Source organism: Vibrio sp. HA2012 (genome assembly GCF_002812955.1).
Lineage (GTDB): Bacteria > Pseudomonadota > Gammaproteobacteria > Enterobacterales > Vibrionaceae > Vibrio.
Genome location: NZ_PFXK01000006.1, coordinates 1 through 56412, shown reverse-complemented (window position 1 = coordinate 56412; position 56412 = coordinate 1). Strand labels below are relative to the sequence as shown.

The window sequence follows — 56412 nt, the reverse complement described above, 5'->3', positions numbered from 1 at the left end:
ATCAGAGGCTTTTTCTGCAGTACCCCTTGATACAGTAAGACGCCGGTACAGCTTAATACGATGACCAGCCATAGCCAGGAGAGCAGCCGTGCGCCCTTAGAACTGAAAAGCGGATTCTTCATGACTGCTTAATACCGATGGCTGGCTTGTCTGCTCAGAAAATTGAATGGTGGTGATATCGCCGCGCACTTCCGTCAGCTCAATAGCATCGATGTACTCTTTACCGGAGATAACGATAGAGGCAAACACCTTGTTTAACGGTGCGGTATTCGGCACCAGTTGCAACGTCCAGGCCTCCTGCTCAGCATGAAACGTCCGGGTGAATTTGCCGTCCAGCTGCGCCGTATTACCCTGAAAAAGGTCGAGAAACAGATGGCTGAAATAAAACGCCATCGGATTGTCTTCTGATGTCATCACTTTAGGGGGTTGATCACCAAATGTCTGGCTTAACTTATCCTCTGTTAACACCAGCGTTACCGGAAAGGGCTTAGCCTGTTTCCAGAGCAGTCCTTTGCCTTTGGCAATCAGGAAGACACCGGTCGAGGTCAGCGGCTGTTTGAACATTTCCATGTTGCGGATCTGCTCGAACTGTCCCCGGATAACGGACTGGGATGCTAGCTGCTTCTGTACGCTTTCCAGGGTCGTTGCGGATGCAAAAGGCACAAAAAACATACTCAAAAGCACCAATAAGCCTGTGATTAATCTAGTCTGCAAGTTTGCCATGCTCAAACCAGTACTCCACCTTGTCAGTAAACACTTTCGGGGAAACAAAACACATTTCCTCGGTCGCCCTTTCTACCGCGACCTGAACCGTATGGGCTTTGGTCATGCGGGTACCGTTGTCATTATCATAAATCAGATAATCGACCCGCAGCCGGTTTTCCCACTCCGTCAGTTTGGCGGTTACCCGGATTTCATGATGAAACGGTATAGCACGAATGTACTTAACCCGGGTATCAATCACCGGCCACATATAGCCGGAGTCATTCATCGCATGATAACCGTAGCGGATTTTCTCCATTAATACCCGGCGGGCTTCTTCAAAAAAACGGAAGTAGTTACCGTGGTAAACCACGCCCATGGGATCGGCATCCTGAAAAGACGGCTTCATCACCACTTCGGCTTCTAATTCGAACTTCTGCTGATTCATACCCGGCTCCTTCACCGCTTAATACAGTTGCCAGTGCTGTTGCTGGATCAGCGCCATCACATGACGCAGATCCGCTTCCAGCGAGCGGTCTTCTTCCACAAACGCAAAGACTTCCTGCACCTCTTTTTGCATCTGTTTCAGAGCGACGCTCATATGCTGCTCATCCAGCTGATTCTGCCGCTGTCTTAATTCAATCGCCTGACAGGCTGCCAGCAGGGAGGCTGATGCAACCTGCTCTGTCAGTTCCAGCACCCGCAGACAGTCACGGGACGCAATCGTCCCCATGCTGACTTTATCCTGGTTGTGACATTCCGTAGAACGGGAGAAGACACTGGCCGGCATAGTATGTTTCAGCGCCTCGGCAGTCCACGCTGAGATACCAATCTGCACCGCTTTAAAGCCGTGGTTAATCGGCTTACGTTCACCTTGCGCGCCAGTCAGGTTAAATGGCAGTCCGTTATTGAATTTATAATCCATTAACTGAGCCATTTGACGATCCAGCAGATCAGCAATATTCGCCACCGCCGTTTTCAGCGTGTCCATCGCCATCGCAATATGACCGCCATAGAAATGACCGCCATGCAGCACCCGTTCGTTATCACCATCAATAATCGGGTTGTCATTGGCGCTGTTCAGCTCGTTTTCAATCATCTGACGCAGCCACGGCAGGCTGTCCTGCAGCACACCGATGACATGCGGCGCACAACGCAGCGAGTAACGATCCTGTAGCCGATCACTGTTGCGTGGCGGACGTTCTGCCTGCAGATCACCGCGCAGCCAGGAAGCGATCTTCTGCTGTCCCGGATGCGGTTTTACCGCAAACAGTGCTTCATCAAAGTGGAAATCGTTACCCTGCATGCCTACGGAAACCATCGCCGTGATCTTGGTTGCCAACTGCGCTAAATATTCTGCCCGTTTGTAAGCCAGACAGGCCAGCGCCGTCATCACTGCTGTGCCGTTCATCATAGCCAACCCTTCTTTCGGCTTGAGCTTGATCGGAGAAATGCCCAGCTCGACAAACACCTCGCTGGTCTGGCGAATCTCACCTTTGTACAGCACCTCTCTTTCGCCGATCAGTGTTGCAGCCACATAAGAGAGCGGTGTCAAATCACCACTCGCCCCCACTGAACCTTCCTGCGGAATACGCGGAGCAATATCATGGTTGATCAAGGTAACCATTTGATTCAGCAGTTCATGGGAAACGCCCGATACCCCCTGAGCCAGCGAGCACAGGCGGGTGGCAAGTACGGCGCGCGACTGTTCATGAGTAAGAATCTCACCCAGACCGCAGCCATGAAAACGAGTTAAGTGCAGGGGAAGTTCATCAACCAGCTCAGGTGGAATGGCAACGGTACACGAATCACCGTAGCCCGTGGTCACGCCATAAATAACCCCTTCTTCTTTTAGGAGTTTTTCCAGAAACGCGACGCCGCGATCAATCTTGGTCGTGAACGCTTCGGAGTCATCCAGATGAGCCTGTGCTCCCTGAGAAATGGCGACCACATCTTCAATGCTTAATCGCTCGGTACCAAACTGAATTCTGTTTTTCGTTTTACTTGTCATGTGTGTTGTCGCTTAGTGTCCAAAAATCAAAAAAGTTATACCACTGCAGGGGATCTTTTAAGGTGTAGTGCTGTAACCTTTGCGCGTAACGTTCAACATACCGCTGCAAAAAGGCTTCCCTTTTTCCTCTCGGCAGCTCCAGCTTATCCGCAAACTTTTCAAAATAGACACGGAAATGCGGCTGTGATTTTCTCTCGTCCCGCAAGCCAAACAGAAGAAAGACCGGCGCTTTCAGAATAGCGGCAAGCATAAACGGTCCCTGCGGGAACGGTGCCTTTTCGCCTAAAAAGTTAGCCCATACCACCCGCTGCTCTTTTGTCACCGACGTACGGTCCCCAACAATAACGATCCACTCACCCTGTTCCAGTTTCTGCTGCAACAGGATCGCCGTTTCCGGACCAACATCTTTCAGCTGAATCAGGTTCAGACCTGAGTCCGGGTTCACCGCCTGCATAACCGAGTTAAACTGCTCGGCATGTTCAGTGAACACCAGTGCGTTTATCTTCAGGTCTGAATGCTCACGGCTCAATGCCCGGCACAGTTCGAGGTTGCCGTAATGCGAGCCAAACAGAATAATGCCCAGCTTGCTCTTAATCGCGTCATCCAGCACCTCTTCACCGGACAGGGTCAGGTGGTGATACTGAATATCGCCTTTCCACGCAGCTAACTTATCCAGCATGGTCTGACCGAAAGAGACAAAATGCTGATAGGCAGAAAGCCTGGATGGAAGTTCGATGTTCTCTTGCAGGCAGAAGCGTTGCACCCGGGATAAATACTGCTCCGATGCTACCCGGGCATTTTTTCCCGAAAGGTAGTAATACACCATCACCAGTTTCAGCACCGCGTTAAACACCCCACGACCCAATAAGGAATAGGTCATCAACAGCAGCTTAATTCCCAGAATACTGCCTTTCTCGGTCAGACCGGACCAGTGCGCCTGATCCTGTTCACGCTTTTTTTTTACCGTGACCTTGCGCAGCAACAGCTTGGGGATACGGGGTAGCATCGCCAGCACCAGCTTGGTGTGCATCTGACTGATTTTGACGTTATCCCAGAACACATCAAAATGAGAAATACCATCTTCGGGATAGAGCACCCGGGTATCAATAAACTCCATGTCGCATCCATCCCAGTACATGCGCACCAGAATTTCAGTATCAAAGTCCATCCGACGACCAATGTTACAGCGGTTCACAACATACATGACTTTTGCCAGAGGGTAGGCTCGGAACCCGCACATGCTGTCCTTTATCGATAACGATAAGGTTTCAATCCATACCCAGACATGGGTGATATAGCGCCCGTATAGCCGGGAGCGTGGGACGCTGTCGTCATACACAGGTTTACCGGAGATAAGCTTATCCGGTTCGGCCTGAGACTTGGCAATCAATGTTGGTAACGCATCCAGATCATGCTGCCCGTCGGCATCAATCTGGATGCCGTGCGTATAACCCTGTCCATAGGCATAGCTGACACCCTCAATCACCGCGCCGCCTTTGCCCTGATTCTGCGCTAAGGTCAGTACCGTAACATGTTCATCCGGAGCCAGTGCCTCAAGGGCCGATTTGGTCTCAGTATTACTGCCGTCATCCACCACAACAATCGGAAAATCGAATGGGCGTAATGAATCCACCACCGCAGCAACCGTTTTTCCGTGGTTGTAGCAGGGGATGATAAAGCATGGGTTATAGGTCATCACTTATCACCACTGAGTTTGATTTTGCCGGATGAGTGCACACTATTGCCGTTGTCGGAGCTGTATTTAAACTGCAGCTTAGAGCGGGCTTTATCCCAGTCCAGCGCCAGTGTCACTGTTGCCCCGGGGAAGATAGGTTCCTGAAATTTGATCACTTCCATTCCGGCAAACTCTTGATCCATATGCAGAGTTAACCGGGCAAAATACATAACCCAGTCGATCTGGGTGACCCCCGGCAACAGGGGAAAAGAGGTAAAGTGCCCTTCAAAATCCCTGATATCGGCATCAACACCTAACACCAGCTCAGCCGTCTGCTCGTCGCTGGTTTGGGAGATTATGGTTGGTTTTCGTTTCTGCATCGCCCTAACCGTTTAGTTCATGTTCGGGGTTAAATAATGCCTGAAGTTCTGACAACTGTCGTTTTCCCTGACTGTTCAGCGGGATTTCATCCACAAACCGAAACTGCTTGGGGATGGCCACAGGCTCAAGCCAGACTCTGAGCTGCTTACGCAGTCGTATCCAGAAAGCCCCTTTGCCTGACACCGCCATCTCTTGCTGCCCTGTTGCTGACAATACGATAACCGCCGCCAGAGTCGTTCTGTTTTCACGGGATTGCAGTATTACAGCAGCCTCTTCAACCTCGTCCAGAGCCTGAAGTTTCTTTTCCACTTCAGTCAGAGACACCCGTTTCTCTTCAATCTTAACCACACTGTCGGTTCGGCCTAACAACATAAACTGCCGGTCATCAATCAAAGTGCAGCGATCAGTGGTCTGATACCAGTTGTCAGGATCAATATGCGGAGCCAGCAAAGCGATACAGCCTTCACTGTCCAGACGGGCAATCACTTTAGGAAACAGTTGCCATGGGGCAGATTCAGATGCCTGTTGCCGATAGCCAATGCCTCCCGTTTCCGTACTGCCAAAGACTTCATAAGGCAGGCTGCCAAGTAACGCTTCGCTCTCTTGTGCTGCACTCAGGCTTAACGGCCCACCCGATGAATATATGGCTCGGTAGGTTCCTCTTTCACCTTGCTCACTCTGAGCCGGCGTATTCATCGCCAGTCTCTTTAACAGAGCAGGGCTGCTGATCAACACCGCATCATCTCCGGCGTGCTCAAACACCTGCTCCGGATAGTCCAGGTTATACCGGTCAAACGGCCTTTTCGTTACCAGTGGAAACAGCAGACGGAACAACAACCCGTAGACGTGCTGATGAGAGACCGTGCTGTAGATTTTGGTTCCGTGAACCTGACGCCCCCACATCTCACCATGCTGGTTCAGCTCTTCCTCAAACTCTTTGAGTGTCTTATGAATGGCCTTAGGCGTACCGCTTGAACCCGACGTAAACAGGGTGATCCGAATACGACTCAAATCGAGTGCAGAGAATGAAAGCGGCTGTGCTTTCAGGTTAGCCAACTGCTCAAGGTCGATTCCCGGCTTGGATTCCGGATGGTGCTGGATAATGGAATCGTAAAGAATCGCATCAAAATGAGGGGATAATGATTTCAGTGCAGCAGGCTGATGGTTACCGGGCAGCACAATCGCTTTACCGCTGTGACAGAGAGCCATCAGTGCAACGGCAAACAAATAGCTGTCGTTGGCACACAACGCCCATGTCCGTTGCCGGGACTGCTTTAACGGATAAACAAGAGAACTGACATCCTCATGAAATTGAGACCAGGTTTTATTGTCACCATCAGAGGTAAACGCAACCGTGTCGTCTGATATATCACTGTCCGTTAACAGACTGGACAGAGAATGAATAGCATAGGGCTTTTGACTCATATAACGTTATTATTCTGTTTTTTCTGTACACGAAGCCTGACTAAATACTCAATGATAAACAGGGTTCCCATTGCCAGGTAACTGATCAGGCCATTGTATAACGTCCATATTTCCATCGAAAGAAAGCAGGTCGTAAGAGCGATTGAACCATTTATAATAAAGAAACAGCACCAGACTTTTGTCACTTTTCTGGTATAGATTACACCACTATCGGGTAAATCCGGCTGCTGGATCCGAGCCAGTCTCTCGACCAGTGTCTGTTTCTTTTTCAGGCTGGAAAAAAACAGCAAAAACAAGCAGACATTCACAATTACCGGATAATACGTCAGCCACCCTATCTGGTTAAACAGATAGCCGAGACTCAGCAAAACAACTCCGATACTTCCGGTTAACCAAGCCAGATATTTCAGCTCGTTAACACCCGACTTATTCCCAAAAAAGAGCCGAGAAAGAAAAAGAACGGCCAGAACAATAGCCACCGACTGAAGACCAAATCTTTCTATCCCCAAATAGACAACAAAGGGGTAAGCCAGTAGCAAAAATGCTGACAAAGCAGCCAGCAATCGCATTACTCCGCCTTTAACAGCTCATAAACAGAATCAACAACATCCTGAACTGTCCGAACCTGCTTAAACTCATCCGGCTTGATCTTCTTTCCGGTCACGTTCTGCAAATGGACAACCAAATCAACCGCATCAATACTGTCTAAATCAAGATCCTGATAAAGATGAGCGTCAGGTACGATATCTGCTGCATCAATTTCAAATAATTCAACCAGCGCATCAGTGACCTGGCTCTGTACTTTTTCTTTAGTGATATCAGTCATAATTCTGTTCAGTATTAAGAGGTTTGAGATGAAACATACGCTGCCAGACTGGCAACAGAAGCAAAATGTTCACGGGTCTTACTGTCATCTGAATCGATAACAATGCCATATTTCTTCTTGATCGCTAAACCAAGTTCAAGTGCATCGATAGAATCCAGACCAAGACCATCACCAAAAAGTGGCGCATCAGTATCAATATCGTCGACCTGAATGTCTTCAAGATTAAGAGCATCAATGATAAGTTCTTTTATTTCGTTATGTAATGCTTCCACATTTACCTACTTATTTTTCACATGCTTAATTTTATTTTTATCAATAGATAACTGTTTCAAGATGTTTGGTCAGTCTTCTGACCGCTAACGTCAGCGAGTCGCTATTATTGATAAATGGTTCAACCTCAATTCTACCTTTTACTTCAACACGGAAAAAGGGTTTCTTTGCCGGAACCTGATACCATTTCATCTGTTTAGTCAAAAAAGTAGGCTCAACAGAGATATGAATCACCCGAATATCCGTATTGGTCTTTACCGCAATCTGCGCAGCCCCTCTTTGTAGCTTATTTTTTGCTCCCGGAGTTGTTCTTGTACCTTCCGGAAAAATCAGCAATACGTTCCCATCAGCAAATTTACTCTCACAGATATGAATAAGATCTTCAGGATCTTTATTGGGAATATATCCGGCAGCTTGTACAATTTTCTTAATAAATGGGTTTTGCCATAATGCTGCTTTTACCAAACAATCGCACTGCTTTAGTTTTGAAGCGATTAAAACATAATCAATTAAACTAGGATGATTCGCAATTATAAGGCTACTTTTTTCCTCTCTAAGTAATTCTTCACCAATGATTTTATAATCCATCGCCTGAGATAATTTCATAATCTTACAAAATAAATCAAACGCAATATGGATTATAAATTGAACACGATAACTACATTTTTTTTCATCGGGTGTAAAAAGCTTTATCAATGGAATAACAATAAAGCTAAGAATTAATCCACCAAAACCAAACAGAAAGAAACAAAAACCTGTACTCAGAATTCGTCCGTACCTGAACAAGTGCATCACTATAACCATTACAATAATCTAATCTATTCCGCTGGCTGCTGAAGACTTCAGCCATCCCCAGGAAAAACGCCCTGACGGGATGTCCCACTGCTCCCCTCCTTCCAATAAATGCCGGAGTACTGTGACAGACTGAGGGAGTAAAGAAGAAGTCCTTCCAGACGGAGTGTTGCAAGAAACACAAAAAGACTCAGTGTTCCTGTCAGGAGAAGATAAGATATAACCGACAGCGTAACCGGTAAACTGCTTATCTTCAAACTGAGCATAAACCGCAGGTAAAGGTTCATCGAAATCAACCACCATTACCTTTGCAGTTTGATTGTCAGACAGATAAGCATAAGCTTCAACCAACGCCTGATGAAATGTGTCTTCTCCGGCAGCAATAGAGGTAACCGGCAACGTTTGTTTCGCTGCAATCGTAGTTAACCCTGCAGCAGTGTTATGTACCGACTGAGAAAAAGCCATGGGGGATGCATCCTCTCCGGATAAGATATTTGTCAGCAGCTCAACTGTCCGGTGCAGCTCACCGTGTCGACTGGAAAATATCATATAATCAATACAGTTTTCTTCCAGCAACTGAAGTGCAACTTGTGTTGCCAGTTTACTCAACATACTCATTCTCCGCCTCATCATCGCAGGAATAAGGTGTACCGGTAACTTTTGCTCCCCCAGAAACGCACTTGATTCACTCCAGTTTTGCCAGTCACTTTTTTGGTTCAAACCTTGTGATAAGGCATACCAGTCATTAAGGGCTATATTTAAGCTGAAAATTTTTTTAGACATAGATTGTTGATTTTTTCCCTAACCACCTGAATACTAAGACAGCTTAATATACTAACGTCAATCAATAGAGGCTTAATATGAAATTGCTTAAAATTATCACATCTTTCATCTTTATTCTTATACTGGCTGGTTGTAATCGCATTCAGCCTGTTATGAACATTGAGGATACCCCAGTCGCTTATGAACTACAAAAGAAAGAAGTTAAACAAGCCATCATCGCAGCGGCAGAAGCCCGTAAATGGATGATTAAAGATGTTAACAAAGATGAAATGACCGCTGAAATATATGTTCGTTCTCACCATGCTGTAATCAAAATTCCATACACTGCAAAATACTACTCTCTGATTTATGTTAACTCTGCTAACCTAAAATATAACTCAGGTAATATCCACCGTAACTACAACAAATGGATCAATACCTTAAATCAGGATATCAAAAGAGAATTAAGCAGAATTGCTGCAAGCAAATAATCACCTCTGCATATAACATTTTATTAATATAGTTAGGTTATTCCGTGTCACAATATAAAGAAGATCCATTTAATGCCTTTGAGGCAAAAACTGAAGCTCAAAAACTCTCGTTTGCACCTGTCGTCTTCCATACGGCTCGGACATTGCGAGATTTAGGCATCTTAAAAGAACTGGATACAGCCGGTACTGCAGGTATTTCTGCCGAAGAACTATCTACTGCAACAGGCGTATCCGAATATGGTGTCAAAGTGTTACTGGATATGGCTCTCAGTGCACATATTGTGTTGTGGAATAAACCTAATTATATACTTGCTAATCTTGGTCACTTTTTACTGCATGACGGTATGACCAATGCTAATTTAGATTTCACTGCCGATGTCTGCTATGCCGCCATGATGCATCTGACAGAAGCTATCCAAACCGGTACACCGGCAGGTCTGAAAGAACTGGGGGACTGGGAAACCATCTATCAGGGGTTGTCACAGCTTCCGAAAAAAGCCAAAGAAAGCTGGTTTGCCTTCGACCATTTTTATTCCGATCGTTCTTTCCCTATTCTTCTAGAAACCGTATTTAAGGAAAAACCAAAATCCCTGGTTGATATTGGTGGTAACACCGGAAAATGGGCAATTCAATGTTGTAACTATGATAGCGATGTAAAAATCACTATTGTTGACCTACCACAACAGCTTGAAATGGCGATGAAAAATGCCAAAGCCAATGGTTTTGCAGGCAGAATCAGTGGTCACTCTGCCAATATGCTTGATCCGTCACAAATACTGCCGGAAGGAGCGGACGTATGGTGGATGAGTCAGTTTCTGGATTGCTTTTCCCCAATGGAAATACTGAATATTCTGAAAAACGTCCGTCGAACCATGAAAAAAGAGGCAGCTGTTTATATTCTGGAACTGTTCTGGGACAGTCAGAAATATGATGCAGCTTCCTACAGCCTGAACGCCACCTCGCTTTACTTCACCTGCCTAGCCAACGGCAACAGCCGCTTCTACCGCAGCGATGACTTTATTGAGATAGTCAAAGAAGCTGGTTTCGAGATTGAAGAACGTACCGACAATATCGGTCTGGGACATACTCTGCTGAAATTAAAAGCGAATTGATTTTTTATTCTGGCTGACTTCCAGATATCACTCCCCCGCCCTGACAAAAGTACTTAGCGCTATGTCAGGGTGAGTGGAATGCAGCTTATCCACCGAATCTCTGACCAACACCTCTCCCTGTGCCATAAAAATAAAATCGCTGGCTATCGCTCTGGCATCACTGATATGGTGGGTCACCATCACCACAGTAATCCCTCGCTCATTAGCCAGTCGTTTAACCAGTGCCAACATTTCTTCACGCAGGATAGGATCCAGTGCAGAAAAAGGCTCATCCAGCAACCAGACAGGATGAGGCTGAACAAAACAGCGCGCCAGAGAAACCCGCTGCTTCTGACCACCAGAAAGCTGATCCGGTAAACGATCTAAAAAACCTTCAACCCCAACTTGTTCAGCAGCATACTCTATCTGCTGCTTCTGCTCTGCGCTCAGTTTCAATCCCGGATTCAGCCCCAGACCGATATTTTCTCTGACCGTCAAATGGGTAAACAGATTATGCTCCTGAAACAGGATAGAAAATGGTCTTTGGTAAGGTTCATCCCCCAGCAGAGACTCCCCATTAAACAGGATATCCCCCTGATGTGGCTGAATAAATCCAGCAATCAGAGCAAGAAGTGTCGATTTTCCGGCACCGCTGGGACCCATCAACGCGGTAATAGAGCCCTGCTTCACTGACAGATCAAAGCGGAATTCTTCTTCGTGATAACGGTAGCTAACTGCTTGGATATCTAACACTATAGGGTCTTCCTGCTACGGGTAAATAGTTTCTCAATCAAGGTAAAACAGCTTACGTTAATCAACAGCATGCATAAAGAGACTACGGCTGCTGCCTCCATCTGATAGCTCCCCAGCAACTGGTACAGATACAACGGCAAAGTACGAAAATCCTGACTGCCGAACAAAGCGATAGCACTTAAATCTCCCATAGAGAGCATAAAACTGACAGCAAAAGCATGAGCAAATGGTTTTCTCAGTGCGCGCCACTCGATAAGCCGCAGACGGTTCCAGCCCCGGATGCCAAGACAAGAGCACAGCAGGTGATATTGCTGCCCCAGTTGCAACATCGGTTGAGCCAGCGTTTTTATAACATAAGGTAACGCCATCAGAGCGTTCACTGCTATCACAATTACCACTGCCAGACTGAATACATTCGTCACATTGCGTAATAATAGAAACAGCCCGGTACTGATCACCAGCCCCGGCGTGACCAAAATAATGGTGCCAATCAATTCAATTCTGTCCGCACTGGCTACTTTCTCATTCATACGCAGTATCCGGCTGGACCATAAAACAGCCATACCAGCAGAAACAGCAATCACCGCAGCCAGTAATGCCACTCTCAGAGAAGCGGCCAGTGCAGTCCAGAAACCGTCATTCGTCAAGACTGCCACTGTCTGATGATTCACTCCATTTAACAATACAATAAGCAACGGCGGAAGAACCAGTAACACACTCAAACCAATCCAGCCAAAGTCCCAGCAACGAGACTTACCATTATCCCGGCTCAATACAGCACTATATTCGGCACTATTCACCGTCGCCGGTAAAGGCTTGGTCAATTTCTGCAGACTAAACACCAGCAAGCTGCACAACAACATCTGCCACAGCGCCAGAACAGCCCCGGACTGCAAATCAAAATCAAACTTAATCGCCTGATAAACAGCCAATTCAATCGTAGTGGATTTTGGTCCGCCCCCCAGAGCCATGACCGTTGCAAAGCTGGTAAAACAGAGCATAAATACCAGTCCGCAGACATGTGGAAGCTGCTGACGCAGACGTGGCCATTCCACCCAGCGAAATTTGTGCCAGTGGCTCATCCCCAGATGGGCACAAAGCTTATGCTGCTCCTGCGGTATTCCTTCCAGGGATTGTAACAATAAACGACTGGCGTAAGGCAGATTAAAAAAGACATGTGCCAGCAGAATGCCATTAAGACCGTAGATAGAGAAAGGCAGCTCACTGCCCAGCCACTGGTAAAACTGACTCAGCAAGCCACTGTTTCCATACAGTGCCAGCAGGCCAAAAATACCCACCAGAACCGGTAACACCAGCGTCATAGAAAAGAGTCTCAGCAGCAGAGGCTTTCCCCTAAAATTCCGGCGTGACAGAGCATGCCCCACAGGCACAGCCAACCCGACACTGATCAGGGTCGAGAGAAAAGCCTGAAAGAAACTGAAGCTGGTAACATGTCGATAGTATGGATCCGACAATATAATAGAAACATTCAGATCAGGAGCATAAAACAACAATGCCCCCAAAGCCGCTCCCACAAAAGCCAGAATAATAACAGCGATAATCAGTCCGGTTTTTGGGGTCTTATTCATAGCAGGTCTTACTTCTGACTCTTACTCTACCAGTGCACTCTGCCATTCACGGATCCAGTTTCTGCGGTTTTGTGCTACGTTGTCTGCACGGAACGACAATGCCCTTGATGGCACAGTCAGAGTATCAAACCCTTTCGGCAATGCTACGTCCGTCACCGGATACATCCAGTTACCTGTTGGCATCGCTGACTGGAACGTATCACTCAGCATAAAGCGCATAAACTGGTCCGCCAGCTCTGGATTCTGACCGCCTTTTACTTTCGCCGCCACTTCAACCTGAATGTAGTGCCCTTCAGCAAAATCCGCCGCCGCATAGTTGTCATCGTTTTCAGCAATCAAATGATAAGCAGGAGAAGTAGTGTACGACAGTACCAAATCTGACTCCCCTTTCAGGAACATGGAATAAGCCTCAGACCAGCCTTTAGTAACGGTCACTGTTTTATCCGCCAGTTGTTTCCACGCTTCTGCCGCCTTATCTCCATAGACCGATTTCATCCACAATAGTAGACCTTGTCCTGGCGTTGAGGTTCTGGGATCCTGATAAATCACTTTGAGATCATCACGCTGTTCCACTAACTCTTTCAGGCTCTTCGGCGGATTAACCAGCTTTTGTTTGTTGTATACAAAAGCAAAATATCCGTAATCATACGGAACAAATGTCTCATCTTTCCAGCCACCGGGAACACTCAGTAATGCTGTATCAATACCGTGCATATCCAGCAACCCTGTATTTTTCGCTTCTTCTATCAGGTTATTATCCAGACCTAAAACAATATCAGCCTGAGTCGAAGCACCTTCCAGCCGTAACCGGTTCAGAATTGAAACACCATCATCCAGTGCAACAAATTTCAGGTCACAACCACACTCAGCCTCGAATGCCTTTTCAATAGCAGGACCGGGCCCCCAGTCGGAAGCAAATGAGTCATAAGTATAAACGGTTAAAGAGTTCTCTGCCGCAACGGCAGAAAATGAAACGGCTAATGCCAACGGTGTTAAAGGTAACAATTTCACTGGTCGCTCTCCTTGTTATTATGAGCGGCACAGGCTTGAGGAGGATAGTTTTGGGCAGGTATCCTGACTCAATTCCTACGCCAGTATTATCTGGTTCAGGTCTACGGGTTCCGGGCACAAGCCCAATCTCAGCCAGTGATTACACCAGCACCCCGATGAGTATTAAGAACGAAAATTGTAATCTTTATTTATGTAAGAAGAAAGAAATTCAGTCTGTTACTACTTTGAGTATCCCCAACAGGGAACCAGTTCCTGCTCAATCCCCAGATGTTCCAGAATGCGAGCCACCATAAAATCCACCAGATCCTCAATACTCTGCGGCTGATGATAGAACCCCGGAGCTGCCGGCATAATAGTGACCCCTAACGTCGATAACTTATGCATATTTTCCAGATGAATTGCAGATAGAGGTGTTTCCCGTACCACCAGCAACAGTTGTCCACGCTCTTTGATCACAACATCAGCAGCCCGTTCGATCAGATTATCTGACATACCATGGGCAATGGCAGCCACACTGCCGGCAGAACAAGGACAAATGACCATCTGTTTCGGTGCAGCGCTGCCGGAAGCTACCGGAGAAAACCATTCTTCTTTGCCACACACTATAAGCCTGTCCGGGTGACATCCCAGACGTTCAACCAGTACGGCTTTTGCTGCATCGATTCCTGCTGGAAGCTGAAATCCTTCCTCTGCTGCCAGTACCACTCTGGCAGCAGAAGAGATCAGCAAAAATACCTGATAATCAGCAGCCAGCAGGCATTCCAGCAATCTCAAACCATAAGGTGCACCGGATGCCCCGGTAAACGCCAGAGTGACGGACTTCATCTGTGGTTTCATTGCCCCGCCCCCAGAGCTGCCAGTAACTTATCGTGGATCCCTTCAAATCCGCCATTACTCATCACCAGAATAGTATCCCCTGAGTGGGCTTCTGCCACAATCTGGCGGACCAGCTCATCAATATTTGATGACGTATATGCAGCCTGAGAACAATGACCTGCAACATCTCTGACCGACCAGCTAAGATTCGCAGGCTGATACAGATACACAACATCGGCAGCCTGCAGGGAAGCAGCCAGCGTCTCTTTATGCACCCCCATTTTCATGGTGGCAGAACGTGGCTCAAGTACCGCAATGATCTTCGTATCGCCGACTTTATTCCTCAGCCCGCCAAGGGTGAGATTAATCGCGGTAGGATGGTGGGCAAAATCGTCATACACAGCAATATCATTCACCGTTCCTTTCAGCTCCAGACGCCGTTTGGTATTGATAAATCGCCCCAGCGCCTCGCAAGCCAGATCAGGCATGACACCGACATGCCTTGCTGCCGCTACTGCCATCAGTGCATTCTGGATATTATGTTCCCCCACCAGTGTCCAATTTACTTCTCCGACCAGTTCACTTTTAAACAGGATCCTGAAACTGCTGCCATCAATGCTGTTTTTCTCTGCTTTCCAGTCACCACCGGCACCAGAAAACTCAGTTTCACTCCAGCATCCACGGCTCAATACATCCTGCAATGCCGAATCTTCTGCCGGAATCAAAATCCGTCCATTCCCCGGAACCGTTCGTACTAAATGATGAAATTGCCGCTTGATCGCTTCAAGATCATCGAAGATGTCCGCATGATCAAATTCCAAATTATTCATAATCAGGGTTCTGGGATGGTAGTGAACAAACTTAGAACGTTTGTCGAAAAAAGCACTGTCATATTCATCGGCTTCCACCACAAAAAACATACTTTCTCCCAAACGGGCTGAGACACCAAAGTTACCCAGCACACCACCAACCAGAAAACCCGGCGCATATCCGCATGCTTCCAGAATCCAGGCCAACATACTGGAGGTTGTCGTTTTACCATGCGTTCCCGATACAGCCAGCACCCAACGGTCATGCAGAAGGCATTCCTGCAGCCACTGAGGGCCAGAGATATATTTCAGGTTATTGTTCAGCACATGCTCAACACAGGGATTCCCCCGGCTCATCGCATTACCGATCACCACCAGATCCGGTTCTGGCTCAAGTTGCTTCGGATCAAATCCTTCAATAATCTCAATATCCTGCTCTGCAAGCAGGGTGCTCATAGGTGGGTAAACATTCGCATCACTGCCTGTCACTTTGTGGCCAAGCTGACGTGCCAGCATGGCCGCTCCTCCCATAAAGGTTCCGCAAATACCTAGAATATGAATATGCATGATTTATTGTATCCTGACCTGAATCTGGTCTTTTATTTCTATTTGTCTCTTACTTATCACACCTTGTACTGAAACCCAATCATAAGTGATAAAAAAGCCGGTTTGTTCGGAAACAAACCATTAACTTTTTAGTTACTTCACTTCCAAAAATAAGATTTAGAGTTTACAGTAGTGAAAATTTTGGTGAACTTAATAAATTTAAATAGTGCTAAGCCAACAAAACCATTTTTCTAACATCAGGAATAAAGGGAGCAAATTCCCTTATATAACGCTACTTAAGGACAGATTATGAGAGAATCTCGCACTCTCGGCGAATTCATTATAGAAAAACAAAATGATTTCCCCCATGCCAGTGGTGAACTTTCTTCCCTGCTCGGATCAATAAAACTGGCGGCAAAAATTGTTAATCGTGAAATTAATAAAGCCGGTCTGGTGGATATTACCGGGGCCATAGGCACGGAAAACGTGCAGGGTGAAGCTCAGCAAAAACTAGACGTCTACGCCAATGATAAATTTAAAGCGGCACTGGAAGCCCGCGATCAGGTCTGTGGTGTTGCCAGTGAAGAGGACGATGAGGCAGTTGTATTCAATAAAGAGCTGAATAAGAATGCCAAATATGTGGTACTGATGGATCCGCTGGATGGTTCATCGAATATTGATGTTAATGTCTCTGTCGGCACTATTTTCTCTATCTACCGGCGTATTTCCCCCATCGGTACTACACCAACGCAAGAAGATTTCCTTCAGCCCGGTAACAAGCAGGTCGCATCCGGATATGTTATTTACGGTTCTTCAACCATGCTGGTCTATACAACCGGTAACGGGGTTCATGGATTTACTTACGACCCTTCCCTTGGCTCTTTCTGTCTGTCACACGAATCCATGCAGCAGCCAGTAGACGGTACAATTTACTCCATCAATGAAGGACACTATATCCGCTTCCCTATGGGGGTGAAAAAATACATTAAATATTGTCAGGAAAATGTACCGAATGAGAAACGCCCTTACACTTCACGCTACATCGGATCTCTGGTGGCCGATTTTCATCGTAACCTGATCAAAGGCGGTATTTATCTCTATCCCAGCAGCCTAACTTACCCGGACGGTAAACTGCGCCTGCTGTATGAAGCCAATCCGATAGCATTCCTAGCCGAACAGGCCGGAGGAGCGGCGACGGACGGACATAACCGGATCCTGGATCTGAATCCTACAGAACTCCACCAGCGGGTGCCTTTCTTCGCCGGATCAAAGAATATGGTGATGAAGCTGCATGAGTGTTTAGAGACCTTTCCAGATGAATAATCCAGAGAGCAGGGTGCTTACAGCACTCTGCTCCCTTTAATCAAATTCAAACTGATACAGTAGATCTACCGTACTGGTCAGGCCGGAAACCGTTTCCAGATACAGATCTTTCATCAGTTGGTAACGCAAAGTAACTTCACCAAGTGAATTAAAGATCCCTACCCCGTATTTCACCTGTAATCCAGGTAAAATATACCCGCTCACCGTAACCTGAGAATCACTACCAGATCCTGCAGTATCCAGTTGTAGATCCGATACGCCGAAAGCCTGACCTATTTCACCGACGATTTTACCACTCTGTGCCAGACTCAGACCAATCAGCGTCATGGTCATGTCGTTATCCCCGGCTTTTGCATCCAGATCCCGTCCCCTGAGCAGATAAGATAACGCATTCGCCTGTGGCATGTCCGGGTCAGAAAATACAGTGATTTCCGGTGCGCTTGCCAGACCGGAAACAGTGATCCCGGCCGTCACATCATCCTGAATATTATCCGGATTACGTACGGCTTCGATATTCACATACGGTCGATCCAGTGGTCCATTCATCAGGATCTTCCCTTTATTGATCACCAGATCCTGACCAAAAGATCGATAGGTTCCGTCACTGATTACCACATCACCAAATACAAAAGGCACCCGATCTTTCTGGCTGATACTCAGTAATCCGTTCAGATATCCCTGTAATCCGAAAGCAGCAAGATGAAAATCATCCCCGATATGCACTTTCACATCGCTTTCCAGCATCAGAGATAACGAATTATTTTTGCTGACCGAATTCAGATACTTATCTAGCACCACTTCATCAGAAGAAACACTGACGGCACTGACCGGCAAGGATTCCACTTCCAGCCTTGCCCATGGCAGATAAATATCCCCACTAATCCTTGTCGTTTCGGGAGAAGCCTCTATGCGCAGTTCCGGACGGACTTTAATTTCTGCTGTTGGAGGCAAGCTGATATGTAATTCATCCGAGTGGACAGTTATTCCGCTTGTCCAGGCATGCCGATCCTGCCACTGCCCTTCACCGTTAAGTAACAGTTTTCCGTCCGCAGAATCCAGTTCAGCCTCCAGCCCGGCCTGATAACCAGAAAAATTCAGCCGCACCTGCCCCCCGGTAATTTCTACCGGTGTAAACTCTCCGTGGGCAAGAATATCGTCGAGAAGTACCTCTCCATATAACATGGGATGTGTGACTTCTCCGCTAATTCTGAGGTCTGAATTAAGATGAGCCCCAAGATGGCTGTAATCTCCCAACCAGGCGTCCAGCAAGGTCAGATCCAGATGCTCCATACTCAGTCGCCCGGAGAGAGGTTTATGTTCCTTAAGCAAATCAGATACTGCCAGTTCTCCGTGAATACGGCCACTATCCGTCAATTGAACCTGCCAGTCCGACTGCAATTCTCCGTCATCCAGTATCGCATTCAGTTGTATGCTGTCCCATCCCTGATACAGTGATGATTTATCTTTCATCCGGATACCGCCGGAAGACAGCATTAGTGCCATACGAAGCTCTGGCATCTTTCCCTGTGCCCAGGACACACTTCCACGAAGATCAAGAGAACCGTCCACAGAAATATCTTCCGCCAGCAGAGCCTGTATCTGACTGAAACTGAATGATTGCAGTGCTAAATGTGCTCTCCCGGAAGCACCGGCCAGCAGATCCTGAGTCAGACATAAACGAGCGCCTGCCTGTTTCCAGCAATGAGCCTGTACAGATGCCTGACGGGTTTCTCCGGAATATGTCAGATGCGGAGACTGTTCCAGTATCCATACTCCCTGCTTAGTTGAAACCTGAGCGCTGTCTACCTCCCCTTGCCAAATAACATTCTCAGGAAAAAAACCTTCTCCGGTTTCCAGAATTGCCCCGCTGATCGTCCCCCGGATATCAGCCAGCTCTGATGATATGTCCAGTGTAAGATGATGCTCATTCTGTTGCCCGGCAAGGAGCAGATGCAAAGAATCAATCTGCTGATTATGGTACAAGGCATGAGCCACCTGTAACTTCACCTTCCCCTGAAGATCCGGAACTGTCGTGATAGCAGAATCAACACTGACACTACCGGCCCGGGCTGTCCCATACTCCAGCTTAGTAGCCTTAAAACTGGCCAGAAACTCCGGTTTACTCCGGGAACCACTCACAGAAAACGAACCGGAAATACGTCCTCTGGCATCCGGAAAAGACGACTGCAAATCAGGGATTTCAACCTTTCCCCGGAGATCCAGTTTCTCATTTATACAGCCATTCAGGCTGAGTAGATTACGGCCATGACGGATATTCAGACCATTTGCAGTAAGATGAATATCTCCCTTACCACTCTGATCTTCTATTGATAAATTACCGTCTGCTATAAGCGGATACTCACGAATTATTCCCTGAATATTCATCTCTGTCAGAGCAGCCTGCCAGCCACCGGAAGCCAGCAGCTCTCCAGAGGACTCCAGAGTTCCGCTAAGTTTTCCTTCAGCCTCTTTCCACTGCAACCCGGGCTGAATATTCTGCAGAGCCAGCTTTCCCTGCCAACTGAGTACATCATACCAACTGACCAGAGCCTGCCCGGAAATATCGCCACCCAAAGTATCGACCAACATATCGGTCAGAGAGAGCTTTCGGCTATCACCCTCACCCGACAGCTGAATACGAGCATCAGGGATCGTTCTTCCTGACAACTCAGCCGTAGCCTTTAGGCTATATCCATCCAGAGAACCGTCTATGTTCAGCGCAGAAACTCGGGCCTGATAATCTGCTTCACTCTGCAGCGGCCAGGACAGATGTCCGTATGACAGATTAAAAACAAAAGGCAGATTTGCCTGCATTGGTTGGACGACGCCCTCTGCTTGGGCAGTCACCGGGCCGGCCAGATTAGATACAAACTGCAACCTATCTTTACTTCCTTGCACTGACAAGGATACTATTTGTCCGCTCAGAACAGTCTGTTTTATTTTTGTCGTACTTTTCAATGTAAGTAAGTAATCACTTTCAAGACTAGCTCTGCCTGATAATTCTGTTTCCAGCAAAGGCATATCCAGAGTCAGATTACGGATAATAACATCATGTCCATCGGCATAAGCCGACATACTGACACGCTTAATCTGCACTGGTGATTGCTGCTGTGCCGGAAGTAAAGTCAGGTGACTCAGTTCAAACGCGCTCAGTTCTACCGGTAAAGGAATGTTCATCTCTGGCAATGAAGAAATAGAGGCCGTATGTTCTTTCTTCTGATTATGTTCACCTCCATCAGATGAAGTAAGTGCTAACTTAACTCCATTCACAGACAGTTGGCGAATACAAAGCCTAGGTTGCAGAAAACAAGAGAAATCCACCTCCGCATCTACCCGATCCAACGTCACATCCAGATGATGGAGGCGTTCTGTGTATAAGGAACGATCGGTATATCGTATATGCTGCAGGGTAACCCCCGACCATAAGCTTCCCTGATACGCCCCGACCTGCAGCCCCGGCAATATCTTTTCTGCTCCCCGGAGCATCAGACTGACACCTGCACGGCTCAGTAACAGAACCACCATAAGGCTCAGGACAGTAAACATTAGCAGTAACAATATCTTGCCTGCTCTCATAATTCAGCCCCTAATGTAAAGTGGATCCTGAATGAGTCATCAGACAATGTATCCTGTCCCCAGGCAAAATCCAGCCGGACAGGGCCAACGGGTGAAATCCACCGAACTCCGGCGCCAATGCCTTGCTTCCATTCAGGAACACTATCACTCCAGGCATCACCGGCATCAATAAAACCAGCCAGCCACCAGCTACCGGTCAGACGATATTGGTATTCCAGTGTTCCTGTCGCCATATATCTGGCGCCAATAAGCTCTCCATCTTCATCCCGCGGAGAAATCGATTCGTAATCGTAGCCTCGCAGACTGCTGTCTCCCCCAGCAAAAAAACGCAGCGAAGGTGGGATATCTTCAATATTATCCACCAAATTTGCTCCGGCAGTCAGACGGACAAAAGCACGATGATCCGGGCCTATACTCTCAACCCAGGAAGCCTGTCCCTGTAGCCGGAGTAATCTGGTCGGAGATATCAGGTTTTCATCGGCTATTTCAGCAGAAACAGATTGTTTATTGCCCCGCATCGGTAAAACACCGTCTTTAGCAAAAATCCGGGTTCTAGAATACGCAATCCCCGGTAGCAGCATCTGCAGTTCATCTTCTTCTGATGCCTGTTCATAATCCTCATACAGATATCGAACAGACGCATTTCGCTGCCAACCGGAGGTAAGCTGCCAGTGCCGTTCCAGTTTCAGACTACTTTCCAGACTCTGTGTATCGTTGTCGTCCAGATTTTTTATACCCAGTTCAATCCGATAATACTCATTCAACACATCTTCCAGCGGGATCTTATACCCTAAAGTAGCGGTTTGTTCCGGTTCAGAGAATGACAAGCTGGATTCAAAACTGTGTCCGTACAGATTCACCCACGGCTTATCCCAGTTCAGAGAAGCTCTTGGTCCGACATCCGTAGAATAACCTATACCAGTTTCAAGCTGATTTCCGGCCGCAGGAACCAGTGTAACTTTCATTGGCAGATGACCGTTTTTATCCGTTGAATCCAGCATTGGTTCCACCGCAACCGATGAGAACCACCCAGAATCAGATAGATTATGGCTAAGCCGGGCAATAGTCGCTGCGCGATAAACATCCCCCTCCCGATAAGGTATCAGCGAACGGACTTTACTTTCCTCTATCTGACTGCCTTCAATACGGGTTGCACCAAGATGATACCGATCACCACTACTATAGTGCAGGTGGATAAAAGCCTGATTCAAATCTGGCGCTACCGCCAATTCCGAACGGGTAAAGTGGCCGTCAAAATATCCTTTTGCCAGAGCCAGATTGCGAAGACCTGACTTCAGAGCCTGATAATTACCGTGATTAACTACCGCTTCTTTCTGTAATCCTGAATGTGATATCAATGCATTAGCGTCCGGATCAGAACTGATTTCCCCCTCCAGAACAATATCACTCTGTTCTATAATAACCGGTGATCCGGGAGTTACAGTCAGCAGAAGATGTTCACCTTCGGCACGGAAAAGAATATCGGGATGGTAGTAGCCCAGCGCACGCAGAGCCTGCTTAATACGTTTTTCCAGACGGTAGCGAAAACGCAGCGATGTGGAGTATTCTTCCGGAGAAAAAGCGGAAAGGTAAGCATCAACATTATCCTGCAGCTCCCCCTCTAAGCCATTGATAGTCAGGGAGACTTCTGCCCGGACAGCTGAGGTGAACAAGATTGTCGACAGACAGAAAAGTAATCGTCTTTTTATCATTCTTCCCGGAACGTATTAGCGGTATCATATTTCAGAATAAGCCCACCTACGGGAAAAACCGTTCCTCAGGCAGGCTGAACCGACAGTGAATCTATGGCTATATTAACTTCTTTCATTACAGACAGCATTTGTTTATTTGTCACATCCGGAAGCAATACCTTACCTTTATCAAAATAAAACAGGCCGACGCCTGAAATAAAAAAACTCCCCTTAAACAATGTCTTAACGAATTTTGCAACCTGAAGAGGACGATATATAGTGAATTCTTTAAGCATAATAACCTTCTCTGATCCGACGACGCTGTTTATCCGTTTTAATACTGAGCCATCACTTTCAACGTAACAACTCCAAAGCAAACGCGTGCAGTCTAACGGACGAATGTTCAACTTTTGTTAAAGCCGGTCAGATATAAGCAAGTTTAATTCCATTTCCCCGTCAAATTACTGTTAGCTGTCCTTACTACACCGAATCTGTGATAGTGGACACGATAAAAATTCTATCGGAATACACGGAACCATTAAGCTTGACTATGATGCTTTGCGCTTTGCGAAAAAGAACCCGAAGAAACCGAATATTGACAACTAATTTTCCGGATACTGTATACACAAACCACCACTAAACCAGACCATTTGTGTCCGGTTTAAAGGTGATATCCCGATACAGTGACTGTGGAATGTGGTGTGCCCCAAAGTTAAACCGACAAACCATAAACAGGATAAAATCGGCTATGCTATTGAGAGATAGGTCTGAAAGAATACGGCTGTAAAGAGTACGGCAAGAACTCTGGAGTGGCTGGGTTGTCATACCGCATACTGCGACAGATAAGCCACTACCCCAACGTACGAAATTAGCAGAGCTGTAGTCGAAAGTTGTTTCATTAGCTTGCGTCCCTGCGAGTCCATCATGGTGCTAGTGTCTCCAAATTCAGTGAGATAACTGTTATATAATCTGTTAATTACTGCTCCCGATTGATCGTACCGCTATCAATTCGCCGGGCATTTTACAGTCAATTTACTTTATGAACATTGATTAATAACAAGTTACCTGACTGTATTTACGTTACAATTATCTAACATTTTGGTCCTACCAATAACATTAACATCCATTTTTTGGCAAGAGATCACATTTTACTGTTATTTTCCCTGTCTGAGTAAAGGGTTATCCGGCATATCTGGTAGCGATTATTTTCCTTAAGGGTTACATTGCTAGCAAATCGGTAATACAGGATAAAACACCATGTCTGACCAAAAAAGAAAACCGGTGACAATCGATCATACCGAATCCGTTCATCAAACGTCACAAACCAAAAGAAAATCAAACTCAATAAAAGACAGCGCCAGTAAGGTTACCAGTATTGCCGAAATCTACGGTCTGGATGCTCTGATAGCAAAAGAAACGCCAGAAAAATCACTGTTGGAACGGGCAATCAGCCGCCAGAAAAGATGCCAGGAGCAAAGACAAAAAAATCTTGAACAGATCATGAAACTGGCTCTGACTTGCTGTAAAGATGAAACAGCAGGGGAACCGGATCAGGACTGGCTGTACCGATTTTTCGACATGGCACAAGATATTCACAATGCTTCAATGCAGCGTTTGTGGGCTCAGGTACTGAAACTGGAGATCACCAATCCCGGTTCAACATCGATGAAGGCTCTAAAAATACTGAAGGATATGACACCAAGAGAGGCACAGAATCTGCAACGCGCTGCTTCTCTGGCTTGCAGTTTTGGTACAGAACAGAGCAAGAAGCTACTGCTGGGGTTTCGTACTCCTTCGGGGATTTTTAGCCTGAGTCGCAGAGATAAGACCAATACCGTTAATCTCGGTAATTACCAGCTTCCCTACTCCAGTTTGTTACTGCTGATTGAACTAGGCTTAATTCTGGGCTCAGAACTGGAATCAGGAGAAATTGATTTTGACCCGGCACTGCCTCTGAATTATCAGGGAAAAATGCTGACATTGCAGCCGATGAATAAAGGCACCAGACTAATATATTACCGCTTTAGTCCTACAGGTAACGAATTGTGTAAATTACTCGGCAATAAGCCCAATATGCAGTATTACGATCAACTGGTTGCTCTGCTCAGCCAGAAATTTACCCTGCACACCGAAATCAGCCATTCGGTTGATCATGTCGTTTAACAAACCAGAAGCCGGAGAGACTATGATTTACTGGCAAAATCTTTCTTTTCAACAGCTATCAACCCAGCAGCTGTATGAGATATTAAAGCTCAGAGTCGATATTTTTGTAGTAGAACAACAATGCCCTTATCCGGAACTGGATGAAAAGGATATTCAGGAAGGTGTGAACCATGTTATCGGTTCCCGTAATGGCCATATCATTGCCTACGCGAGACTACTACCGAAAGGGCTAAGCTACAAAGATGCCAGCATTGGACGAGTCGTGATAAAAACTTCCGAACGAGGCTATCATCTGGGCCATGAACTGCTGACCACAGCACTGGATCAATGTGAAAAACTGTGGCCGGGGCAATCAATTACTATCGGGGCTCAGTCCCATCTGCAGCAATTTTATACCAGACACGGTTTTATCCCAGTGTCTGACTGCTATCTGGAAGATGGTATTCCTCACATTGATATGCAGTTATATAAACCACAAACCCAATGAAGTTCCAAATCCGGCCTCTCCGGATCACTTTAGTACACGCTATTTACTGCGGCCGAATCCACCGTCAGAAAGGCGGAAAAACATAACCGATGTTCCGCCTTTCTCCAGCTGTAAAATATCCAGACTGCCATCAGATGTCAGCTTATAACGTACCAGTTGCCCTTCTCGTATTTTACTCAACGGTTTATCCAGTCCCTCGATCTGTACTAGCGCATTCAAGTCTGCCATCGGCAAGTTATTGGCACGAAAGACTTTAGCCAATGTGTCTCCAGACTGAACTTCATATTCTTTCCATGAACCATTTCTGGTCACTTGTGGTTGTACCGTGTTTTCTGTTGTATGCTTTACAGCCGGCTTAGCTTCCTGCTGCTGACTCAGACTGGTCGTGTCGACATCAACCGTCACTCTGCGATTCTCTTCTGCTTCAGGCACGTCAGATTGAGGTTCTGATACAGGCAATACAAACAACAGGAATAACACTGGCACCAATACCATCAAAGCCCGCTGATGAAACCGGGGTAATTGCTGCCAAAAATAATACTCTTTTATCGATCCTCCCTTACCGGTTCGATCTTTTATTTGCTGAGCAAGCTTATCCCCAAAACTATTTGGCTTTTTTTTTCGGTTTCGACGGTTCATCGTCACAGATTCCTTATAATCCGGATAGATAACAAATTTTCACATAAGGGACGGCAGCATTTCAAATATGAAATCCCCTGACAGGCAAAACTTTTGTAAAAATACCGCTCTCTTGAAAACATGCTCTTATAAGAACATAGAAAACGGTACGGTTTCTTCATTGCTGTATAACTGTTATTCTGTCGCCTTTATTCCGTAAAATAAAGAGAGACATTATGTCCGACATCAAATTAGAAACTGTAGAACAAAAAGCCAGCTACGGTATTGGTCTGCAAATGGGTCAGCAACTGGCTGGCAGTGGTCTTGAAGGTCTGAATGTAGCAGCCATTGCAAAAGGTATTGCAACTTCTCTGGCTGGTGATATGCCAGAAATTTCTGTTGATGAAATAAATGCAGCACTGCAGGAAATTCATACTCGTGCTGAAGCAGCACGCGCAGAAGCAGCAAAAGCAGCGGCAGCAGATGGTGAAGCTTTCCTGAAAGATAATGCACTACGTCCGGAAGTCACTGTACTTGATTCCGGTCTTCAGTATGAAATACTGACTGAAGGTACTGGTACAACCCCGACAGCCGACAAACAAGTGCGTGTTCATTACCATGGAGAACTGACAGATGGGACTGTATTTGACAGCTCAGTATCTCGCGGCCAGCCAGCTGAGTTCCCTGTAACCGGCGTAATTAAAGGTTGGGTTGAAGCCCTGCAGATGATGCCTGTCGGCTCTAAATGGAAACTGTATATTCCTCATGATCTGGCCTATGGTGAACGTGGTGCTGGTGCAGCAATTCCTCCGTTTGCAGCACTGGTGTTCGAAGTAGAGCTTCTGGATATACTTTAATCCTGATTTTCTGATAAAGCGGTGCTCAAGGCACCGCTTTTTATTTACCTGTCATTTTTTGCCTCTTGTACCTACTTGTCCCCTATGCGATTCTTTATCCTTTCCCATGGACGAGTATCTATCAAATGAAAGACGAAACTTTAGCAATCCATTTCGGTTATGAAACAGATCCTACGACAAAATCTGTCGCTACGCCTATCTATCAGACAGTAGCCTACGAATTTGACAACGCTCAGCACGGAGCTGATCTGTTCAATCTTGAAGTACCGGGTAATATCTACACTCGCATTATGAACCCGACCAACGACGTGCTGGAAAAGCGTATGGCGGCGCTGGAAGGCGGTATCGCTGGCCTTGCTGTTAGTGCGGGAAGCTCTGCAATTCACTACGCCATTCTGACCCTTGCTCAAGCCGGTGACAATATTGTTTCCACCCCTCAGTTATACGGTGGCACCTATACCCTATTCGCGCATATGTTCCCGAATATGGGCATCGAAGTCCGTTTCGCTAAAGATGACAAGCCTGAAAGCCTGGCTGAGCTGATTGATGAGAAGACTAAGGCCGTATATTGCGAATCTATCGGTAACCCGGCGGGTAATATCATTGATTTGGAAAAAGTGGCAGAACTGGCTCACGCTCAGGGCGTTCCAGTTATTGTCGATAATACCGTCGCATCGCCGGCCGTTTGTAAGCCTATCGAATTTGGTGCTGATATCGTGGTTCATTCTCTGACAAAATACGTCGGTGGACATGGAAACAGCTTGGGTGGAATGATTATTGATTCAGGCAAATTCCCATGGGCGGAACACAAAGAGCGTTTCCCGACGATGAATAGTCCGGAACCTTCGTACCATGATGTTATCTATACCGAAGCCTTCGGTCCGGCAGCCTTTATCGGCCGCGCACGAACCGTGCCTCTGCGCAATACCGGCTCAGCCCTGTCGCCAATGAATGCCTTTCTGCTAATGCAAGGTCTGGAAACGCTTTCATTACGCATGGAACGCCACTGCGAAAATGCGATTAAAGTGGCTCAGTTCCTGCAAAAGCACGATAAAGTAAGTTGGGTAAGCTATGCCGGGCTGGAAGATTCTGAGTTTTATCCGCTGGCACAGAAGTATATGAAAGGTAAACCTTCCGCTATCCTCTCATTCGGCCTGAAAGATGGATATGACGCGGGCGTACGCTTCTACGATGCACTGAGAATCTTCAAACGTCTGGTAAATATTGGTGATGCAAAATCACTGGCTTGTCACCCGGCTTCTACAACCCACCGCCAGTTGACTGAGACAGAACAAAAGCAAGCAGGTGTAAGCCCTGAAATGATCCGTCTTTCTGTAGGTATCGAACATATCGACGATATTCTGGAAGATCTGGAACAAGCACTGAACGCCTAAGGTTAAAAGAATACAGAGCGGGCTACGCTCTGTAATCTGAAGTTTTTCAGATACAAAAAAGCCGAGCATACGCTCGGCTTTTTCATTCTTACGAACTGACGATTACTCAGCAGCAGCTTCTTCAGATGCTTCTGGGCGATCTACAAGCTCAATGTAAGCCATTGGAGCTTTATCACCAGCGCGGAAACCGCACTTAAGGATACGAGTATAACCGCCCTGACGAGCAGCAAAACGTGGACCTAGTTCGTTAAATAGTTTTGCTACAACTTCGTTATCACGAGTACGAGCAAATGCAAGACGACGGTTAGCAACACTGTCAGTCTTAGCTAGTGTAATCAAAGGCTCAACGACGCGGCGTAGCTCTTTTGCTTTTGGTAGAGTTGTCTTGATAACTTCGTGACGTACCAAAGAGCTAGCCATATTGCTGAACATCGCTTTGCGATGACTGCTGTTGCGGTTGAGTTGACGACCACTCTTACGATGGCGCATGACCTAATCCTTCTAACTAATTCGATTAATCTTCAGCGATAGATGCTGGCGGCCAGTTTTCCAGGCGCATGCCCAGAGAAAGACCACGAGATGCAAGAACATCCTTAATCTCAGTAAGTGATTTCTTACCAAGGTTAGGTGTCTTCAGAAGCTCAACTTCTGTACGCTGTACCAGATCACCGATGTAGTGAATCGCTTCTGCTTTCAGACAGTTAGCAGAGCGAACTGTTAGTTCAAGATCGTCTACAGGACGCAGTAGGATCGGATCGAATTCTGGCTTCTCTTCTTTCTCCTCAGGAACTCGTACATCGCGCAGATCTACGAATGCATCCAGTTGTTCAGCAAGAATTGTTGCTGCACGGCGGATAGCTTCCTCAGGTTCCAGTGTACCGTTAGTTTCCATATCGATAACTAGCTTATCCAAGTCAGTGCGTTGCTCAACACGAGCTGCTTCAACCGCATAGGCAATTTTGTCTACAGGGCTGTAAGTAGCATCGACAAGCAGACGACCAATTGGACGCTCGTCTTCTTCAGTATGGATACGGGCAGAAGACGGAACATAACCACGGCCACGATCAACCTTAATACGCATAGCGATCTCGGCATTGTCATCAGTCAGGTGACAGATAACGTGATCCGGGTTAACGATCTCTACATCACCGTCGTGGGTGATGTCACCTGCAACAACAGGGCCTGAGCCTGACTTGTTCAGTGTAATAAACACTTCATCTTTGCCTTCAGCCACGCGCACAGCCAGACCTTTCAGGTTAAGAAGAATCTCAAGGATATCTTCCTGCACACCTTCTTTCGTGCTGTACTCGTGTAGAACGCCTTCAATCTCTACTTCTGTTACGGCACAACCCGGCATAGAAGAAAGAAGAATACGACGAAGCGCGTTACCTAGAGTGTGACCGAAACCACGCTCTAACGGCTCAAGAGTTACTTTTGCATGTGTCGTGCTGATTTGTTCGATATCAACAAGACGTGGCTTAAGAAATTCTGTTACAGAACCCTGCATTGTGTCCTCTCTTTAGTTTAAACCTTACTTAGAGTAAAGCTCGACGATCAGGTGTTCGTTGATGTCAGCAGACAAGTCAGAACGTTCAGGCATACGCTTGAAAGTACCTTCCATGTTACCAGCATCTACTTCAATCCAAGTTGGTTTTTCACGTTGTTCAGCAACTTCCAGAGCCGCTTTAACACGAGCTTGCTTTTTAGCTTTCTCGCGAATAGAAACAACGTCATTAGCCGCAACATTGAATGAAGGAACGTTTACAACTTTACCGTTAACTAGGATAGCTTTATGGCTAACCAGCTGACGTGCTTCTGCGCGAGTTGCGCCAAAGCCCATGCGGTAAACTACGTTATCAAGACGACCTTCAAGAAGCTGAAGCAGGTTTTCACCTGTATTGCCTTTTAGGCGCGCAGCTTCTTTATAGTAGTTACGGAATTGTTTTTCCAGTACGCCATAGATACGACGAACTTTTTGCTTCTCACGAAGCTGAACGCCATAGTCGGACAGACGGCCGCGACGAGCACCGTGTACACCTGGGGCGTTATCAATTTTACACTTGGTATCGATCGCGCGAACACCAGACTTAAGGAATAAGTCAGTACCTTCGCGGCGACTAAGCTTCAGCTTAGGACCCAAATATCTTGCCATGTTTCTTCTCCAATCTTCCTAGAAACGAAACGTTACACGCGACGTTTCTTAGGTGGACGACAACCGTTATGAGGGATTGGTGTCGCATCAACGATATTAGTGATGCGGTAACCAGCAGCATTCAGAGCGCGAATAGTTGATTCACGGCCTGGACCTGGGCCCTTAACCATAACTTCCAGATTCTTTAGGCCATATTCTTTAGCCATTTCACCAGCACGTTCAGCAGCAACCTGTGCAGCAAACGGTGTTGATTTACGAGAACCACGGAAACCTGAACCACCAGCAGTAGCCCAAGCCAGAGCGTTACCCTGACGGTCAGTAATGGTTACGATTGTGTTATTAAAAGAAGCATGGATGTGCGCTACGCCATCTGCTACTTGCTTGCGTACGCGCTTACGAGCGCGAGTTGGTTGTTTTGCCATTGTACTCTACCTTATCCGATTATTTCTTGATCGGCTTGCGCGGACCCTTACGGGTGCGAGCGTTGGTTTTAGTACGCTGTCCACGTAGTGGTAGACTGCGACGGTGACGAAGACCACGGTAACAACCAAGATCCATTAGACGCTTGATGTTCATGGAAACTTCACGACGTAGATCGCCTTCTACGGTGTACTTGGCAACACCATCACGCAGTTGATCAATCTGCTCTTCAGTTAGTTCACTGATCTTAACATTTTCTGCAATACCCAGCTCAGCCAGAATCGCCTGAGAACGGGTTTTACCGATACCGTAGATCGCAGTCAGGGCGATCACAGCATGTTTCTGATCAGGAATGTTAATGCCTGCTATACGGGCCACTATTCACTCCTAGTACTTTAATAAAGAATTATCCGCAGCAAAGCCCGTAGAGGATACGCTGCGGCATACTACTTCTTTTGCACGCAAAAGGTAGGCCGAGCAATATACTCGACCAACCTTTACATTTCAAGTAAAAATTTCTGCTTAATTAGCCTTGGCGCTGTTTATGCTTTGGCTCACTGCAGATCACGCGAACAACACCGTTGCGCTTGATGATTTTGCAGTTACGGCAGATTTTTTTAACGGAAGCACGAACTTTCATTGCTAAACTCCGTAAATGAGAATCTGACTACTACCGCGGATTAGCGGCCATAGCCTTTCAGATTCGCCTTTTTCAACACAGAATCATACTGTTGTGACATCAGATGAGTCTGTACCTGTGCCATAAAATCCATAATGACTACAACTACAATCAGTAGCGATGTGCCACCAAAGTAGAAACGGACATTCCATGCAGTCATCATAAACTGTGGGATCAGACAGATAAAGGTAATATAGAGTGCACCCGCAAGGGTCAATCTCGTCATTACTTTATCGATATACTTCGCTGTCTGCTCACCTGGGCGGATGCCGGGTACGAATGCACCGGACTTCTTCAGGTTATCTGCTGTTTCTCGCGGGTTGAATACCAACGCCGTATAGAAGAAACAGAAGAAAATAATCGCTGCTGCATAAAGCATTACATACAGTGGTTGACCAGGGCTAAGAGCCAAAGACACGTCAGTTAACCAACTGAACGCGCTGTCCTCACCACCTGAATTACCAAACCACTGTGCCAGTGTTCCGGGGAACAGGATAATGCTTGACGCAAAAATTGCTGGTATAACACCTGCCATATTAATCTTAAGTGGCAAATGCGTACTTTGTGCTGCAAATACTTTACGACCTTGTTGACGTTTTGCGTAGTTAACAACGATACGACGTTGACCACGCTCCATGAAAACAACAAAGTAAATAACAGCAAAAGCTAACACACCAATTAACAGCAGAAGAAGTACATGCAGTTCACCTTGACGCGCTTGCTCGATTGTATTTCCGATCGCTTTAGGCAGCCCGGCAATGATACCTGAGAAAATAATCAGAGAAATACCATTACCAATTCCACGCTCAGTAATCTGTTCACCTAACCACATCAAAAACATGGTGCCGGTTACTAGACTCACGGTCGCAACTAACGTGAACATGGTTTGGTCGATAACGACCAGATTGTCGACCATGTTCGGTAGGCCGGTTGCAATACCAATAGCCTGGAAACTACCTAATACAAGCGTGCCGTAGCGTGTATATTGGCTAATCTTACGACGGCCTGCTTCACCCTCTTTCTTGAGTTCCGCTAACGCTGGATGAACTACAGTCAGCAACTGGATAACAATAGACGCCGAAATATACGGCATGATACCCAGTGCCAAAATAGATGCACGCTCAAGAGCACCACCGGAGAACATGTTAAACATTTCAACGATGGTACCTTTTTGCTGTTCGAACAAATCGGCAAGTACAGCCGCATCAATCCCAGGTAGCGGTACAAAAGAACCAGCTCTGAATACTAATAACGCTACTACAACATAGAGTAAACGCGACTTTAATTCAGATAAGCCGCTCTGAGTACTACGAAAATCTTGTCCTGGTTTCTTAGCCATCTGTACCTCGTTCCTCGAGATTATTCCTCGATTTTACCGCCTGCAGCTTCGATTGCAGCTTTAGCGCCTTTAGTCACGCGTAGACCTTTAACAGTCACAGCTTTGCTGATTTCACCAGAAAGAACGATTTTTGCAAATTCGATATTCTTAGTGATGATGTTAGCAGCTTTCAGGCTGTTCAGATCAACTACGTCACCTTCTACCTTCGCTAGTTCACCTAGACGAACTTCAGCAGACACCAGACTCTTGCGAGAAGTGAAGCCGAATTTAGGCAGACGTTGTTTCAGAGGCATTTGACCGCCTTCAAAACCTGGACGAACAGTACCGCCTGAACGTGATTTTTGACCTTTGTGACCACGGCCACCAGTTTTACCCAGGCCAGAACCGATACCACGACCCAGACGCTTCTTAGAAGGGTTAGAGCCAGCAGCCGGTGATAGAGTATTCAAACGCATTCTGATTACTCCTCAACTTTAACCATGTATTGAACTTTATTGATCATACCACGTACACATGGTGTATCTTCAAGTTCAACAGTATGGTTGATGCGACGAAGACCTAGACCACGCAAAGTAGCTTTGTGCTTTGGTAGTCGGCCGATTGAGCTTTTAGTTTGAGTTACTTTAATAGTTGCCATGATCATTACTCCGAAATAGATTCAACAGTCAGACCACGTTTAGCAGCAACCATTTCTGGTGACTTCATGCCGCTCAAACCATCAATCGTCGCACGTACGATATTGATAGGGTTCGTAGAACCGTATGCTTTCGCAAGTACGTTGTGAACACCTACAACTTCCAGTACTGCACGCATCGCACCACCGGCGATGATACCTGTACCTTCTGCAGCTGGCTGCATGTAAACTTTAGAGCCAGTGTGACGACCTTTCACCGCATGGTGAAGAGTACCGTCATTAAGCGCAACAGTAATCATGTTACGACGCGCTTTTTCCATTGCTTTTTGAATAGCCGCTGGTACTTCACGAGCTTTGCCGTAACCGAAACCAACGCGGCCATTACCATCACCAACTACAGTCAGAGCAGTAAAGCTGAAAATACGACCACCTTTAACCGTCTTAGATACACGGTTTACAGCGATCAGCTTTTCTTGCAGATCTGTAGCTTGTGCTTGTGCTTGTTCTTTAGCCATCTTCCAAACCCTACCTTAGAATTTCAGACCAGCTTCGCGAGCAGAATCTGCCAGCGCAGCTACACGGCCGTGGTATTGGAAACCAGAACGATCGAAAGCAACACTTGTGATGCCTTTTTCGATAGCGCGCTCAGCAATAGCTTTACCTACCGCTTTAGCAGCGTCAACGTTACCAGTATTCTTAACTTGCTCACGGATCGCTTTTTCTACAGTAGAAGCTGCTGCGATAACCTCAGAGCCATTCGCTGCAATAACCTGTGCATACACATGACGAGGAGTACGGTGTACAACTAGGCGATCTACGCGAAGTTCTGCAATCTTACGACGTGCACGTGTAGCACGACGGATGCGAGATGCTTTCTTATCCATAGTGTTACCTTACTTCTTCTTAGCTTCTTTAGTACGCACATTTTCATCTGCGTAACGAACACCTTTACCTTTATAAGGCTCAGGCTCACGGTAAGAACGAATATCAGCCGCAACCTGACCAACAACTTGCTTATCGCAACCTGTGATCACAATTTCAGTTTGGCTTGGACATTCTGCTTTAACACCCGCTGGCAGTTCATGCTCAACAGGGTGAGAGAAGCCCAGTGTCAGAGCAACAGCGTTGCCTTTAATGGCAGCACGGTAACCAACACCTTTCAGGGTAAGCTTCTTAGTAAAGCCATCAGTAACACCAACAACCATGTTGTTTACTAGTGCACGAGCAGTACCTGCTTGTGCCCAAGCGTTTACAACACCTTCTTTAGGACCGAAAGTAAGGTTGTTATCTTCCTGTGCGATTACTACTGCATCGTTAAAAACACGAGACAGTTCGCCTTTTGCACCTTTTACAGTGACTTCTTGGCCGTTTAATTTCACCTCTACGCCAGCTGGAATAGCGACAGGTGCTTTAGCAACACGAGACATTTTCTACTCCTATTACGCTACGTAGGCGATGATTTCACCACCAAGACCGGCTTTACGTGCAGCACGATCGGTCATAAGACCTTTGGAAGTGGATACTACAGCAATACCCAGACCGCCCATCACTGATGGTAGCGAGTCTTTGTTCTTATAGACGCGCAGACCAGGACGTGAAACACGTTGGATTTGCTCGATTACTGGTTTAGCCTGGAAGTACTTCAGAGTCACTTCCAGTTCTGGTTTGGTTTCGCCTTCAACAGCGAAATCAGCGATATAACCTTCAGCCTTAAGCAAAGTAGCAATTGCAACTTTAAGCTTTGAAGAAGGCATTTTAACAGCAACTTTGTTTGCTGCCTGACCGTTACGAATACGGGTCAGCATATCCGAAATCGGATCTTGCATGCTCATAGATTTCTCTCCAAATGATTAAGTGGCAATTATTACCAGCTAGCCTTACGAAGACCCGGGATCTCGCCTTTCATGCAAGATTCACGAACCTTAATACGGCATAGACCGAATTTACGTAGGTAACCGTGTGGACGACCAGTTTGGTTGCAACGGTTGCGCTGACGTGATGCACTTGAATCACGTGGAAGTTCTTGCAGCTTAAGCACTGCATTCCAACGGTCTTCTTCAGATGCGTTTACATCGCTGATGATAGCTTTTAGTGCCGCACGCTTTTCAGCATACTTGGCAACTAGCTTTGCACGCTTTGTTTCACGTGCCTTCATTGATTGTTTAGCCATAACAGTAACCCTTCACCTTACTTACGGAATGGGAAGTTAAAGGCAGCCAGCAGAGCACGGCCTTCCTCATCGTTTGCAGCAGACGTCGTGATAGTAATATCAAGACCGCGCACACGATCGACTTTATCGTAGTCGATTTCCGGGAAGATGATTTGCTCGCGAACGCCCATGCTGTAGTTACCGCGTCCGTCAAAAGACTTAGCGCTAACACCACGGAAGTCACGTACACGTGGAAGAGCGATTGAAATCAGACGCTCAAGAAAATCCCACATACGTTCGCCACGCAAGGTTACTTTACAACCAATTGGGTAGCCTTCACGAATTTTGAAGCCTGCAACAGATTTACGCGCTTTAGTGATAAGTGGCTTTTGACCAGAAATGATCGCCATATCAGAGGCTGCGTTTTCCAGCAGTTTCTTATCGTTGATGGCTTCACCAACGCCCATGTTTAGGGTGATTTTATCAATCCTAGGGACTTGCATGACGCTTGTGTAACCGAACTGTTTGGTCAGTTCAGCGACTACAGACGACTTGTAGTAATCATGCAGTTTCGCCATAGTAGAACTCCAAATTACTTCTATTAGTTAGAAATGGTTTCGTTGTTAGATTTAAAGAAACGAACTTTCTTACCATCTTCGAAACGGAAACCTACTCGGTCTGCTTTACCAGTTGCCGCATTGAAGATTGCAACGTTAGAAGCATCGATAGCTGCTTCCTGTTCAACGATGCCACCTTGGATACCAAGAGCCGGTACAGGCTTCTGGTGTTTCTTCACAAGGTTGATACCTTCAACGATAACTTTACCGGTAGAAAGAACCTTAGTTACCTTACCTTTCTTGCCTTTGTCTTTACCAGCAAGAACGATTACTTCGTCATTACGACGGATTTTAGCTGCCATTGTTGCCGCTCCTTACAGAACTTCTGGAGCCAGTGAAACAATCTTCATGAATTTCGCATTACGAAGTTCACGAGTCACTGGACCAAAGATACGTGTGCCGACTGGTTGCTCAGTAGTGTTGTTCAACAATACGCAAGCATTACGGTCGAAGCGAATGACAGAACCGTCAGGGCGACGTACGCCTTTACGGGTGCGCACTACTACCGCCTTCAGAACATCACCTTTTTTAACTTTACCGCGAGGAATTGCTTCTTTCACTGTAACTTTGATGATGTCACCGATATGTGCATAACGGCGGTGTGAGCCACCCAGAACCTTAATACACATCACTCTACGAGCGCCGGAGTTATCCGCGGCTTCGAGTGTGCTTTGCATTTGGATCATGTTAGTGCTCCGCTAAATATTATAAAACTAGACCCTCTCGGGTCGGGCTGCCTTTTATAAGGGCTGCGAATTGTACCACCCTTTTATGTGATTGGGTAGACAAAAAACAAACGGCCCCAAAAAAAATTTGGAGCCGTTTGAGAGCTTGTAAATCAAGGAAAATTAGATTTTCGCTTTTTCTACAACTCGAACCAGAGTCCAAGACTTAGTCTTAGACAGTGGACGACATTCACGAATTTCAACAGTGTCGCCGATGCCACACTCGTTGTTTTCGTCATGTGCGTGTATTTTAGTCGTGCGTTTTACGAACTTACCGTAAATTGGGTGCTTCACGAAACGCTCGATAGCAACAGTGATAGACTTGTCCATCTTGTCGCTAACAACACGACCTTGCTGAGTACGAATATTGTCGCTCATTATGCGCCTGCCTTCTCATTCAGAACAGTTTTCACACGTGCGATATCACGGCGTACAGCTTTCAGAGTATGAGTTTGCTGTAGCTGGCCAGTCGCAGCCTGCATACGCAGGTTGAACTGCTCGCGCAGCAAATTCATCAGTTCGTCATTAAGCTCTGCAACGCTTTTTTCGCGTAGATCTTGTGCTTTCATCACATCACCTGCTTAGTTACAAATGTTGTTTTGATTGGCAGTTTACGTGCCGCAAGGCGGAACGCTTCACGCGCCAACTCTTCAGGTACACCACCCATTTCGTACATCACCTTACCCGGTTGGATTTGGGCTACCCAGTACTCAACGTTACCTTTACCCTTACCCTGACGAACTTCAAGTGGTTTTTCAGTGATAGGCTTATCTGGGAAAATACGGATCCAGATTTGACCTTGACGCTTAACGTGACGCGTCATCGCACGACGAGCCGCTTCGATCTGACGAGCAGTGATACGACCACGGCCAACAGCTTTCAGGCCGTAAGTACCAAAACTTACGTCAGTACCTTTAGCCAGACCACGGTTGCGACCAGTATGAACCTTACGGAACTTAGTACGTTTAGGTTGTAGCATCAGTCGACTCCTTATTTACGGCCTTTACGCTGCTTCTTAGGCTTATCAGCCTTTGGCTCTACTGCGTTAGCAGCCGGCATGCCACCAAGAATCTCACCTTTGAAGATCCAAGTTTTGATGCCGATCACACCATACTGGGTGTGAGCCGAAGAAGTTGCGTAATCAATATCAGCACGTAGTGTGTGTAGTGGCACACGGCCTTCACGGTACCATTCAGTACGCGCGATTTCAGCACCGCCAAGACGGCCGCTTACTTCAACCTTGATACCCTTAGCACCCAGACGCATTGCGTTCTGTACCGCACGCTTCATAGCGCGACGGAACATAACACGACGTTCCAGCTGAGACGCGATGCTGTCGCCAACAAGTTGAGCGTCCAGCTCAGGCTTACGTACTTCAGCGATGTTAATTTGCGCTGGTACACCTGCAATTTTAGCTACAGCAGTGCGTAGCTTCTCAACGTCTTCACCTTTCTTACCGATAACAACGCCTGGACGAGCAGTGTGGATAGTCACACGAATGCTCTTAGCAGGACGTTCGATAATGATGCGTGACAGAGACGCTTTTTGTAGTTCCTTAGTCAGGAACTGACGTACCTTGAAGTCGCCGTCTAGGTTGTCAGCGAAATCTTTGGTATTAGCAAACCATGTAGCATTCCAAGGCTTAACGATGCCAAGACGAATACCATTTGGATGTACTTTCTGACCCATTGCTTACTCTCCTAGTCTCTTAGCGATCTGCAACAACAACAGTGATGTGGCTAGAACGCTTCAAGATACGATCCGCACGGCCTTTAGCACGAGGCATAATACGCTTCATGACAGGGCCTTCATCTACGAAGATCTTAGCAACATTAAGATCGTCGATATCTGCACCTTCGTTGTGTTCTGCGTTAGCGATTGCTGACTCAAGAACTTTCTTAACCAATACAGCAGCTTTTTTGTTGCTGAAAGTCAGAATTTCCAGAGCCTGGTCAACAGATTTACCACGAATGAGATCTGCAACTAAGCGAGCTTTCTGTGGAGAAATACGAGCAAAGTTATGTTTAGCGATAGCTTCCATTATCTACTCCTTATTTCTTCTTCGCTTTCTTATCTGCAGCGTGACCGCGATAAGTACGAGTTGGTGCAAATTCACCCAGTTTGTGACCGATCATTTCATCAGTTACAAATACTGGAACGTGCTGACGACCATTATGGACAGCGATGGTCAAACCGATCATTGTAGGTATGATCATTGAACGACGGGACCAAGTCTTAATAGGCTTTTTGTCTCCGCTTTCCACCGCTTTCTCTACCTTCTTCAGCAAGTGTAGGTCAATAAAAGGACCTTTCTTGAGAGAACGTGGCATGGCTTATCCTCTTTAATAGATTACTTGTTACGACGACGTACGATGTACTTGTCAGTGCGCTTGTTCTTACGGGTCTTAAAGCCTTTAGTTGGCATACCCCATGGAGATACTGGGTGACGACCACCAGATGTACGGCCTTCACCACCACCGTGTGGGTGGTCTACCGGGTTCATTACCACACCGCGAACGGTAGGACGAACACCGCGCCAGCGGTTAGCACCGGCTTTACCCAGTTCACGTAGCATGTGCTCAGAGTTACCCACTTCACCGATTGTTGCACGGCCTTCAGAAAGTACTTTGCGCATTTCGCCAGAACGTAGGCGTAGAGTTACATAAGCACCGTCGCGAGCGACGATTTGTGCATATGCACCTGCAGAACGAGCAAGTTGTGCACCTTTACCAGGCTTCAGTTCAACACAGTGAACAGTAGAACCAACTGGAATGTTGCGCATCGGCAGAGTGTTACCTGCTTTGATTGGCGCATCAACACCAGACTGGATCTGATCACCAGCTTGAATGCCTTTTGGTGCAATGATGTAGCGACGCTCACCGTCTTTATACAGAACTAGAGCAATGTTTGCGCTACGGTTTGGATCGTATTCCAGACGCTCAACCTTCGCAGGGATACCGTCTTTAGTACGTTTGAAGTCAATTACACGGTAGTGGTGTTTATGACCACCGCCGATGTGACGTACTGTGATACGACCGTTGTTGTTACGACCACCATTCTTAGAGTTTTTCTCCAGAAGAGGTGCGTATGGCTTACCCTTGTGCAGGTCAGCGTTAACAACTTTAACTACATGACGACGACCAGGGGAAGTCGGCTTACACTTAACAATAGCCATTGTTCAACTACTCCTGTTATTCCGCACCGCCAACGAAGTCAAGATCCTGACCTTCTTTCAGAGTTACATACGCTTTCTTAACGTCGCTGCGGCGACCTTGGCGTAGACCCTGACGCTTGGTTTTACCCTTAAGCACAAGAGTGTTTACAGACTTAACTTCAACTTCAAATAGCTTTTCTACAGCTGCTTTGATCTCTTTTTTAGTTGCATCTTTTGCTACTTTGAAAACGATAGTGTTCGCTTTCTCTGCAGCCATAGTTGCTTTTTCAGAGATATGTGGAGCACGTAGAACCTTTAGTAGACGCTCTTCATTGATCATGCCAGCATCTCCTCAACTTGCTTAACAGCTTCCGCTGTCATTAGAACCTTGTCGAACGCGATCAGGCTTACTGGATCGATACCAGCAACGTCACGTGCGTCAACTTTGTACAGGTTACGAGCAGCTAAGAATAGATTCTCATCTACTTCGCCAGTCACAATCAGAACATCGTTAAGCTCAAGTTCTTTAAGCTTAGCTACTAGCTCTTTAGTTTTTGGTGCTTCTACTGAGAAGTTATCAACAACGATTAAACGCTCTTGACGAACAAGCTCAGAAAGAATGCTCTTCATAGCACCACGGTACATTTTCTTGTTTACTTTTTGGCTGTGATCTTGTGGTTTCGCAGCAAAAGTAACACCACCTGTACGCCAGATTGGGCTACGAATTGTACCAGCACGCGCACGGCCAGTACCTTTTTGACGCCAAGGCTTAGCACCGCCGCCTGATACTTCAGAACGAGTTTTTTGAGCACGAGTGCCTTGACGAGCACCTGCTGCATACGCAACAACTACCTGATGTACAAGAGCTTCGTTGAACTCACGTCCGAAAGTAGTTTCGGAAACAGTTAGTGCATCAGCACCTTTAACCATCAATTCCATTACTTACTCCTAGACGTTATGCTTTAACAGCTGGTTTAACGATCACGTCGCCGCCAGTTGAACCAGGTACTGCACCTTTGATAAGAAGCAGATTGCGTTCAGCGTCAACACGTACGATCTCCAGGTTTTGAGTCGTTACGCGCTCAGCACCCATGTGACCTGCCATTTTCTTGCCTTTAAATACGCGACCTGGAGTCTGACATTGACCGATAGAACCAGGAGCACGGTGAGACAAAGAGTTACCGTGAGTCATATCTTGAGTACGGAAGTTCCAGCGCTTAACAGCACCTTGGAAACCTTTACCCTTAGATGTACCAGTAACGTCTACTTTTTTAGTTTCGTTGAACAGTTCAACAGTCAGTTCAGCACCAACTTCAAACTCTTCGCCGTTTTCTAAACGGAATTCCCAAAGACCGCGGCCAGCTTCAACACCTGCTTTCGCATAGTGACCAGCTTCTGGCTTAGTTACACGGCTAGCTTTCTTAGCACCAGCAGTTACCTGAATTGCTGCGTAACCATCAGTCTCAAGAGTTTTAACTTGAGTTACACGGTTAGCTTCTACTTCAACAACTGTTACTGGGATAGAAACGCCTTCTTCGGTAAATACGCGGGTCATACCCACTTTACGTCCGACTAGACCAATCATTCTTCTAATCTCCCTTAACCTAGGCTAATTTGAACGTCAACGCCTGCAGCAAGGTCTAGACGCATCAGAGCATCAACAGTCTTGTCTGTTGGCTCAACAATGTCGATCAGACGCTTATGAGTACGAATTTCGTACTGATCACGAGCTTTCTTGTTAACGTGTGGAGAGATAAGAACAGTGAAACGCTCTTTACGGGTTGGCAGTGGAATTGGACCACGAACCTGTGCGCCGGTACGTTTTGCTGTTTCTACGATTTCCGCTGTAGACTGGTCGATCAGTTTGTAATCGAAAGCCTTTAGGCGGATACGGATACGTTGGTTCTGCATGAGACAGAGCTCCAAATTAAATAAATTACACAAACAATATCGCCACTCAAACTCGTCAAGACGAGAGAATGCCGATTGATTTATGTGAAACCGTAGCTTCCAAGATTAGGAAACATTGTCAGTTAAATTTGAATTAACTATTACGCTAATATTTTATTAACCGCGAACATAAGCTGAGTATACGTTACCAGACGGAAAGTCTGCTCCTCAGTGCTCATTGGTTCACAACTGGCTAAGCCAGTGCGCGATATTATACAGCTTGAAGAAGGGGTTGCAAGCAGAGGATGAAAAATAATCGAAAATAAATGGAAGATCAAAAAGGGAAGCCGAAGCTTCCCTTTTCAGATGCGATTATCGCAAATATCTAACGAATAATATTATTCGAAGATTTTAGCAACAACACCAGCACCTACTGTACGGCCACCTTCACGGATCGCGAAGCGCAGACCTTCGTCCATCGCGATTGGTGCGATTAGCTCTACAGTCATCTTGATGTTATCACCAGGCATTACCATTTCTACGCCTTCTGGCAGCTCGATGTTACCAGTTACGTCAGTTGTACGGAAGTAGAACTGTGGACGGTAGCCTTTGAAGAATGGTGTGTGACGACCACCTTCATCTTTTGACAGTACGTATACTTCTGATTCGAACTTAGTGTGTGGAGTGATTGAACCAGGCTTAGCCAGTACCTGACCACGCTCTACTTCGTCACGTTTAGTACCACGTAGTAGGGCACCAACGTTCTCACCCGCACGACCTTCGTCTAGAAGCTTACGGAACATCTCTACACCAGTACAGGTCGTTGTTGTAGTTTCGTGGATACCCACGATTGCTACTTCATCACCCACTTTCAGGATACCACGCTCGATACGGCCTGTTACTACTGTACCACGACCCTGGATTGAGAATACGTCTTCGATTGGCATCAGGAACGGCATGTCTACTGCACGCTCTGGTTCTGGGATGTACTCATCAAGTGCTTTTGCTAGCTCGATGATTTTCTCTTCCCACTGTGCTTCGCCATTTAGCGCGCCTAGTGCTGAACCCTGGATTACTGGTAGGTCATCACCTGGGAAATCGTACTCAGACAGCAGTTCACGTACTTCCATTTCTACTAGTTCTAGCAGCTCTTCGTCATCTACCATGTCACATTTGTTCATGAATACGATGATGTAAGGGATACCAACCTGACGGCCTAGCAGGATGTGCTCACGAGTTTGTGGCATTGGACCATCTGTTGCAGCAACAACCAGGATGCCACCGTCCATTTGCGCAGCACCAGTGATCATGTTTTTAACATAGTCAGCGTGTCCTGGGCAGTCTACGTGTGCATAGTGACGGCTTGGAGTGTCGTACTCTACGTGTGAAGTAGCGATGGTGATACCGCGTTCACGCTCTTCTGGAGCGTTATCGATTGATGCGAAGTCACGTGCTGCACCGCCGTATACTTTAGAAAGTACAGTACAGATTGCTGCTGTTAGAGTTGTTTTACCGTGGTCAACGTGGCCGATAGTACCAACGTTTACGTGCGGTTTCGTACGTTCAAATTTTTCTTTAGACACGATCGTGTTCCTTCCTAGTTATGATTCGCCCCGAGTATCGTTATTCAGGGCGCGCCAGAATTTGCTATTTTATGCGTCAACTTTCGTCAACGCAATACATTCATTGTGACAATGATTGTTTAACTACGCTCTGCAATAATAGCATCTGCTACGTTTTTCGGCACTTCAGCATACTCGGAAAATTCCATAGAGTACGATGCACGGCCTTGCGTTGCAGAACGCAGGTCGGTTGCGTAACCAAACATTTCTGAAAGTGGTACCTGGGCACGGATAATTTTCAGACCAGCATTGCCGTCTTCCATACCCGAGATAATGCCGCGGCGACGGTTCAAATCACCTACCACATCACCCATCCAGTCTTCAGGAGTGGTTACTTCAACCTTCATCATTGGTTCAAGAAGAACGGGCTGCGCTTCGAGAGCCCCTTTCCTGAACGCCATTGAGCCAGCGATTTTAAACGCCATCTCACTAGAGTCAACATCATGGTACGAGCCGTCAAACAGGGTTGCTTTGACATCCAATACAGGATAGCCGGCCAGCACACCGTTATTCATCTGCTCCTCGATACCTTTCGCTACCGAGCTGATGTATTCCTTAGGAACTACACCACCCACGATCTCGTCTACGAATACAAACCCTTCACCAGTTTCTGACGGTTCCAGTTTCAGCCATACATGACCATACTGACCTCGACCACCGGACTGGCGAACAAATTTGCCTTCTACTTCAGCTTTACCACGGATGGTTTCGCGGTATGCAACCTGAGGTTTACCCACGTTACAGTCCACACTGAATTCTCTTTTCATTCGATCAACAATGATGTCCAGATGCAGTTCACCCATACCTGAAATCAGTGTCTGACCGGTTTCGTCATCGGTTTCGACACGGAATGACGGGTCTTCAGCAGCCAGTTTACCCAGTGCCATACCCATTTTTTCCTGATCAGCTTTAGAGCGTGGTTCTACAGCAATCTGGATAACCGGTTCAGGGAATTCCATACGCTCCAGAATCACTTTATGACCCTGATCACACAGGGTATCCCCTGTAGTCACATCTTTCAAACCAATCGCAGCTGCGATGTCACCGGCGCGAATTTCTTTCACTTCTTCACGCTTATTTGAGTGCATCTGTACGATACGGCCAAAACGCTCACGCTTTTGCTTCACTGAGTTATAGACGGTATCCCCGGAATTCACTACACCAGAGTAAACACGCATAAAGGTTAACGTACCTACAAATGGGTCCGTCGCAATCTTAAATGCAAGAGCTGAAAATGGTTCGTTATCATCAGCATGACGTTCGATCTCATTCTCGTCTTCATCATGACCTTTGATTGACGGCACATCAACAGGAGCCGGAAGATACTCGATAACAGCATCAAGTACGGCCTGTACACCTTTGTTCTTAAATGCACTACCACAAGTGGCCAGCACAATTTCATTGTTTAGTGTACGGGTACGCAGACCTTGCTTCAGCTCTTCTTCTGTCAGTTCGCCGTCTTCAAGGTATTTTTCCATTAATTCTTCATTGGCTTCAGCTGCAGCTTCAATCATATGATTGCGCCACTCTTCTGCCAGTTCCAGCATATCCTCCGGAATCTCTTCATAAGTGAAGGTCATGCCCTGATCGGCTTCGTTCCAGTTGATTGCTTTCATCTTGATAAGGTCGATAACACCTTTGAATTCATCTTCCGCACCAATATTTAACTGGATTGGAACTGGATTCGCACCAAGACGATCTTTAATTTGGTTAACCACACGCAGGAAATCTGCGCCGGCACGGTCCATCTTATTCACAAACACCATACGTGGAACATGATATTTGTCTGCCTGACGCCATACCGTTTCAGACTGAGGTTCAACACCGGAAGCACCACAGAACACCACTACGGCACCATCAAGCACACGTAAAGAACGCTCCACTTCAATAGTGAAGTCTACGTGTCCCGGAGTATCGATAATATTGATACGGTGTTCGTCAAACTGTGCCTGCATACCGCGCCAGAAGGTTGTCGTCGCAGCGGAAGTGATAGTAATACCACGTTCTTGCTCCTGCTCCATCCAGTCCATGGTTGCAGCACCATCATGCACTTCGCCGATTTTATGAGAAAGGCCGGTGTAGAATAGAATACGCTCAGTAGTGGTAGTTTTACCTGCATCTACGTGAGCACAGATACCGATATTACGGTAGCGCTCAATAGGAGTTTTGCGAGCCACGATTGAATCCTCTTATTAGAGATAGGGACTATTGCTATAGCTAAAAACGTTCTCAGCTAAAAACTATCTTCGAGAAAAATACTGTCCTCTAGATATAGCAATAGTTCCTAGCATAAGCATAGGAACTAAAGAAGTGCTGCAAGGAATCTTGCAGCACTGAAAAGGTATTACCAACGGTAATGAGCAAACGCTTTGTTCGCTTCTGCCATGCGGTGAACATCTTCACGTTTCTTCACAGCAGTACCTTTGTTTTCTGATGCGTCCAGCATTTCAGCAGCCAGACGAGCAGCCATAGATTTCTCACCACGCTTACGCGCAGCTTCAACCAACCAGCGCATAGCAAGTGCGTTACGGCGAACCGGACGTACTTCTACAGGCACCTGATAAGTTGAACCACCCACACGGCGAGATTTAACTTCTACCGCAGGGCGAACATTTTCAAGAGCTTCTTCAAATACAGCTAAGTGATCTTTGCCAGATTTCTCAGCCATAGTATCTAGTGCACCGTATACGATTTTTTCAGCAGTTGATTTCTTACCGTCAACCATAACGATGTTTACAAATTTTGCCAGCAGTTCAGATTTGAACTTTGGATCTGGAAGGATCTTACGCTGACCAATAACGCGACGACGTGGCATGGAATATTCTCCGTTGTCTTCTTCAGGTTTTATCCAAAACTTTTCAGTTTTATCAAAAAATACAAATTAATTTAGTGTTTGGCCTTACTTAACGCTTTCTTTACAGAGAAATATTAAGACTTAGGACGTTTCACACCGTACTTAGAACGACCTTGCTTACGGTCATTTACGCCTGCACAGTCAAGTGCACCACGAACAGTGTGGTAACGCACACCTGGAAGGTCTTTAACACGACCACCACGGATTAGAACAACTGAGTGTTCCTGAAGGTTGTGGCCTTCACCGCCGATGTACGAAGTTACTTCGAAACCGTTTGTCAGACGTACACGACAAACTTTACGAAGTGCTGAGTTAGGTTTTTTAGGTGTAGTAGTGTAAACACGAGTACATACACCACGTTTTTGTGGGCACGCTTCCAGCGCTGGCACGTTGCTTTTAACAACTTGCTTAACGCGAGGACTACGTACCAACTGGTTAATAGTTGCCATTAACTAGCTCCTGATATTACTTAAAGTAAGCTTTGTGAAAAATCTATATCCCATCGTGTTTCATGGACATTCACCATGTACATTTAGGGACGCAAAATTCTATGCATGGATGGAAGGTGTGTCAAGAAATATACGGATCTTTTTTATACAGCAGGTTGTCAGACTCTCCGTAATATTGACCGAAGTGACAAACTACCAGGTCATCATAGTGATATTCTGTTCCGTCAATTCAACAAATCCGGAGAAATCGATCAGTTCAACTTCACTTATTGCCCGTTTATCCAGCCCTCTGGCCTTGATATCCGGTAGCAGAACATAGAATGGGTTGGCATTTTGTGTCAGTGCAGTATGAGAAATATGACAAGTCAAGGCTGCATATATCCCATCTTCTACCAAAAGAATAGGATCTTCAGCATCGACATAAGTCAAAGCCTGAGCCAGAGACTGATGATGTTTTATAATGTGCAACATGTTGTGTCCGTTTTTGCTCACTCATGATGTGAAATAAAAAGCTGAACCAGCTATCAGAAAGTAATTACCTTATGGCATTCACTCAGCCTTGCACCAATTTCTGCCCGGGGAAGGATTACTCCCTGAATCAGGAGATCATCTGGGCTCAGCCCATATTCCTGCATAGATGACTGGCAGATCAATACATTCTCTATATCGTACAGTTCCATTAACCTGAATGCTGGCAGATAATCACGGGAATAAATCCCTGTAGTATCCTGCCCGGAGATCAGTTGAGTGACACCATTACCAAGAAAAAACACCTGCAACTCTTCACTGTATGCAGAAGCAGCCAGTAGAGCATCTAATCCCTCTCGCCCACATGCTGTACTGTGAGGGTGGGAGCGAAACACAAATGCAATTTTACTCAAAACTGTACCACCCTATCCTGAGTCAGTAATGCTTCTGCCAGACTGCCCAGACCAACCTGTTCAAACCCGTGTGCCAGGTTGTGATGATCCCGGTTATGCTGCTCAGCTTCCTGTTTGCTTAATACCCCCCGGCGCAACGCCGCGGCAACACACGTTTCCAGGCTAACACCGTGCTCCAATGCCAGTTTCTGCCATGCCTGAGTTAAATCAAATTCATCATTGGCCGGAATGACTAAGTCAGAGCCGTTAGACACCCCGTCCTGATAAAAGAACACAGAGGTCAGTTTATGGCCTTTTTCCAGCAATGCACAGGCAAAGCCATACGCATTACGAGCCGACTGGCTCCCATAAACGGATCCTGTTACCAGCAGGGTGTAATTCAGACTCACTTCTCACCTTCCTCTGTTTTACGTTGTCGTATATAAAGATAGACGGTATGTTTAGAAATATTCAATCTTTCTGCAACCCGGTTAATAGCATCTTTGATATCAAAAATACCTTTATCGTACAGATCCATGACTATCTGACGGTTTTTGGTATTGTTGGATACGGACTTATCACCATTGATTTCTTCTATCGTATGTTCAACAGTTTGATCCACCAGCTCAACGACATCACTGGCAAAATTCACAGATGAAGCCGCTTCCTTTGCATCTTCCGTCGGCATAAAGGATTGCAGAATTTGAGAAAAAGGGGCATCCAGATTGACGTTAATACAAAGCAGACCAATCACCCGGTTATTACCATTGCGGATAGCAATCGTAATTGATTTCATCAGGATCCCGCCCTTGGCTCGGGTAAAGTAAGGACGAGAGAAGTTACGCTCAGAACCTTCAATATCTTTCAACATTTTCAGTGCCATATCAGTGATCGGCGAACCAACCTGACGCCCGGTATTTTCTCCGTTCGCAATACGAATTGCCGAGGTATCCAGACTTTCCAGCGAATGAAGAACAATTTCACAGAAAGGTCCGATCAAACTTGCCAAACCATCTACCACAGCTTCGTAAGATTTCAGGATAGTGAGATCTTCTTTGGTAAATGGCTCTACCACAACGGATTCCATTTCAAGTAACGCATCAGCGTGTAATGCTTCGGTAGTAGTCACGTTTTCCCGTCCCAGAACAAATAATCAACAAATTGACGCAATTTTATCAGAAAATTTGAATAGCGTACCATTTTGGGTCAATTATGGAGAGCCTAATACGAAAAAGACCCGAAAATTCCGGGTCTTCAGCTGTTTTCACCACCCTCAGCTTCTGTTCAAAAACAACAAGCCAGGTCGTTTGCTTATTCAGCAGCCGCTTCGTCTTCGCCAGCCTCATCCTTATTAATGCTGATCAGCTCAACTTCAAAAATCAAAGTGGAATTAGCCGGAATAGCCTGTGTATCCTGATCACCATAAGCCAGTTCTGGTGGGAGAACGAGCTTATATTTGGAGCCAACTGTCATCAGTTGTACACCTTCAGTCCAACCTGGGATCACACGATCCAGAGGAAACGTTGCTGTCTGATTACGGTCATAAGAGCTGTCGAACTTAGTGCCGTCAATCAAAGTACCGGTGTAATGAACCTCAACTGTATCCGTTTCTGTCGGCTTTTCCCCTTCGGCCGGTGTCAGTACTTTGTATAGCAGGCCAGAGTCTGTTTTCTGTACGCCTTCTTCTTTTTCAAACTCAGCACGGAAATCATCACCCGCCTGTTTTGCCGCTGCCGCTTTTTCTGCTGCCTGTTGCTGCATCTTCTCAGCAACACGTTTGTCCAGAGCTTCCAGTACCTGACGTGTTTCTTCGTCATTCAGTACCGATTTCTCAGCAAACACATCCTGAATACCCTGTAGCACCAGCTCTTTTTTCAGCTCAATACCAAATTCAGCCGGTTTTCCGATACTGGTCGACAGGTAATTAGCAAAAGAAACACCAATAGCATAAGCCGCTTTATCATCTTCCGAAGCAAATTGTTCTGCCTTAGCCGCTTCAGTCTGAACCTGTGGCGTCGCTTCCGTTTTTGGTGCTTCTTCTTTTTGACAACCAACCGCAAGCATTACAGTTGCAGCTAACAGGGACACTTTAAAAAAAGGTTTCATTAAATTCTCCAATTGAATGGCCATGCCATTTTCGTTTTATACACCTTGATATACTTGCCTGAGTGTGCAAATAGTCTGATGTATCAATATACTAGGTATATACCTTTCGACACAAACCGGAATCTCTATTGTGATGCGAACAATCTCTCATTCAGCGCTTATTTTCATTGTCAGCCTACTGTTAAATGGCTGTTTCTTTTCTGACAATGACGACCAGCGCTGGGTTATCGAACCAACAGGCACCACCAGTTTTGCCCTCAGCCGTGATGGCCGGTTTGCCCTACTCTACTCAAAACAACGTCAGCTTCTTCTGTGGGATCTACAGGAAAATAAGGAGCTGGCCGAACTGGGAAAACAGGATCCGGCAGGGAATACGGTTTCCCGGATAAGGATCTCGGATAATGGCCGATTCGCCATTACCGCCACACAGCAGAACTTTGCGGTCTGGGATCTATCCTGGACACAAGCCAAAGGGTTATGGTCGATTTCTGACGGACTTATCCGCGATGTCGATATAGCCAGCAATGGCGAGCAGATCCTGCTGGGCCTGTCTAATGGTAAAGCTATCTACGTCAACTTAGTCACCGGAAGACGTCTAGAGTTCCTTGCCCACAGGGAAAAAGTCAATTCTGTCGCATTGTCAGCCAATGGCCACTTTGCACTCTCTGGAGGAAATGACTACAAAGCCTACCTGTGGGATACCGATACAGGTCAGGTTCTCTATCAGTTTGAGCATGATGCAAGAATCAACCGGGTGGCACTGCAAAGAGACGGGAAACTGGCTCTGACATCAGATGGAGCAAACGATGCGTATATCTGGGATCTCCGTGATGGCAGGAAAGTCTCTGCCCTGAAATCCTTATCCCGGCAACTTATTTTTACAACAGCCCGCTTTTCTGACACCGGAGAAAAACTGGCTACCGGAACCCCCTCAGGCAGAGTATATTTGTGGCACACAAGCTCAGGAAAAAAAATACAGGGCTGGGATTCTTTACCATTAAAAGATGCACGCCCGCCCACAGCAGTAGTGTATGATGCCGCCTTTGATCATCAAAACCGGGTAATATCAGGAACTTCTGCTGGAGTTGCTCAGGCATGGACAATAGACGATTAACACTTATGAACGATAAACAGACACAGAGCCTTGATGCTCTGGAATACAAAATTGAAGATTTAGAATGCAAACTAGCCTTTCAGGAACAGACCATTGATGAATTAAATGAGGCTCTCAGTCAGCAACAATTGCTGATCAGTAAGATGCAGGAACAGATGCGTTTTGTCGTAGGCAAAATTAAGAGTATGGACACATCGAATCTGGCGGATGAATCGGAAGAGACCCCACCACCGCATTACTAAGATAAGTTAATGTTGCATATTTCGCCCTGCTAAAAGATAAAAAATCGTCATCCGTTACATGGTGTGACAATAGATATATACACATAAAGAATGACGACTTTTTATCCGGACAAAACTCTATGACAGATTAGGGCCCAACCACCTTTCCGCTTCTTCCCTGCCCCAGCCTTTACGCAGAGCATAGTCATCCAGTTGATCTTCCTGAATCTTCGCTACCGCAAAGTAACGGGAATCTGGATGGGAGAAGTACCAGCCTGATACCGAAGCACCCGGCGTCATAGCATAGCTAGTTGTCAGTTGCATACCGATCTGCTCTTCCACACCCAGTAGATCCCAGATAGGGCCTTTTTCCGAGTGTTCAGGGCAAGCCGCATAACCCGGCGCAGGGCGAATACCCTGATACTTCTCACGGATCAGATCATCGTTGCTCAGGTTTTCATCCGCTGCATAGCCCCAGATTTCAGTACGAACCTTCTGATGCAGGTATTCTGCAAAAGCTTCTGCCAGACGGTCAGCCACAGCCTGAATCATAATGGCGTTGTAGTCATCACCCTTGGCTTTAAACTCATCTGCCAGCTCACGCTCACCGATGCCACCGGTCACCGCAAACATACCAATCCAGTCGCTCTTACCACTTTCTTTCGGCGCAATAAAGTCCGACAGACAGTAGTTTGCTCCCCTAGGTTTTTCGGTTTGCTGACGCAGATGATGCAGTACTTGGGTCACTTCATTACGTGACTCATCGGCATACACTTCAATATCTTCATTGGTACTTGCCGCCGGGAACAGACCACAGATACCGGCTGTTTTCAGCAGTCCTTCCGCTTCGATGCGATCCAGCCAGTCGTTCGCATCCTTGAACAACTTTCTCGCCTCTTCGCCCACTTCTTCGTGATCGAAGATCTTCGGATATTTACCGGACAGAGACCAGGTCATAAAGAACGGCGTCCAGTCGATATACTCGCGCAGGGTAGCCACATCCATATCCCTGAACACATGCACGCCCGGTTTCACCGGTGCTGGTGGGGTATAACTATCCCAGTCCGTTACCAGTTTGTTGGCTCTTGCCTGCTCCAGTGTGATCGGCTTGGTGCGCGGTGTCTTGCGGCTGTGCTGTTCACGAACCAGTTCGTACTCTGCATCCAGTTTTTCTACAAAGGCCGGACGCTGCTCATCAGAGAGCAGTGCTGAGCAGACGCCCACAGCGCGCGATGCGTTGCTGACATACACCACCGGATGACTGTAATTCTGCTCGATTTTCACTGCGGTATGCGCTTTGGATGTGGTCGCACCACCGATCATTAACGGCTTATCAAAACCATTCCGCTCCATTTCCTTGGCAACGTGTACCATTTCATCCAGAGACGGTGTAATCAAACCGGAGAGACCAATCAAGTCCACATTTTCTTCTTTGGCAACTTTCAGGATCTTCTCGCACGGTACCATGACACCAAGGTCGATGATCTCGTAGTTATTACACTGCAGCACCACACCTACGATATTCTTACCGATATCGTGTACATCCCCTTTTACGGTTGCCAACAGGATCTTACCGTTAGACGTTCCCGCCTGCTTTTCCGCATTGATATAAGGTTCAAGATGCCCAACAGCCTGCTTCATCACCCGGGCAGATTTCACTACCTGAGGGAGGAACATTTTACCTTCGCCGAACAGGTCACCAACCACGTTCATGCCATCCATCAGAGGGCCTTCAATGACCTCCAGTGGTTTGCTGGCATTCACACGGGCCTCTTCCGTATCTTCAACAATAAACTCGGTAATGCCTTTCACCAGCGCATGTTCAAGACGCTTGTTTACTGGCCAGCTTCGCCATTCCTGTGCAGAAGCATCTTCCTGCTTACCGACAGCGTTCTCACGGTACTCTTCCGCTATCTCCAGCAAGTTTTCTGTCGCATCAGCATGACGGTTCAGGATCACGTCTTCTACCGCATCACGCAGCTTCTCAGGTACGTTATCGTAGATTTCCAGCTGACCCGCATTCACGATCCCCATATCCATACCACGCTTGAAGCAGTGATACAGGAATACCGCGTGAATCGCTTCTCGCACGTAGTTATTACCCCGGAAGGAGAAAGAAACGTTCGATACACCACCAGAAATCATAGCGTGCGGCAGGTCTCGTTTGATATCACCTACTGCTTCGATAAAGTCGACGGCGTAATTATTGTGTTCATCAATACCGGTTGCTACCGCAAAGATGTTCGGGTCAAAGATAATATCTTCCGGCGGGAAACCCACTTCATCCACCAGAATACGATAAGCATTGGTACAGATTTCCAGCTTACGCTCACGGGTGTCCGCCTGACCCACCTCGTCAAAGGCCATCACAATCACCGCGGCACCATAACGGCGGATCAGTTTTGCCTGCTGAATAAACTTCTCTTTCCCTTCTTTCATCGAGATAGAGTTAACAATGCCTTTACCCTGAATGCATTTCAGGCCAGCTTCGATCACCTCCCATTTAGAAGAGTCGACCATAATCGGCACTTTGGAGATTTCAGGCTCAGAAGCACACAGGTTCAGGAAGCGCACCATACACGCTTCCGCATCCAGCATGCCTTCATCCATATTGATATCGATGATCTGCGCGCCGTTTTCCACCTGCTGACGAGCCACTTCCAGTGCTTCGTCATAAGCTTCTTCTTTAATCAGCCGCTTGAAGCGTGCAGAACCGGTCACGTTGGTCCGCTCACCCACGTTGATAAACAGGCTGTCTTTTTCAATTGTCAGTGGCTCAAGCCCTGAAAGACGACACGCAACTGAAAGCTCTGGCAGTTTACGAGGAGCCACATTGGCTACCACTTCTGCCATAGCACGAATATGATCCGGTGTAGTACCACAACAACCGCCGACAATATTCAGAAAGCCACTTTCAGCCCATTCCTTAATATGTACCGCCATATCAGCGTCTGACAGGTCGTATTCACCAAAGGCATTCGGCAAGCCAGCATTCGGGTGAGCTGACACATAGCATTCAGAGATACGCGACAGTTCTTCAACATACTGACGCAGCTCATCCGGCCCCAACGCACAGTTCAGGCCGAACGAAATAGGGTTCACGTGCCGCAGCGCGTTATAGAAAGCTTCGGTCGTCTGACCGGAAAGCGTCCGTCCGGAAGCGTCTGTGATAGTACCGGAGATCATTACCGGTAGCTTAATACCCAGTTCTTCAAATACCGTATCAACAGCAAACGCACACGCCTTGGCATTCAGGGTATCAAAGATGGTTTCGATAAGGATAAGATCCACACCACCCTTGATCAACGCTCGGGTGGACTCAGAGTAAGCCTTAACTAACCCGTCAAAAGTAATGTTTCGAAAACCCGGGTCATTCACATCTGGAGAAATAGAACAGGTGCGGTTGGTCGGGCCTAAAACACCGGCAACAAAACGCGGTTTTTCCGGTGTTTTTGCAGTCCACTCATCCGCAACCTGACGAGCTAGTCTGGCTGCCTCAAAATTGATGTCTTCGCTCAGGCTTTCCATATCATAGTCAGCCATTGCGATCGTCGTCGCATTAAAACTGTTGGTTTCCAGAATATCTGCACCTGCTTCCAGATAAGCAGAATGGATATCTTTAATAATCTCAGGCTGAGTCAGAACCAGCAGGTCATTATTACCTTTCAGGTCACAATGCCAGTCAGCAAAGCGTTCACCACGGTAATCTTCTTCTTTCAGCTTATAGCCCTGGATCATGGTACCCATACCACCATCCAAAATCAGAATACGTTGTTTCAGTTGTTGTTCAATTAGTTGTCTTGTATTGCTTACACCCACAGTACTGCCTCAATCCTTGTCCATGTACAGACTAGTCATCTTTCGTAAAATTATCTTCAGAGAAGTGTTCCAAATCATATGGTGTCCGCTGGTAAACACAATAGTTCAACCAGTTAGCAAACAGCAGATGACCATGGCTGCGCCAGCTTGCTGTCGGCGCATTATCAGGGTTATCGTTTGGATAATAGTTCACCGGAATAGCCGGATCCATACCTTCTCCTACATCCCTGACATATTCATTATGCAAGGTGTGTGAATCATACTCTGGATGACCTGTCACAAAGACATTGCGTTTGTCCTTGGTCGCTGCCAGATAAACCCCTGCGATATCAGATGTTGCCAGAATATCCAAATCAGTATGTTCATCCAGATAGGCCGGAGAAAAATCAGCATAACGGGAATGCGGAGCAAGAAAAGTATCGTCAAAACCACGCAGAATCGGATTATGCTGCTCATGAATCTTATGCACATAGACTCCGGATAATTTTTCCCTACGGGTTTTCTTCGGTAGACCATAAAGCAGTTTTAGACCAGCTTGCGCAGCCCAGCAGACAAACATGGTCGAGGTCACGTGATCTTTTGCCCAATTCATAATAACCTGCAGATGATCCCAGTACAGCACATCTTCAAACTGTACCAAGCCCAGAGGTGCCCCCGTAATGATAAGACCATCAAAGTTACGATCTTTTACCATCTCAAACTGGCGATAAAAAGTATCCAGGTGCTCTGTCGGAGTGTTTCTGCTCGGTCGGTTATCAATACGCAACAATTCCACATCGACCTGAAGCGGGCTATTAGATAAAAGACGTAAAAACTGAGTTTCCGTTTCAATCTTTTTCGGCATCAGATTCAGAATCAATACCTTTAGAGGACGGATTTCCTGAGTGGAAGCTCGTGATTCAGACATCACAAAAATATTTTCCTGACGTAGTACATCGGATGCAGGCAGTTGATCGGGAATCTTAATTGGCACGGCTTTCTCCATAAGCTATCTAGACGTCTATATAGCCAGATTAACCGAAGAGATTTGTGATGTCGAGCAGAAATCATCGTGATGACGAAAGAGTTTCTCTATCGAAGCTAACGGTTATTCTTAAAGAAAGGAAAAGGACTTCATATAAGGAAATAGAAAAAATTAAGATATGAAAAAACCTATCTTTGACAGAGACTTCTTAAATATGACAGGGGTGGCGAAATTCGAACTCCCAACACGCGCTGATTTTTGGTATTGACGGAATCCGCTGCTTTACCAATTGGAGCTACGACACTCAGACTGCAGACGTAAAAAAGCCCCAGTCTTACGACTGAGGCTTTTAATAATGGCAGGGGTGGAGAGATTCGAACTCCCAACACGCGGATTTGGAATCCGCTGCTCTGCCAATTGGAGCTACACCCCTGTAGTTCGTGTTTAATGAGACGACTCTCTAATAAGTGGCGGAGCGGACGGGACTCGAACCCGCGACCCCCGGCGTGACAGGCCGGTATTCTAACCAACTGAACTACCGCTCCACTAAACTTTTTACCAAATAAAGTCTTATGATTAGATGCT

Annotated in this window: 68 protein-coding genes, 2 tRNA genes, 1 pseudogene and 1 riboswitch (1 of these 72 only partly in view); of the genes and pseudogenes, 9 read left to right on the top strand and 62 right to left on the bottom strand. The window is 46.5% G+C overall.

Translation table 11 applies throughout. From position 1 onward, the window contains the following. The 12 genes in view from CSW98_RS12095 to CSW98_RS12040 are tightly spaced (at most 40 nt apart) and all read right to left on the bottom strand, a layout consistent with a single transcriptional unit that may run on beyond the window. Positions 1-122, bottom strand: the beginning of a protein-coding gene (locus tag CSW98_RS12095; RefSeq protein ID WP_100800745.1) for an MMPL family transporter. Its footprint begins 2212 nt before the window's first position; the window shows 122 of its 2334 coding nt (coding positions 1-122); the start codon lies at positions 120-122; its stop codon lies beyond the left edge, outside the window. Next, a complete protein-coding gene (locus CSW98_RS12090) occupies positions 97-672 on the bottom strand; it encodes an outer membrane lipoprotein carrier protein LolA (RefSeq protein WP_232733523.1) in 576 nt (191 codons plus the stop codon). Before CSW98_RS12090 ends, CSW98_RS12095 begins: the two co-directional genes overlap by 26 nt. 31 nt (positions 673-703) lie before the next feature. Beyond that, positions 704-1150 carry an acyl-CoA thioesterase gene (locus tag CSW98_RS12085; protein ID WP_100800743.1) on the bottom strand — a complete coding sequence of 149 codons (447 nt, stop codon included), beginning with the start codon at positions 1148-1150 and terminating at the stop codon, positions 704-706. A gap of 18 nt (positions 1151-1168) precedes the next feature. Continuing rightward, on the bottom strand, positions 1169-2713 hold the full coding sequence (locus CSW98_RS12080; protein WP_100800742.1) for an HAL/PAL/TAL family ammonia-lyase: 1545 nt from the start codon (positions 2711-2713) through the stop codon (positions 1169-1171). After that, positions 2703-4409, bottom strand: coding sequence for a glycosyltransferase family 2 protein (locus CSW98_RS12075; protein WP_100800741.1), 1707 nt, complete (start codon positions 4407-4409; stop codon positions 2703-2705). Before CSW98_RS12075 ends, CSW98_RS12080 begins: the two co-directional genes overlap by 11 nt. Further along, positions 4409-4768, bottom strand: a complete 360-nt coding sequence (locus CSW98_RS12070; protein ID WP_100800740.1) for an ApeI family dehydratase — start codon at positions 4766-4768, stop codon at positions 4409-4411. The genes CSW98_RS12075 and CSW98_RS12070 overlap by 1 nt, the downstream gene beginning before the upstream one ends. A gap of 4 nt (positions 4769-4772) precedes the next feature. Then, positions 4773-6194, bottom strand: a complete 1422-nt coding sequence (locus CSW98_RS12065) for an AMP-binding protein (protein ID WP_100800739.1) — start codon at positions 6192-6194, stop codon at positions 4773-4775. Beyond that, positions 6191-6763: a COG4648 family protein gene (locus tag CSW98_RS12060; RefSeq protein WP_100800738.1), complete on the bottom strand. Its 573-nt coding sequence runs from the start codon at positions 6761-6763 to the stop codon at positions 6191-6193. The genes CSW98_RS12065 and CSW98_RS12060 overlap by 4 nt, the downstream gene beginning before the upstream one ends. Further along, a complete protein-coding gene (locus CSW98_RS12055; protein WP_100800737.1) occupies positions 6763-7020 on the bottom strand; it encodes an acyl carrier protein in 258 nt (85 codons plus the stop codon). Before CSW98_RS12055 ends, CSW98_RS12060 begins: the two co-directional genes overlap by 1 nt. A gap of 14 nt (positions 7021-7034) precedes the next feature. After that, a complete protein-coding gene (locus CSW98_RS12050) occupies positions 7035-7292 on the bottom strand; it encodes a phosphopantetheine-binding protein (protein ID WP_100800736.1) in 258 nt (85 codons plus the stop codon). A 40-nt stretch (positions 7293-7332) separates the two neighbouring features. Continuing rightward, positions 7333-8094: a lysophospholipid acyltransferase family protein gene (locus CSW98_RS12045; RefSeq protein WP_198517330.1), complete on the bottom strand. Its 762-nt coding sequence runs from the start codon at positions 8092-8094 to the stop codon at positions 7333-7335. Between the two features lie 9 nt (positions 8095-8103). Next, positions 8104-8865: a beta-ketoacyl synthase chain length factor gene (locus tag CSW98_RS12040; RefSeq protein ID WP_100800734.1), complete on the bottom strand. Its 762-nt coding sequence runs from the start codon at positions 8863-8865 to the stop codon at positions 8104-8106. A 77-nt stretch (positions 8866-8942) separates the two neighbouring features. Here CSW98_RS12040 and CSW98_RS12035 point away from each other — a divergent pair, with 77 nt between their 5' ends. Together CSW98_RS12035 and CSW98_RS12030 are read left to right on the top strand one after the other, a co-directional pair. After that, the gene (locus CSW98_RS12035) at positions 8943-9335 is read left to right on the top strand and encodes a hypothetical protein (protein WP_100800733.1); all 393 of its coding nucleotides are present in this window, start codon (positions 8943-8945) and stop codon (positions 9333-9335) included. Positions 9336-9379: 44 nt separating this feature from the next. Continuing rightward, on the top strand, positions 9380-10447 hold the full coding sequence (locus tag CSW98_RS12030; RefSeq protein ID WP_100800732.1) for a methyltransferase: 1068 nt from the start codon (positions 9380-9382) through the stop codon (positions 10445-10447). A 27-nt stretch (positions 10448-10474) separates the two neighbouring features. Here the strand turns inward: CSW98_RS12030 and thiQ are convergent, their stop codons facing one another. From thiQ to mpl, 5 genes are all read right to left on the bottom strand, one after another. After that, the gene (gene thiQ, locus CSW98_RS12025) at positions 10475-11179 is read right to left on the bottom strand and encodes a thiamine ABC transporter ATP-binding protein (protein WP_100800731.1); all 705 of its coding nucleotides are present in this window, start codon (positions 11177-11179) and stop codon (positions 10475-10477) included. Next, positions 11179-12768 (bottom strand): thiamine/thiamine pyrophosphate ABC transporter permease ThiP, encoded by a 1590-nt coding sequence (gene thiP, locus CSW98_RS12020; protein ID WP_100800730.1) that lies wholly within the window; start codon positions 12766-12768, stop codon positions 11179-11181. The genes thiQ and thiP overlap by 1 nt, the downstream gene beginning before the upstream one ends. A gap of 21 nt (positions 12769-12789) precedes the next feature. Next, a complete protein-coding gene (thiB, locus tag CSW98_RS12015) occupies positions 12790-13773 on the bottom strand; it encodes a thiamine ABC transporter substrate binding subunit (protein ID WP_198517338.1) in 984 nt (327 codons plus the stop codon). 61 nt (positions 13774-13834) lie between these two features. Then, positions 13835-13944, bottom strand: a riboswitch (TPP riboswitch). A gap of 54 nt (positions 13945-13998) precedes the next feature. Then, positions 13999-14616, bottom strand: a complete 618-nt coding sequence (locus tag CSW98_RS12010; protein ID WP_100800728.1) for a flavin prenyltransferase UbiX — start codon at positions 14614-14616, stop codon at positions 13999-14001. Next, positions 14613-15971: a UDP-N-acetylmuramate:L-alanyl-gamma-D-glutamyl-meso-diaminopimelate ligase gene (gene mpl / locus CSW98_RS12005; protein ID WP_100800727.1), complete on the bottom strand. Its 1359-nt coding sequence runs from the start codon at positions 15969-15971 to the stop codon at positions 14613-14615. Before mpl ends, CSW98_RS12010 begins: the two co-directional genes overlap by 4 nt. 288 nt (positions 15972-16259) lie before the next feature. Between mpl and fbp the strand changes: the two genes are divergently transcribed. Continuing rightward, positions 16260-17273, top strand: a complete 1014-nt coding sequence (fbp, locus tag CSW98_RS12000) for a class 1 fructose-bisphosphatase (RefSeq protein WP_100800726.1) — start codon at positions 16260-16262, stop codon at positions 17271-17273. Positions 17274-17309: 36 nt separating this feature from the next. On the opposite strand, the pseudogene tamB reads toward fbp, so the two are convergent. From tamB to CSW98_RS11985, 3 genes and pseudogenes are all read right to left on the bottom strand, one after another. Beyond that, positions 17310-20795: pseudogene (tamB, locus tag CSW98_RS11995) on the bottom strand (autotransporter assembly complex protein TamB); the annotation flags it as partial. Positions 20796-20845: 50 nt separating this feature from the next. After that, positions 20846-22561 carry an autotransporter assembly complex protein TamA gene (gene tamA / locus CSW98_RS11990; protein ID WP_100800724.1) on the bottom strand — a complete coding sequence of 572 codons (1716 nt, stop codon included), beginning with the start codon at positions 22559-22561 and terminating at the stop codon, positions 20846-20848. A 65-nt stretch (positions 22562-22626) separates the two neighbouring features. Next, positions 22627-22836, bottom strand: a complete 210-nt coding sequence (locus CSW98_RS11985; protein WP_100800723.1) for a DUF1107 domain-containing protein — start codon at positions 22834-22836, stop codon at positions 22627-22629. 961 nt (positions 22837-23797) lie between these two features. On the opposite strand from CSW98_RS11985, the gene CSW98_RS11980 reads away from it, so the two are divergent. Both CSW98_RS11980 and CSW98_RS11975 read left to right on the top strand, forming a co-directional pair. Continuing rightward, complete coding sequence (locus CSW98_RS11980; RefSeq protein ID WP_100800722.1) at positions 23798-24703, top strand: TIGR03899 family protein; 906 nt, start codon at positions 23798-23800, stop codon at positions 24701-24703. Positions 24704-24725: 22 nt separating this feature from the next. Further along, on the top strand, positions 24726-25190 hold the full coding sequence (locus tag CSW98_RS11975) for a GNAT family N-acetyltransferase (RefSeq protein WP_100800918.1): 465 nt from the start codon (positions 24726-24728) through the stop codon (positions 25188-25190). Positions 25191-25229: 39 nt separating this feature from the next. On the opposite strand, the gene CSW98_RS11970 is transcribed toward CSW98_RS11975, so the two are convergent. Then, positions 25230-25829 carry a LysM-like peptidoglycan-binding domain-containing protein gene (locus tag CSW98_RS11970; protein ID WP_100800721.1) on the bottom strand — a complete coding sequence of 200 codons (600 nt, stop codon included), beginning with the start codon at positions 25827-25829 and terminating at the stop codon, positions 25230-25232. A gap of 215 nt (positions 25830-26044) precedes the next feature. Between CSW98_RS11970 and bamJ the strand changes: the two genes are divergently transcribed. Next, the gene (gene bamJ, locus CSW98_RS11965; RefSeq protein ID WP_100800720.1) at positions 26045-26665 is read left to right on the top strand and encodes a BamJ family beta-barrel-assembly machinery protein; all 621 of its coding nucleotides are present in this window, start codon (positions 26045-26047) and stop codon (positions 26663-26665) included. Between the two features lie 125 nt (positions 26666-26790). Continuing rightward, positions 26791-28059: an O-acetylhomoserine aminocarboxypropyltransferase/cysteine synthase family protein gene (locus CSW98_RS11960; RefSeq protein ID WP_100800719.1), complete on the top strand. Its 1269-nt coding sequence runs from the start codon at positions 26791-26793 to the stop codon at positions 28057-28059. A 102-nt stretch (positions 28060-28161) separates the two neighbouring features. On the opposite strand, the gene rplQ is transcribed toward CSW98_RS11960, so the two are convergent. The 37 genes from rplQ to fkpA form a co-directional block, all read right to left on the bottom strand. Further along, positions 28162-28548, bottom strand: a complete 387-nt coding sequence (gene rplQ, locus CSW98_RS11955; RefSeq protein ID WP_100800718.1) for a 50S ribosomal protein L17 — start codon at positions 28546-28548, stop codon at positions 28162-28164. Positions 28549-28573: 25 nt separating this feature from the next. Further along, entirely contained in the window at positions 28574-29566 is a 993-nt protein-coding gene (locus tag CSW98_RS11950; RefSeq protein WP_100800717.1) for a DNA-directed RNA polymerase subunit alpha, read from the bottom strand. 24 nt (positions 29567-29590) lie between these two features. Next, positions 29591-30211 carry a 30S ribosomal protein S4 gene (gene rpsD, locus CSW98_RS11945; protein ID WP_100800716.1) on the bottom strand — a complete coding sequence of 207 codons (621 nt, stop codon included), beginning with the start codon at positions 30209-30211 and terminating at the stop codon, positions 29591-29593. 32 nt (positions 30212-30243) lie between these two features. After that, entirely contained in the window at positions 30244-30633 is a 390-nt protein-coding gene (rpsK, locus tag CSW98_RS11940; RefSeq protein ID WP_004398450.1) for a 30S ribosomal protein S11, read from the bottom strand. A gap of 19 nt (positions 30634-30652) precedes the next feature. Next, a complete protein-coding gene (gene rpsM / locus CSW98_RS11935; RefSeq protein ID WP_100800715.1) occupies positions 30653-31009 on the bottom strand; it encodes a 30S ribosomal protein S13 in 357 nt (118 codons plus the stop codon). A 148-nt stretch (positions 31010-31157) separates the two neighbouring features. Beyond that, positions 31158-31271, bottom strand: a complete 114-nt coding sequence (rpmJ, locus tag CSW98_RS11930) for a 50S ribosomal protein L36 (protein ID WP_039969906.1) — start codon at positions 31269-31271, stop codon at positions 31158-31160. 40 nt (positions 31272-31311) lie between these two features. After that, entirely contained in the window at positions 31312-32649 is a 1338-nt protein-coding gene (gene secY, locus CSW98_RS11925) for a preprotein translocase subunit SecY (protein ID WP_100800714.1), read from the bottom strand. 20 nt (positions 32650-32669) lie between these two features. After that, positions 32670-33104, bottom strand: coding sequence for a 50S ribosomal protein L15 (gene rplO, locus CSW98_RS11920; protein WP_100800713.1), 435 nt, complete (start codon positions 33102-33104; stop codon positions 32670-32672). 5 nt (positions 33105-33109) lie between these two features. Further along, positions 33110-33289, bottom strand: a complete 180-nt coding sequence (gene rpmD, locus CSW98_RS11915; protein WP_198517337.1) for a 50S ribosomal protein L30 — start codon at positions 33287-33289, stop codon at positions 33110-33112. Positions 33290-33291: 2 nt separating this feature from the next. Further along, a complete protein-coding gene (rpsE, locus tag CSW98_RS11910) occupies positions 33292-33798 on the bottom strand; it encodes a 30S ribosomal protein S5 (RefSeq protein ID WP_100800712.1) in 507 nt (168 codons plus the stop codon). Between the two features lie 15 nt (positions 33799-33813). Continuing rightward, positions 33814-34167, bottom strand: coding sequence for a 50S ribosomal protein L18 (gene rplR, locus CSW98_RS11905; protein ID WP_100800711.1), 354 nt, complete (start codon positions 34165-34167; stop codon positions 33814-33816). Between the two features lie 9 nt (positions 34168-34176). Next, positions 34177-34710 (bottom strand): 50S ribosomal protein L6, encoded by a 534-nt coding sequence (rplF, locus tag CSW98_RS11900; protein ID WP_100800710.1) that lies wholly within the window; start codon positions 34708-34710, stop codon positions 34177-34179. Between the two features lie 12 nt (positions 34711-34722). Continuing rightward, entirely contained in the window at positions 34723-35115 is a 393-nt protein-coding gene (gene rpsH, locus CSW98_RS11895; protein WP_100800709.1) for a 30S ribosomal protein S8, read from the bottom strand. Between the two features lie 32 nt (positions 35116-35147). Next, positions 35148-35453 (bottom strand): 30S ribosomal protein S14, encoded by a 306-nt coding sequence (rpsN, locus tag CSW98_RS11890; protein WP_100800708.1) that lies wholly within the window; start codon positions 35451-35453, stop codon positions 35148-35150. Positions 35454-35470: 17 nt separating this feature from the next. Beyond that, entirely contained in the window at positions 35471-36010 is a 540-nt protein-coding gene (rplE, locus tag CSW98_RS11885; protein WP_100800707.1) for a 50S ribosomal protein L5, read from the bottom strand. 23 nt (positions 36011-36033) lie between these two features. Beyond that, complete coding sequence (gene rplX, locus CSW98_RS11880) at positions 36034-36351, bottom strand: 50S ribosomal protein L24 (protein WP_100800706.1); 318 nt, start codon at positions 36349-36351, stop codon at positions 36034-36036. Positions 36352-36363: 12 nt separating this feature from the next. Next, on the bottom strand, positions 36364-36735 hold the full coding sequence (rplN, locus tag CSW98_RS11875) for a 50S ribosomal protein L14 (protein ID WP_100800705.1): 372 nt from the start codon (positions 36733-36735) through the stop codon (positions 36364-36366). A gap of 162 nt (positions 36736-36897) precedes the next feature. Then, positions 36898-37152, bottom strand: coding sequence for a 30S ribosomal protein S17 (gene rpsQ / locus CSW98_RS11870; RefSeq protein WP_100800704.1), 255 nt, complete (start codon positions 37150-37152; stop codon positions 36898-36900). After that, positions 37152-37343, bottom strand: coding sequence for a 50S ribosomal protein L29 (rpmC, locus tag CSW98_RS11865; RefSeq protein WP_100800703.1), 192 nt, complete (start codon positions 37341-37343; stop codon positions 37152-37154). The genes rpsQ and rpmC overlap by 1 nt, the downstream gene beginning before the upstream one ends. Further along, positions 37343-37753, bottom strand: coding sequence for a 50S ribosomal protein L16 (rplP, locus tag CSW98_RS11860; protein WP_100800702.1), 411 nt, complete (start codon positions 37751-37753; stop codon positions 37343-37345). The genes rpmC and rplP overlap by 1 nt, the downstream gene beginning before the upstream one ends. An 11-nt stretch (positions 37754-37764) precedes the next feature. Next, entirely contained in the window at positions 37765-38463 is a 699-nt protein-coding gene (rpsC, locus tag CSW98_RS11855; RefSeq protein WP_100800701.1) for a 30S ribosomal protein S3, read from the bottom strand. Between the two features lie 19 nt (positions 38464-38482). After that, a complete protein-coding gene (gene rplV, locus CSW98_RS11850) occupies positions 38483-38815 on the bottom strand; it encodes a 50S ribosomal protein L22 (RefSeq protein ID WP_026027327.1) in 333 nt (110 codons plus the stop codon). A 10-nt stretch (positions 38816-38825) separates the two neighbouring features. Then, a complete protein-coding gene (rpsS, locus tag CSW98_RS11845) occupies positions 38826-39104 on the bottom strand; it encodes a 30S ribosomal protein S19 (RefSeq protein ID WP_001138114.1) in 279 nt (92 codons plus the stop codon). Positions 39105-39124: 20 nt separating this feature from the next. Further along, positions 39125-39949 (bottom strand): 50S ribosomal protein L2, encoded by an 825-nt coding sequence (gene rplB, locus CSW98_RS11840; RefSeq protein WP_100800700.1) that lies wholly within the window; start codon positions 39947-39949, stop codon positions 39125-39127. 16 nt (positions 39950-39965) lie between these two features. Then, positions 39966-40268, bottom strand: a complete 303-nt coding sequence (gene rplW, locus CSW98_RS11835; RefSeq protein WP_100800699.1) for a 50S ribosomal protein L23 — start codon at positions 40266-40268, stop codon at positions 39966-39968. Next, the gene (gene rplD, locus CSW98_RS11830) at positions 40265-40867 is read right to left on the bottom strand and encodes a 50S ribosomal protein L4 (protein WP_100800698.1); all 603 of its coding nucleotides are present in this window, start codon (positions 40865-40867) and stop codon (positions 40265-40267) included. The genes rplW and rplD overlap by 4 nt, the downstream gene beginning before the upstream one ends. A gap of 16 nt (positions 40868-40883) precedes the next feature. Continuing rightward, entirely contained in the window at positions 40884-41513 is a 630-nt protein-coding gene (gene rplC, locus CSW98_RS11825) for a 50S ribosomal protein L3 (protein WP_100800697.1), read from the bottom strand. A gap of 14 nt (positions 41514-41527) precedes the next feature. Further along, positions 41528-41839 carry a 30S ribosomal protein S10 gene (gene rpsJ, locus CSW98_RS11820; RefSeq protein ID WP_100800696.1) on the bottom strand — a complete coding sequence of 104 codons (312 nt, stop codon included), beginning with the start codon at positions 41837-41839 and terminating at the stop codon, positions 41528-41530. Between the two features lie 377 nt (positions 41840-42216). After that, complete coding sequence (tuf, locus tag CSW98_RS11815; protein WP_100800695.1) at positions 42217-43401, bottom strand: elongation factor Tu; 1185 nt, start codon at positions 43399-43401, stop codon at positions 42217-42219. Positions 43402-43520: 119 nt separating this feature from the next. Continuing rightward, positions 43521-45617 (bottom strand): elongation factor G, encoded by a 2097-nt coding sequence (gene fusA, locus CSW98_RS11810; RefSeq protein ID WP_100800694.1) that lies wholly within the window; start codon positions 45615-45617, stop codon positions 43521-43523. A gap of 167 nt (positions 45618-45784) precedes the next feature. Further along, positions 45785-46255 carry a 30S ribosomal protein S7 gene (gene rpsG, locus CSW98_RS11805; protein ID WP_100800693.1) on the bottom strand — a complete coding sequence of 157 codons (471 nt, stop codon included), beginning with the start codon at positions 46253-46255 and terminating at the stop codon, positions 45785-45787. Positions 46256-46368: 113 nt separating this feature from the next. Next, a complete protein-coding gene (rpsL, locus tag CSW98_RS11800; RefSeq protein ID WP_100800692.1) occupies positions 46369-46743 on the bottom strand; it encodes a 30S ribosomal protein S12 in 375 nt (124 codons plus the stop codon). Between the two features lie 192 nt (positions 46744-46935). Beyond that, positions 46936-47214, bottom strand: a complete 279-nt coding sequence (gene tusB / locus CSW98_RS11795; RefSeq protein WP_100800691.1) for a sulfurtransferase complex subunit TusB — start codon at positions 47212-47214, stop codon at positions 46936-46938. Between the two features lie 53 nt (positions 47215-47267). Then, positions 47268-47624 carry a sulfurtransferase complex subunit TusC gene (gene tusC, locus CSW98_RS11790; RefSeq protein ID WP_100800690.1) on the bottom strand — a complete coding sequence of 119 codons (357 nt, stop codon included), beginning with the start codon at positions 47622-47624 and terminating at the stop codon, positions 47268-47270. Beyond that, the gene (gene tusD / locus CSW98_RS11785) at positions 47621-48013 is read right to left on the bottom strand and encodes a sulfurtransferase complex subunit TusD (RefSeq protein ID WP_100800689.1); all 393 of its coding nucleotides are present in this window, start codon (positions 48011-48013) and stop codon (positions 47621-47623) included. The genes tusC and tusD overlap by 4 nt, the downstream gene beginning before the upstream one ends. Beyond that, positions 48010-48732, bottom strand: a complete 723-nt coding sequence (locus CSW98_RS11780) for a helix-turn-helix transcriptional regulator (protein WP_100800688.1) — start codon at positions 48730-48732, stop codon at positions 48010-48012. The genes tusD and CSW98_RS11780 overlap by 4 nt, the downstream gene beginning before the upstream one ends. 182 nt (positions 48733-48914) lie before the next feature. Then, positions 48915-49709, bottom strand: a complete 795-nt coding sequence (gene fkpA, locus CSW98_RS11775) for an FKBP-type peptidyl-prolyl cis-trans isomerase (protein WP_100800687.1) — start codon at positions 49707-49709, stop codon at positions 48915-48917. A gap of 133 nt (positions 49710-49842) precedes the next feature. Here fkpA and CSW98_RS11770 point away from each other — a divergent pair, with 133 nt between their 5' ends. Together CSW98_RS11770 and CSW98_RS11765 are read left to right on the top strand one after the other, a co-directional pair. Next, a complete protein-coding gene (locus tag CSW98_RS11770) occupies positions 49843-50823 on the top strand; it encodes a WD40 repeat domain-containing protein (RefSeq protein WP_100800686.1) in 981 nt (326 codons plus the stop codon). A gap of 5 nt (positions 50824-50828) precedes the next feature. Continuing rightward, positions 50829-51065 carry a SlyX family protein gene (locus CSW98_RS11765; RefSeq protein WP_100800685.1) on the top strand — a complete coding sequence of 79 codons (237 nt, stop codon included), beginning with the start codon at positions 50829-50831 and terminating at the stop codon, positions 51063-51065. Positions 51066-51182: 117 nt separating this feature from the next. Here the strand turns inward: CSW98_RS11765 and metH are convergent, their stop codons facing one another. The 4 genes from metH to CSW98_RS11745 all read right to left on the bottom strand — a co-directional run bounded on the left by metH (position 51183) and on the right by CSW98_RS11745 (position 56372). Beyond that, positions 51183-54863: a methionine synthase gene (gene metH / locus CSW98_RS11760; RefSeq protein ID WP_100800684.1), complete on the bottom strand. Its 3681-nt coding sequence runs from the start codon at positions 54861-54863 to the stop codon at positions 51183-51185. Between the two features lie 31 nt (positions 54864-54894). Next, positions 54895-55836 carry a homoserine O-acetyltransferase MetA gene (gene metA, locus CSW98_RS11755; protein ID WP_100800917.1) on the bottom strand — a complete coding sequence of 314 codons (942 nt, stop codon included), beginning with the start codon at positions 55834-55836 and terminating at the stop codon, positions 54895-54897. A 347-nt stretch (positions 55837-56183) separates the two neighbouring features. Then, a tRNA-Trp gene (locus tag CSW98_RS11750) sits at positions 56184-56260 on the bottom strand. Between the two features lie 35 nt (positions 56261-56295). Next, positions 56296-56372: transfer RNA gene (locus CSW98_RS11745), tRNA-Asp, on the bottom strand. Positions 56373-56412: the final 40 nt, after the last annotated feature.

What these genes read in the sequence shown, in the direction of transcription:
- CSW98_RS12090 (WP_232733523.1), bottom strand. Translation starts at nt 672, where the DNA reads ATGTTTTTTGTGCCTTTTGCATCCGCAACGACCCTGGAAAGCGTACAG.
- CSW98_RS12085 (WP_100800743.1), bottom strand. Translation starts at nt 1,150, where the DNA reads ATGAATCAGCAGAAGTTCGAATTAGAAGCCGAAGTGGTGATGAAGCCG.
- CSW98_RS12080 (WP_100800742.1), bottom strand. Translation starts at nt 2,713, where the DNA reads ATGACAAGTAAAACGAAAAACAGAATTCAGTTTGGTACCGAGCGATTA.
- CSW98_RS12075 (WP_100800741.1), bottom strand. Translation starts at nt 4,409, where the DNA reads ATGACCTATAACCCATGCTTTATCATCCCCTGCTACAACCACGGAAAA.
- CSW98_RS12070 (WP_100800740.1), bottom strand. Translation starts at nt 4,768, where the DNA reads ATGCAGAAACGAAAACCAACCATAATCTCCCAAACCAGCGACGAGCAG.
- CSW98_RS12065 (WP_100800739.1), bottom strand. Translation starts at nt 6,194, where the DNA reads ATGAGTCAAAAGCCCTATGCTATTCATTCTCTGTCCAGTCTGTTAACG.
- CSW98_RS12060 (WP_100800738.1), bottom strand. Translation starts at nt 6,763, where the DNA reads ATGCGATTGCTGGCTGCTTTGTCAGCATTTTTGCTACTGGCTTACCCC.
- CSW98_RS12055 (WP_100800737.1), bottom strand. Translation starts at nt 7,020, where the DNA reads ATGACTGATATCACTAAAGAAAAAGTACAGAGCCAGGTCACTGATGCG.
- CSW98_RS12045 (WP_198517330.1), bottom strand. Translation starts at nt 8,094, where the DNA reads ATGGTTATAGTGATGCACTTGTTCAGGTACGGACGAATTCTGAGTACA.
- CSW98_RS12040 (WP_100800734.1), bottom strand. Translation starts at nt 8,865, where the DNA reads ATGTCTAAAAAAATTTTCAGCTTAAATATAGCCCTTAATGACTGGTAT.
- CSW98_RS12035 (WP_100800733.1), top strand. Translation starts at nt 8,943, where the DNA reads ATGAAATTGCTTAAAATTATCACATCTTTCATCTTTATTCTTATACTG.
- thiP (WP_100800730.1), bottom strand. Translation starts at nt 12,768, where the DNA reads ATGAATAAGACCCCAAAAACCGGACTGATTATCGCTGTTATTATTCTG.
- CSW98_RS12010 (WP_100800728.1), bottom strand. Translation starts at nt 14,616, where the DNA reads ATGAAACCACAGATGAAGTCCGTCACTCTGGCGTTTACCGGGGCATCC.
- mpl (WP_100800727.1), bottom strand. Translation starts at nt 15,971, where the DNA reads ATGCATATTCATATTCTAGGTATTTGCGGAACCTTTATGGGAGGAGCG.
- fbp (WP_100800726.1), top strand. Translation starts at nt 16,260, where the DNA reads ATGAGAGAATCTCGCACTCTCGGCGAATTCATTATAGAAAAACAAAAT.
- tamA (WP_100800724.1), bottom strand. Translation starts at nt 22,561, where the DNA reads ATGATAAAAAGACGATTACTTTTCTGTCTGTCGACAATCTTGTTCACC.
- CSW98_RS11985 (WP_100800723.1), bottom strand. Translation starts at nt 22,836, where the DNA reads ATGCTTAAAGAATTCACTATATATCGTCCTCTTCAGGTTGCAAAATTC.
- CSW98_RS11980 (WP_100800722.1), top strand. Translation starts at nt 23,798, where the DNA reads ATGTCTGACCAAAAAAGAAAACCGGTGACAATCGATCATACCGAATCC.
- CSW98_RS11975 (WP_100800918.1), top strand. Translation starts at nt 24,726, where the DNA reads ATGATTTACTGGCAAAATCTTTCTTTTCAACAGCTATCAACCCAGCAG.
- CSW98_RS11970 (WP_100800721.1), bottom strand. Translation starts at nt 25,829, where the DNA reads ATGAACCGTCGAAACCGAAAAAAAAAGCCAAATAGTTTTGGGGATAAG.
- bamJ (WP_100800720.1), top strand. Translation starts at nt 26,045, where the DNA reads ATGTCCGACATCAAATTAGAAACTGTAGAACAAAAAGCCAGCTACGGT.
- CSW98_RS11960 (WP_100800719.1), top strand. Translation starts at nt 26,791, where the DNA reads ATGAAAGACGAAACTTTAGCAATCCATTTCGGTTATGAAACAGATCCT.
- rplQ (WP_100800718.1), bottom strand. Translation starts at nt 28,548, where the DNA reads ATGCGCCATCGTAAGAGTGGTCGTCAACTCAACCGCAACAGCAGTCAT.
- CSW98_RS11950 (WP_100800717.1), bottom strand. Translation starts at nt 29,566, where the DNA reads ATGCAGGGTTCTGTAACAGAATTTCTTAAGCCACGTCTTGTTGATATC.
- rpsD (WP_100800716.1), bottom strand. Translation starts at nt 30,211, where the DNA reads ATGGCAAGATATTTGGGTCCTAAGCTGAAGCTTAGTCGCCGCGAAGGT.
- rpsK (WP_004398450.1), bottom strand. Translation starts at nt 30,633, where the DNA reads ATGGCAAAACAACCAACTCGCGCTCGTAAGCGCGTACGCAAGCAAGTA.
- rpmJ (WP_039969906.1), bottom strand. Translation starts at nt 31,271, where the DNA reads ATGAAAGTTCGTGCTTCCGTTAAAAAAATCTGCCGTAACTGCAAAATC.
- secY (WP_100800714.1), bottom strand. Translation starts at nt 32,649, where the DNA reads ATGGCTAAGAAACCAGGACAAGATTTTCGTAGTACTCAGAGCGGCTTA.
- rplO (WP_100800713.1), bottom strand. Translation starts at nt 33,104, where the DNA reads ATGCGTTTGAATACTCTATCACCGGCTGCTGGCTCTAACCCTTCTAAG.
- rpsE (WP_100800712.1), bottom strand. Translation starts at nt 33,798, where the DNA reads ATGGCTAAAGAACAAGCACAAGCACAAGCTACAGATCTGCAAGAAAAG.
- rplR (WP_100800711.1), bottom strand. Translation starts at nt 34,167, where the DNA reads ATGGATAAGAAAGCATCTCGCATCCGTCGTGCTACACGTGCACGTCGT.
- rplF (WP_100800710.1), bottom strand. Translation starts at nt 34,710, where the DNA reads ATGTCTCGTGTTGCTAAAGCACCTGTCGCTATTCCAGCTGGCGTAGAG.
- rpsH (WP_100800709.1), bottom strand. Translation starts at nt 35,115, where the DNA reads ATGAGCATGCAAGATCCGATTTCGGATATGCTGACCCGTATTCGTAAC.
- rpsN (WP_100800708.1), bottom strand. Translation starts at nt 35,453, where the DNA reads ATGGCTAAACAATCAATGAAGGCACGTGAAACAAAGCGTGCAAAGCTA.
- rplE (WP_100800707.1), bottom strand. Translation starts at nt 36,010, where the DNA reads ATGGCGAAACTGCATGATTACTACAAGTCGTCTGTAGTCGCTGAACTG.
- rplX (WP_100800706.1), bottom strand. Translation starts at nt 36,351, where the DNA reads ATGGCAGCTAAAATCCGTCGTAATGACGAAGTAATCGTTCTTGCTGGT.
- rplN (WP_100800705.1), bottom strand. Translation starts at nt 36,735, where the DNA reads ATGATCCAAATGCAAAGCACACTCGAAGCCGCGGATAACTCCGGCGCT.
- rpsQ (WP_100800704.1), bottom strand. Translation starts at nt 37,152, where the DNA reads ATGAGCGACAATATTCGTACTCAGCAAGGTCGTGTTGTTAGCGACAAG.
- rpmC (WP_100800703.1), bottom strand. Translation starts at nt 37,343, where the DNA reads ATGAAAGCACAAGATCTACGCGAAAAAAGCGTTGCAGAGCTTAATGAC.
- rplP (WP_100800702.1), bottom strand. Translation starts at nt 37,753, where the DNA reads ATGCTACAACCTAAACGTACTAAGTTCCGTAAGGTTCATACTGGTCGC.
- rpsC (WP_100800701.1), bottom strand. Translation starts at nt 38,463, where the DNA reads ATGGGTCAGAAAGTACATCCAAATGGTATTCGTCTTGGCATCGTTAAG.
- rplV (WP_026027327.1), bottom strand. Translation starts at nt 38,815, where the DNA reads ATGGAAGCTATCGCTAAACATAACTTTGCTCGTATTTCTCCACAGAAA.
- rpsS (WP_001138114.1), bottom strand. Translation starts at nt 39,104, where the DNA reads ATGCCACGTTCTCTCAAGAAAGGTCCTTTTATTGACCTACACTTGCTG.
- rplB (WP_100800700.1), bottom strand. Translation starts at nt 39,949, where the DNA reads ATGGCTATTGTTAAGTGTAAGCCGACTTCCCCTGGTCGTCGTCATGTA.
- rplW (WP_100800699.1), bottom strand. Translation starts at nt 40,268, where the DNA reads ATGATCAATGAAGAGCGTCTACTAAAGGTTCTACGTGCTCCACATATC.
- rplD (WP_100800698.1), bottom strand. Translation starts at nt 40,867, where the DNA reads ATGGAATTGATGGTTAAAGGTGCTGATGCACTAACTGTTTCCGAAACT.
- rplC (WP_100800697.1), bottom strand. Translation starts at nt 41,513, where the DNA reads ATGATTGGTCTAGTCGGACGTAAAGTGGGTATGACCCGCGTATTTACC.
- rpsJ (WP_100800696.1), bottom strand. Translation starts at nt 41,839, where the DNA reads ATGCAGAACCAACGTATCCGTATCCGCCTAAAGGCTTTCGATTACAAA.
- rpsG (WP_100800693.1), bottom strand. Translation starts at nt 46,255, where the DNA reads ATGCCACGTCGTCGCGTTATTGGTCAGCGTAAGATCCTTCCAGATCCA.
- rpsL (WP_100800692.1), bottom strand. Translation starts at nt 46,743, where the DNA reads ATGGCAACTATTAACCAGTTGGTACGTAGTCCTCGCGTTAAGCAAGTT.
- tusB (WP_100800691.1), bottom strand. Translation starts at nt 47,214, where the DNA reads ATGTTGCACATTATAAAACATCATCAGTCTCTGGCTCAGGCTTTGACT.
- fkpA (WP_100800687.1), bottom strand. Translation starts at nt 49,709, where the DNA reads ATGAAACCTTTTTTTAAAGTGTCCCTGTTAGCTGCAACTGTAATGCTT.
- CSW98_RS11770 (WP_100800686.1), top strand. Translation starts at nt 49,843, where the DNA reads ATGCGAACAATCTCTCATTCAGCGCTTATTTTCATTGTCAGCCTACTG.
- CSW98_RS11765 (WP_100800685.1), top strand. Translation starts at nt 50,829, where the DNA reads ATGAACGATAAACAGACACAGAGCCTTGATGCTCTGGAATACAAAATT.